Origin of the sequence: Bradyrhizobium sp. SZCCHNGR1005 (assembly GCF_032489995.1) — a bacterium.
Taxonomy (GTDB): Bacteria; Pseudomonadota; Alphaproteobacteria; order Rhizobiales; family Xanthobacteraceae; genus Bradyrhizobium.
In genome coordinates this window covers 789,642-847,312 of sequence record NZ_JAUEZC010000001.1, presented here as the reverse complement: position 1 = coordinate 847,312, position 57,671 = coordinate 789,642, and the positions used below count along the sequence as shown (strand labels likewise).

Here is a 57,671-nt window from a genome sequence, read left to right as displayed (position 1 = left end):
CGATCACGCCAAACACTGCGCCGACGGTCTCGATCACGAGGAAGCGCGTCGGGCTCTCCCGCGTGAACAGGAACACCCACGAAAGCGGAAACACCGTCACCATATGAAACAGCGCGAAGCTCGCCAGCGGTGCGAATGCGCCGATGACGATGTTGCGGCCCTCGTGACGAATGGTGTTGGAGATGCGGGCCGGCTGCAGCTCACGGCTCTCGAACAGCTCGGCATATTCAGGCGTCGCCACCATGCGCAGCCGGGCAAACAGCGCGACCACGTTGATCGCGAAGGCCACGAAGAACGGATAGCGCCAGCCCCAGTCGAAGAAGTCTGCGGCGGACAGATAGCCGGCGAAGAACGCAAACAGCGTGCTGGCGACGATCAGGCCGAGCGGTGCGCCGAGCTGCGGGATCATCGCATACCAGCCGCGCTGGTTTTCCGGCGCGTTCATGGCGAGCAGCGAGGCCATGCCATCCCAGCTGCCGCCCCAGGACAGACCCTGGCCGATGCGCGCCAGTGCCAGCAGCCAGATCGCCGAGGCGCCGATCGTGTAATAGCTCGGCAGGAAGGCGATCGCGACCGTCGAGGTCCCGAGCAGGACCAGCGCGGTGATCAGCTTGGCATTCTTGCCGTGGCGGCGGTCGATCGCCATGAAGATCACGCTGCCGAAGGGGCGGGCGATGAAGGCGAGTGCAAATAGCGCGAAAGAATAAAGGGTCTGGTGCAAATCGTCGGCGAACGGAAACACCAGCCGCGGGAACACGATCACCGAGGCGATGGCATAGACGAAGAAGTCAAAGAATTCGGACGTGCGCCCGATGATGACGCCGATGGCGATCTCGCCCGGATGGGCTTCGTGGCCGTGGGAAGCGCCGGGGATCGCATCAGCCGTTGCCGCCGCATGTGTCATCACGATTCCAGTCTACCTTAAGTGATCCTGTCGGGCCTTGAGCCCTGCTTGTGTTTGGCCGCGCTGTCGCGGGCTCGGTATTGGACAAATTGTCCAATGTTGGATGCGCTGCAGCATCGCTACCTCTCCGCCGGAAAAAATCCGTCGCTTGATGGGGTTAAGCGTGCGTCATCTGAAACTCTTGGCTTTATTGCCGCTTGGTCTCGCTCTTGGCGGGTGTGATTTCGTGGTCCTGTCGCCGGCTGGCGACGTGGCCGCGCAACAGCGCGACCTCGTTGTTATCGCCACCGTCCTGATGCTGTTGATCGTGGTGCCCGTCATGGTGGCGACCGCCGTGATCGCCTGGCGCTACCGGCAGTCGAATACGTCGGCTACGTACACGCCGGAGTGGGATCACTCCACTCAACTCGAGTTGATGATCTGGGCGGCGCCGCTTCTGATCATCATCTGCCTTGGCGCCGTGACCTGGATGGGCACGCATCTGCTCGATCCCTACCGGACGCTCGGGCGCATCGCCTCGGATCGTCCGGCGAGCCCGGACAACAGGCCGCTGGAGGTCGATGTCGTCGCGCTCGACTGGAAGTGGCTGTTCATCTACCCGGAATATGGCGTCGCCAGCCTCAACGAGCTTGCTGCACCCGTCAACCGGCCGCTCGATTTCAAGATCACGGCCTCTTCGGTGATGAACTCATTCTACATTCCCGCGCTCGCCGGCCAGATCTACGCGATGCCGGGCATGCAGACGCGGCTGAACGCGGTGATCAATGCGCCCGGCAGCTATCGCGGCTTCTCCGCCAACTATTCCGGCGCCGGCTTCTCGCACATGCGCTTCACCTTCCAGGCGCTGGCCGATGCCGATTTTGACAAATGGATCGCCAAAGCGAAGTCGGCCAACAGCCGGCTCGGCCGGCAGGAGTATCTCGCGCTTGAGCGCCCCAGCGAGAACGAGCCGGTCCGCTTCTACGCGCCGGTGGACGAGGAGCTGTTCCCGGCGATCCTCAACATGTGCGTCGAGACCGGCAAGATGTGCACCAGTGAGATGATGGCGATCGACGCCAAGGGCGGCATGGGCCTTGCCGGCATCCGGAACACGCTGCCGCTGACCTACGACAAGTTCGCCGCGCGCGGCGCCGTGTTCGGTCCCGAGCCCAGCTATATCACGGGCGGGGTCTGTCTGCCCGGCGACCAGATCAGCCGGATGTCGGACGCCTCGATCATCGTTCCCGCGCCGCGCGATGCGACGCCGTTGCGCGGCAGCGGATTGGCGCGTCCCGGTTTCGCGTTGAAGTCTTCGACCTCCTTCATCTTCGGCCGCAGCTCCAGATCGGATTCGTGAGATAGAGCCATGTTTGACACCCACGATCTCACCAGGTTGATCTTCGGACGGCTCACGCTGGAGTCGCTGCCGCTGCACGAGCCGATCATCGTCGGCACCTTCGCGGTGGTCGCGCTCGGCGGCATCGCGCTGCTCGGCGCCATCACCTATTTCCGGCTCTGGGCCTATCTGTGGCGCGAATGGTTCACCAGCGTCGACCATAAGCGCATCGGTATCATGTACATGGTGCTCGGCATCGTCATGCTGCTGCGCGGCTTTGCAGATGCGCTGATGATGCGCATGCAGCAGGCGATGGCCTTCAACGGCTCGGACGGTTTCCTGCCGGCCCATCACTACGATCAGGTCTTCACGGCGCATGGCGTCATCATGATCTTCTTCGTGGCGATGCCGCTGGTCACCGGGCTGATGAACTTCGTGGTGCCGCTGCAGATCGGGGCCCGCGACGTGTCGTTCCCGTTCCTGAACAATTTCAGCTTCTGGATGACGGTCGGCGGCGCGGTGCTGGTGATGGCCTCGCTGTTCATCGGCGAGTTCGCGCGCACCGGCTGGCTCGCTTATCCGCCGCTGTCGAATCTTGCCTATAGTCCAGACGTCGGCGTCGATTACTACATCTGGGGGCTGCAGGTGGCGGGCGTCGGCACGACGCTGTCGGGCATCAACCTGATCTGCACCATCGTGAAGATGCGTGCGCCCGGCATGACCATGATGAAGATGCCGGTGTTCACCTGGACCTCGCTCTGCACCAACGTGCTGATCGTCGCCTCCTTCCCGGTCTTGACCGCGGTTCTCGCGCTGCTGTCGCTGGACCGCTACGTCGGCACCAATTTCTTCACCAACGATTTCGGTGGCGATCCGATGATGTACGTGAACCTCATCTGGATCTGGGGCCATCCGGAGGTCTACATCCTCGTGCTGCCGGTCTTCGGCGTGTTCTCTGAGGTGACCGCGACCTTCTCCGGCAAACGCCTGTTCGGCTACACCTCGATGGTCTACGCCAGCGTCGTCATCACCGTCCTGTCCTACCTGGTGTGGCTGCACCATTTCTTCACGATGGGCTCGGGGGCGAGCGTCAACTCGTTCTTCGGCATCACCACCATGATCATCTCGATCCCGACGGGGGCGAAGATGTTCAATTGGCTGTTCACGATGTACCGGGGGCGAATCCGCTTCGAACTGCCGATGATGTGGACGGTCGCCTTCATGCTGACCTTCGTGATCGGCGGCATGACCGGCGTGCTGCTCGCGGTGCCGCCGGCGGACTTCGTGCTGCACAACAGCCTGTTTCTGATCGCGCATTTCCACAACGTGATCATCGGCGGCGTGGTGTTCGGCGTGTTTGCCGCCATCGCCTACTGGTTCCCGAAGGCGTTCGGCTTCAAGCTGGATCCGTTCTGGGGCAAGATGTCGTTCTGGTTCTGGGTGGTCGGCTTCTACTTCGCCTTCATGCCGCTCTATGTGCTGGGGCTGATGGGCGTGACGCGGCGGCTGCGCGTGTTCGATGATCCGTCGTTGCAGATCTGGTTCGTCATCGCCGGCATCGGTGCGCTTTTGATCGCCTGCGGCATCGGCTGCTTCCTGGTCCAGATCGCGGTCAGCATTCTCCGCCGCAAGGAGCTTGCTGACGTCACCGGCGATCCCTGGGACGCCCGCACCTTGGAGTGGGCGACCTCCTCGCCGCCGCCGGCCTACAACTTCGCCTTCACGCCCATGGTGCATGACAACGATGCCTGGTGGGACATGAAGCGTCGCGGCTACGCGCGGCCCTTGGCCGGCTTCAAGGCGATCCACATGCCGAGCAACACCGGCACTGGCGTGATCCTGGCGGGGCTTGCGACCGCGATGGCGTTCGGCTTGATCTGGTACATCTGGTGGCTGGCGGCGGTGAGCTTCGTTGCGCTGCTTGCGGTCGCGATCCGCCACACCTTCAACTATCATCAGAGTTTCCATATCGCCGCCGACGAGGTCGTGCGCACCGAGCGTGCACGGACCGAGCTGCTCGCGGCAGGAGGGAAGGCATGACCATTGCGATGGGATCGATGAAGGCCGGCGAGCCGGTCTTCTACGTCGTCGACGAGCACGAGCATCCGGAAGGCCACAGCACCATGCTGGGCTTCTGGATCTATCTGATGAGCGACTGTCTCATCTTCGCGATGCTGTTCGCGGTCTACGGCGTGCTCGGCGGCAAATATGCCGCGGGTCCGGCGCCGAAGGATCTGTTCGACCTGTCGCTGGTCGCGGTCAACACCACGTTCCTGCTGCTGTCGTCGCTCACCTATGGTCTTGCCATGCTCGCCATGGGACAGTCGCGCGCCGGCGCGATGCAGGCTTGGCTGGTGGTGACCGGCCTGTTCGGTCTCGGCTTCCTCGGCATCGAGCTGTCCGAGTTCGCGCACATGATCCATGAAGGCGCGACGCCCCAGCGCAGCGCCTTCCTGTCGTCATTCTTCACCCTGGTTGGCACCCACGGCCTGCACGTCACCTTTGGCCTGATCTGGCTGGTGACCCTGATGGTGCAGGTCCGGACCCATGGTCTGATCGAGGCCAACCGCCGCCGGCTGTTCTGCCTGAGCATGTTCTGGCACTTCCTCGACGTCATCTGGATCGGCGTCTTCACCGTCGTCTATCTCATGGGAATGCTGCGATGAGCACGGATGTCCACGCCCAAGCCCACATCCACGGCGCGGATGCCGGGGACCACAGCCACGGCACCCGGTCCGATCTGTGGATCGGCTTTGCAGCTTCGGTCGTCCTGACCGCGCTGCCGTTCTGGCTGGTGATGAGCGGAACGCTCGACAAGCAGGTGGCTGCGCTCGTCATCATGGCGCTGGCGGCTGTGCAGGTCGTGGTCCATATGGTCTACTTCCTGCACATGAACTCGCGCGCGGAAGGCGGCTGGACCATGATGGCGCTGATCTTCACGATCATCGTGGTGGTGATCGCCCTGAGCGGTTCATTGTGGGTCATGCACCATTTGACCACCAACATGATGCCCGTACACGAGATGAGCCCATCGCCGTGACAGAGCCTCCCACGGAGGGGGCCGAGCACGAGGGGATCGATTGTGAGCGCCGCAACGCGCGCCGGCTGTCGTCCCTGTTGCTCGGGCTCGCGTGGGGCGTTTGCGTTGCGGTGCTGCTGGCGCTCGGTGTCTGGCAGCTGGAGCGGCGCGTCTGGAAGCTCGATCTCATCGACCGGGTCGAACAGCGCGTCCATGCCGCGGCGGTGCCAATGCCCGGCCTGGCATCGTGGTCGGCAGTCAATCGCAGTGAGGACGAATACCGCCGGGTTATCGCCAGCGGCCGCTTCCTGAATGATCGCGAGACGTTGGTGCAGGCCCTGACCGTCGAGGGCCCGGGCTATTGGGTCGTCACACCTCTCGAGACAACCGATCACACGATCGTGCTGATCAACCGCGGCTTCGTCCCAGTAGACCGTCGCAATCCCGCGACGCGAGCGGAAGGGAACCCGATGGAACCCGTCGCGGTGACCGGGCTGCTGCGGATCTCGGAACCGGGCGGGGGCTTCCTGCGCAAGAATGATCCGGCTACCAACCGCTGGTATTCACGTGACGTCGGGGCGATCGCGGCGGCGCGGGGCCTGCCGCAGGTTGCGCCGTTCTTCATCGACGCCGATGCGACCCCAAATCCGGGCGGTTGGCCGCGGGGCGGCTTGACCGTGATCTCCTTTCCGAACAATCACCTGGTCTACGCGCTGACCTGGTTTAGCTTGGCAACCATGCTGGCGGGGGCTGGACTGCACCGCCTTGTCCAGTTGCGCCGGTCGCCCGGCCGCCGTCCGCAGGAGGCAACTTAGCGGCAATGCCGCCGGGACAAGCTGAAGGTCTTCTGATAGGCCAAGCTTTGAGGTTGATGCGCAGTCGACACGATGAGATCTCGGGACTTGCCATGAGGAACGAAGCCGCGACCTTGCCGGTCGCAGCCAATGCCACCGAGGCGCTCGGTTCGCCGCTGCCGGCCGCGGATACGACCAACCGCAAGAACATGGCGCTGCTGATTCAGCTGCGCTGGACCGCGGTGGCCGGACAGATCGCCACCATCACGTTCGTCACCTGGTGGTTCGATATCAGCTTGCCGCTTGCACCGATGGCGGCCGTGATCTGCGCGCTGATTGCGTTGAATGTGATCAGCGAGACCTGGCTCAGATACCGTGACGACGTCAACAACCGCGATCTCCTGATCGCGCTGATGCTCGACGTTGTGGCGTTGACGGCCGAACTGCATCTTGCCGGCGGCGCCTCTAATCCGTTCACCTGCCTCTATCTGCTCCAGGTGACGCTCGGTGCGGTGCTGCTCGACGCACGTTCGAGCTGGTCTCTGGTCGCGCTGACATGCGTCAGCTTCATCTGGCTCGTCGTCTCCTATCGGCCGTTGCAGCTGCCGCACCACAGCGCCAGCGAGGTCTTCAGCCTGTATGTCACAGGCACCTTCGTCGGCTTCGTGCTCGACGCCGTTCTGCTCGTCGTATTCGTGACCCGTATCAACCGGAACCTCCGCGAGCGCGATGCCAAGCTTGCCGCCTTGCGCCAACATGCCGCCGAGCAGGATCACATCATCCGGATGGGCCTGCTGGCCTCGGGCGCGGCGCACGAACTCGGCACGCCGCTCGCCTCGCTGTCCGTGATTCTGAACGACTGGCGGCGTATGCCGGCGATCGCCTCCGATCCCGCGATCGCGGACGATTTCGCCGAGATGGAAGCCTCGGTGCAGCGCTGCAAATCCATCGTCACGGACATCCTGGTATCGGCCGGGCAGGCGCGCGGCGAGGGATCTGCGCCGACCACGCTGAAGCGCTTTCTCGCCGCCCTGGTCGACGAGTGGCGCACCGCGCGCTCGGCCCGCAATCTGATCTTCCGGAACGAGTTTGGCGATGACCTCGCGATCGTCTCCGACGTCGCGCTGAAGCAGGCGATCGTGAACGTGCTTGACAACGCCTACGAAGTTTCGCGCGATTGGGTAGAGCTTGTCGTCGAACGTGACGGCGACATGCTGCTTCTGAGCATCAGCGACCGCGGCCCCGGCTTCGACCGTGCCATTCTCGCGCAACTCGGCCGGCCGTATCAAAGCAGCAAAGGACGGCCGGGCGGCGGTCTCGGCCTGTTCCTGGTGGTCAACGTGATCCGCAAGCTTGGCGGTGTCGTTTCGGCCTGGAACCATCGGGGGCGTGGCGCGACGGTGCGATTGTCATTGCCGCTGTCGATGCTTGCGATTGGAGAATGCGGTGGAGAGTGACCGATCCCTGCTCATCGTCGAGGACGATGAGGGTTTTGCGCGCACTTTGAAGCGCTCCTTCGAGCGGCGCGGCTACGACGTCGTGGTTGCCGTGTCTTGCGATGAAGTCGGCGAGATCCTGAAAGTGAAGTCGCCCGGTTACGCCGTGGTCGATCTCAAGCTCGGCGGCGCATCGGGCCTCGTCTGCGTCGAGACGTTGCATACGCATGATCCGCAGATGCTGATCGTCGTGCTGACCGGCTATGCCAGCATAGCTACGGCCGTGGAAGCCATCAAGCTCGGGGCCTGCCATTACCTGGCAAAACCGTCCAATACCGATGACATCGAGGACGCGTTTCGCAAGGCGCAGGGCAATCCGCAGGTCGCGCTCGCCGACCGGTCGACCTCGATCAAAACGCTGGAATGGGAGCGGATCCATCAGACCCTGATCGAGACCGACTTCAACATCTCGGAGACCGCGCGGCGGCTCGGCATGCATCGCCGTACCTTGGCCCGCAAGCTCGAGAAGCGGCAGGTCAGGTAGGCGCCCGTCTGACGACCAGGGCTGCGGATCTGATCCAGGCAATGGCCTGTTAATCTAAAAATTCTACGATCAGCACGTGTGCCAGAACAGGACCCGCGCGTATCTGTGCTCGGTGCACGCAAAGATGTTCCGGCATGACGCGGACTTTCCTGCGCGTGTCCTTTCCGCTTCCTTACCTGTTAACCCAAAAACAGCGGGCGTGAAGCGAACAGCGATTAACTAGGAATTTAGGATCGGGTTGTGCGCGTCGATACCTCCCTTAAGGGTTTCATTAAATTGCCCTGGACTCGGAGGTCCCGATGCGCGTCGCTATAGTTCACGATTGGCTGTACGTCCTGGGCGGCGCCGAGCAGGTCCTGCGCGAAATCCTGCGCTGCTATCCGAATGCGGACGTCTTCACGCTGTTCGATCTTCTTCGTCCCGAAGACCGGCGCAAGCTGGGGTTCGAGACGTCCCACACCAGCTTCCTGCAGAAGATGCCGTTTCTGCACAAGCGCCACCGCTCCTATCTGCCGCTGATGCCGCTTGCGATCGAGCAGTTCGACCTGTCGAGCTACGATCTCGTCATTTCGAGCAGTTGCGCCGTCGCCAAGGGCGTGCTCACCGGACCGGAGCAGCTGCATGTCGCCTATGTGCATTCGCCGATGCGATATGCTTGGGATCTGCAGCACGTCTATCTGAACGAAAGCGGCTACGCGACCGGCCTGAAAGGCGCGATGGCGCGCATGCTCCTGCACCGGATGCGGATCTGGGACGCACGCACCGCGCATGGTCCCGATGCGATCTTCACGAATTCGCAATTCGTCGCCCGCCGGATCAAGAAGATCTATGGGCGCGAGGCCAAGGTGATCTATCCGCCGGTATCGCTGGCCAATCGCGATGTCATCCTTCCCGTGGGCAATCACTTCCTAGCCGCCAGCCGGCTCGTCCCCTACAAGCGCATCGAGCCGATCGTGCACGCCTTCAACGGGCTGCCGGATCTGGAGCTGATCGTCGCCGGCGACGGCCCGGAAGCTGATCGGCTCAAGGCGATTGCCGGGCCGAACATCAAGTTCGTCGGCTTTGTCCCCGACAAACAGCTGCGTGACCTGATGGCGACCGCGCGGGCATTCGTGTTCGCGGCGGAGGAGGATTTCGGCATCGTTCTCGTCGAGGCGCAGTCCGAAGGCGCGCCCGTGCTGGCTTTAGGCCGCGGCGGCGCGCGCGAGTCGATCCTGGCCGGCGGACCGCGGCCGACCGGAATGTTCTTCGAGGCGGCCGATCCGCAGTCGATCGCCGCATGCGTGCTGTCGTTCGTCGCCAAGGAACGGTCGATCTCGCGGCTCGACTGTCGCCAGCGGGCGGCCTTCTTCTCTGCCGAGCGGTTCCGCAGCCAGTTCGTTGCGGCCGTGAACGAAGAGTTCGAACGCCTGCATGGGGGGGATCAGAGCCAGGCAGCGCGGCTGATCGCGTAACGGGACCGTTGGGGTGAGACCAGGAAGATGAGCCACGCGAGCAGATCCGATAGCCTGGCCGGCCTTGCGATTGCCGGCACGGTGTGGCGTCGCCGCCGCGTGTTCGGCGCGGTGTTCGCCGCCATTCTGGGCTTGGCCGTGCTCGCGCTGGTCTTGTTGCCGGTGCGCTATCTCGGCACTGCATCCGTCATCGTCGCCGAGCAGGAACCTGGCGCGGCCGCCAATGCCTCTTCGGCGTGGGCCCAGAAGGTCGGCGATCCCGCTGATATGGAGAGCCAGCTGCTCGTCATTCGTTCGCCCCGGCTGTTGCGGCTGGTGATGAGCACCCCGGGCGTCATTCCGGCGGTGGTCGAGGAGTGCGAGCGCGGACGGCTGCTGGGTGGCGCGGGCAGCTGCGACAAGCTCAAGACCGATGCGGGCGCCTTCATCGAGCATGTCGATGGTCGCTTCAGCGTCGCATCCGCCGGCCGCTCCCGCGTGATCAATATCTCGTATCAGTCGGGCATTCCCGAAGTGGCGCAGACGCTGGCCAATGCACTGACCCAGGCGTTTCTCGACGACCAGCGCAACGAAGGCGCCAACAGTCGCGAGGTCGCAAGCTCCTGGATCTGGCGGGAGCTGAAACAGCTCGATCAGCAGCTGCGCGCTGCCGACGAGAAGATCCAGCAGTTCCGCCGCACCAAGGGGCTGATGCGCGGCGCCAATGCGCCGATCTCGTCGGAGCGGCTCACCAGCATCGGCCAGCAGCTTTCGCAGGCGGAAGCCGCGCGGGCCGAAGCCGCTGCGCGGCTGCAGGAGATCAAGTCGGAGCAGGAGCGGGGGCCGACTGATGCGCCCTCGGTACTGTCGAGCCGAACCATTGCGGATTTGAAGCAGCAGCTGACGGCAGTCAGCGCGCAGCTCGCCAGCGCGGCGACGATGCTCGGCCCGAAGCATCCCTCGATGCTGGCGCTGAGCCGCGAGCAGGCGATGATCCAGCAGCGGCTGGTCGAGGAGATGCAAAACATCGCCGCAAGCGCCAAGAAGGCCTATGACGCGAACGATGCCCTGGTGAATTCGCTCAAGACGCAGATGGATGCGGCGAAGGCGGAGGCCGGCTCGGCCACGCTCGACGAAGCCTCGATCGAGAGCATGGTGCGCGACACCGAGATCAAGCGCCAGCAATATGCCGAGCTGTACAAGAAGGCGAGCGAGCTCGAGACCGAGCGGCGGGTCCTGCAAGGCAGCACCCGGCTGGTGAGTCTGGCCGAACTGCCGAACAAGCCGTTCTTTCCCAAGAAGATCCCATTCCTGGCCGCAGGCACCACGCTGGCGCTGATCTTCGGCATCGGCGCCACCATGCTGGCCGATAAGCTCAGCCGTTCCGCGACGGGCGAGGCCGCGCCCCAATCTGCGCAGCCGGTCGCGCCTCAGCCGATGCCACCGTCCGCGCCTGCCGTCGCCGAGATCGAGCAGGCGCCGGCGCTGGCGCCACAAAGTGTGGAGCAAACGCCCGATCCGCCCATCGCGGAGGTCCCAAGGTCGCAGCTGCCGAAGATCGCCGATGTACCGATCCTGGCCTGCCTGCCACGGCTCAAGACATTGCGGCAGCTGTCGGCGGTCGGCGCCATTCTCCAGGATTACCGCAACCTCGCCCTTCCGCAGGTACTGCGGCTGGCGTCGGAAGACGCCGAGTTTCAGGCCGGTATGCGTGCGCTGGTCCAGGCGCTTGGCCTCGTCGAATCCGGGCCGACACGGCGCATCGTGGTGACGTCGGCGGGGGACGGCGAGGGCAAGACGACCTGCGTATTGTCGCTCGCCGAGCATCTGGCCGCCGCGGGCCGCCGCGTCCTGATGGTCGAGTGCGAGCCCGTCCATCCTGATTTTGCGCAGGTGTTATCGCTGCCGGCGAGTCCCGGATTGTCCGGCGTACTGTCCGGCGCGGCAGCGGTGAGCCAGGCAGTGATCAGGACGGACCGTCCCAACCTGCACGTGCTGCCGTTCGGCGAGAGAACCGGGCGGGTCGCCAGTGTGCTGTTCGGAGCGAAGATTGCCGAGCTGTTGTCCGGACTGGGTGACTACGATGCGGTGCTGATCGACAGTCCGCTGCCTGCGCTCGAGAGCTTGTGTCTCTCTAAGATTGATAACCTGCTGCTATGCGTCAGGAGCGATCGCTCCGTCATCGAGCCGGTGATCTCCGCGATCACCCGTGTCAAATTGCTGGGGGCCGACGACCTCGCCATCGTCGTCACGATGACCGACGCAGAACACGGTGGTCGGCCGCAACCGGCGTTCACGGCAACAGACGCCTATGCCAGGGCAGGGTGATGTCAAGCGCGCGCGTGCTGTTTGTTGATCACACCGGCCAGATCGGCGGCGCCGAGCTGATCCTGCTCGACGTCGTCGCGGGCCGGCAGAACTCATCCGCCTTTCTGTTCGAGGACGGACCGCTGAGCGCGGCGCTGGCCGGACGCGGTCTGAAGCTCATCATCTCGCAGCATGGCCGCGGCCTGTCGCGCTTCCGCCGTGATAGCTCAGCATTGGCGGCGCTGCCGCTGCTCGGCCGGCTCGCGGCGATCGTGGTCGAGATCGCGAAAGCGGCGCGCGGCCACGATCTCGTCTACGCCAATTCGCAGAAGGCATTCGTGCTGGCGGCGCTCGCCAGTGTCGTGGCGCGGCGGCCGCTGATCTGGCATCTGCACGACATCATCAGCCCGGCACATTTCGGCGCCGCGCAGCGGCGCATGCAAGTCCTCCTTGCAAACCGGTGTGCACTGAAGGTGATCGTTCCATCCGACGCGGCGGCCGCGGCTTTCATCGCCGCCGGCGGGCGGCGCAGCCTCGTCGAGGTCGTACCCAATGGGCTTGCCTTGCAGCGGGAGCAGACCCTGCGCTGCGACCTCCGACAGGCGCTCGGCCTGCCGGAGGGGCCGCTCGTCGGTGTGTTCAGCCGGCTCGCGCCCTGGAAAGGCCAGCACGTCCTGCTCGAAGCGCTCGCGGCGCTTCCAGGTGTCGGCTGTATCGTGGTCGGCGATGCGCTGTTCGGCGAGCAGGACTATGCGGCGCAGCTGCAGCAGATGGTGGCCGAGCTCGGCTTGGCCGGGCGCGTGCATTTCCTCGGCCATCGCAGCGACGTGCCGAAACTGATGCAGGCGGTCGACGCGATGGTGCATCCCTCGATCGATCCCGAGCCGTTCGGCCGTACCCTGGTCGAAGCGATGCTGTCGGGCGTGCCGGTGATCGCGACCGATGCCGGCGCGGCTCCTGACATCCTGGAGCGCGGTCGCGCTGGAACCTTGATCCCGCCGGCCAATCCGCGCGCGCTGGCGGCCGCGATCGCCGCCGTATTGGCAAGGCCGGATCAGCTCGCAACCCAGCTGGAATATGCTGCGCAGCGCGCGCGTGCCGAATACAGCCTGGCGCGCATGTGCGAGGCGATCGGGCTTCTGATCGCCAAGGCGCAGGCCGGAGCTGCCGCGTGAGTGCGCATCAGCATTCGCTGCGGCGCTTCAGTGCACTGCTGATCAGCGGCGCGCTGGCGAGCAAACTGCTCGGCTTCGCGCGCGAAGTGATGATGGCGCATGTGCTCGGCGCCTCGCTGATCGCCGACGGCTTCCGCTCCGCCACGACCGCCGTGCTGATCCCGATCGCTTTCCTGCAGAACGAAAGTGTGCCCGCGATCATGATCCCGATGCATCGCGCGGCGCTGCAGGGCGACAACCCGCCGCGCAGCCTCGGCGCGCTGACGATCGTGATCGGAGCGCTATCCACGCTGGTGATGCTGATCGTGCTCTTGCTCGGCGAGATATGGGTCGATGCCATCGTCGGCGGATTTTCGCGCGAGGGCCGCGACCTGACCTTGCATTTCGTGCGGATGATGGCGTTCAGCATGCCGGCCTCCGCCGTGCTCAATGTGCTCGCAGCCGGCGAGATCGCGCTTGGTCGTACGCGCCTCACCAATATCCGCGCCAGCCTGTTGAACCTCGCCGTGCTCGCCGGCATCGCGCTTTTGATGCTCACCGGCGACGCCTACGTCCTGGCCTGTTCCTTCACCTTGGCCTTCAACGCGCTGGCGCTGTGGGGCCTGATCACGCTGTGGCGCGAGGGCGTGCTCGGCTTCTCCGGCCTGACAGTCCCGATCATTTTTGCCAAGGCCACTGATTTCTTCCGCAGGCTACGCGTCCTTCTGGCGCTACCGCTCGCCGAGCAGGGCAATGTCTGGATCGAGCGGCTGACCGCCTCCCGCCTCACGACCGGCGCAGTGGCCTCGCTCGATTACGCCCGCTCATTGACCGAAAGCGCGCTGCTGCTCATCAGCCAGCCGCTCGGCATGGCGGTCCTGTCGCATCATGCGCCTCAGGATCCGCGCAGCCAGTTGGATACGCTGCTGCGGCCGCTGTTGGCGTTGACCTTGCCCGCCTCGGCGTTCCTCCTGATGTTCGCGACCGATATCGTGCGCCTGATCTATTTCCGCGGTGCCTTCGGCGACGAGGCCCTGCTGCTGACCTCGCACGCGCTGAAGGGCATCGCCTGCGGTGTCTGGGCGGCGACGCTCGGCTGGATCCTGATCCGCCTGCTCAACGGCGCGGGCCGCAACGGCGCGGCCGCGTTGATCATCGTGTCGGGCTACGCGGTCAATATGGGCTTCAACCTCCTGATCCCGATGGTCGAGACATCGCCCGCGTCGGGCATGCAACTGCTCGGCATCGGCGAGGCGCTGCGCAGTCTCGTCCTTCTGCTCGGCGTCGTGGTCGTGCTCGGCGAGCGGCGGAAGGTGCTGACATCGATCGGCCTCGCGCTTGTGCCGACTTTGTTGATGGCGGTGCTGGGCCAGTTCATCCAGGATGCTATTGCCGGCCTGCTGCCGCGCTTAATCGCCGGCGGGTTTGCCTATCTCCTCTGTCTCGCTTTCGCCGTGGGCTTGCTGATGCCGGCGCAATTCAGCGCGGCATTCAATCAGGTCCGCAGATCATTCAAGGTGAGGGGAGAGCTGAGTTGAGCCTGGCCGCACTCGCTGTCGCAAAAGCCATGATGGGAACCAAAGCCTTCGTCCTGCCGTTCGCCAAGGCCTATGATCGCGTGCTGGGCCGCCGCGGATGTTTTTTCACCTTCCACCGCGCTGCGCCGTCTGCGCTCTGGGAGCGGCTGCCGAACCGCGACTTCCATATCGACCTCGATTTTCTCGATCGGTTCCTGACACATCTGCGCCGCGACGGCTGGGACGTGGTGACGATGAGCGAAGCGCTGCGCCGCGCGGCGGACGCAACTGATCGCAGCCGTTACGTCAATTTCTCGATCGACGATTGCTATCGCGACACATACGAATGGGTGCTGCCGCTGTTTCGTCGGCACGCGGTGCCGGTGACGCTGTTCGTGAGCACGGGGATTCCCGACGGCACGCTGCCGCTGTGGACGGCCGGTCTGGAGGATGTGCTGCTCCACCACGACGGCGTGCGGGTCGATGACGGGGTGGTCGAACTGACGACGTCCGAGCAGCGCCGCGCAGCCTTTGCGTTGATAGCCGCGTCCTGGGATGGTCCCGAGGCCGGCCGCCACTATGCTGCGTTCTGTGCGGCGAACGACATCGATATGACCACGATGCACTGGAAGCACGCGATCTCCTGGGACATGCTGCAGGAGTTGGCCACGGATCCTTTGGCGGAGATCGGGGCTCACACCGTCACGCATGCGCGGGTTTCGGATCTCTCGCCGCAAGCGGCCTTCGACGAGCTGGTGCAGTCGCGCCGCCGTTTGAACGAACGGCTCGGGATCGATGTGCAGCACTTCGCATTTCCCTATGGCCGTGCAGCCGATTGCGGTGCGCGCGATTTTGCGCTCGCCCGGCAGGCCGGATTCAGCAGCGCCGCGACCACGCGCAAGGGCCTGGTTCGTCACGGCCAGGATCCGTTCTCGCTGCCTCGCAACACCATCAATGGCGCGCATCGTGATCTTGCGGTCATGGAGATGCATCTGACCGGCCTCAGCGGCACGGCGGCGAGGATCATTGGCCGTGTCTAATCGGATGCCCATACGAATCGTGTCGATCGCGCATACGGCCGCAAGCAGCGAGGCCGGCTTCCTGCGTTACCGCTCGCTCGCAGCCAGGACCAACATCGATCTGCATCTGGTAATGCCGGCGGTCTGGAAGGAGTTCGGCCGCACCATCGTCGCCGAGCCACCGCGTGCGGAGGGCTTCTCCATTCATGTGCTGCCGATTCGTTTGCCGCAGGCCGGGCCGATGAAATGGTATCTGCACTTCTATCCGGCACTGCGGCACCTGCTGTCCGAGATCGATCCCGACGTGATCCATCTCTGGGAGGAGCCGTGGAGCGTCGTCGCGCTGCAGGCGCAGCTGCTGCGGCGGCGTGCGGCTGTCGTGCTCGAGGTCGATCAGAATATCCTCAAGCGGCTGCCGCCGCCGTTCGAGACCATCCGCGGATTTGTGCTGGGCCGGACCGATCACATCCTGTCGCGCAGCCCCGATGCGACCGAGGTGGTTCGCGCGTGCGGCTATACGGGCCCAGTGACGCCGATCGGCTATGGCGTGGATCTGGCGACCTTCGTGCCCAGCGCCGAGCCGGTCAGCACGCCGCGCACCCGGCCGCTGACGATCGGCTATGTCGGCAGGCTGGTTGAGGAAAAGGGACTCGACGATGCGCTGGACGCGATTGCGCAGGCCACATCGCCGGTCCTCCTTAACCTCATGGGCGAGGGGCCCGATGAAGTCCGCTTGCGCCGGCGCGCGAAAGCCTTGGGGCTTGGCGATTGCGTGACGTTCCGCGGCTGGGGCTCGCCGCAGAAGGTCGCCGCGTTCCTACAGGAGCTCGATGCGTTGGTGCTGCTGACCCGCACCACCAAGGCAGTGCGCGAGCAGTTCGGGCGGGTGATCATCGAGGCGCAGGCTTGCGGCATTCCGGTGATCGGGTCGAGCGGTGGTGCGATTCCGGATGTGGTCCGCGAGGGCGGCTGGATCGTGCCGGAGCGTGATCCCGAAAGCCTGCGGCAACTGCTCGACAGGCTGGCCGCCGATCCCGCCGTGCTGCGGGCAAAGGCGAGTGCCGCGCGTGCCAATGTGCTGGCGCGATTCACCTATGACGCCGTAGCGACGGCGATCGAAGCGGCCTGCCGCGCCGCCGCCAGCGATAGGGCCGCCGCGCGGCTGAAGCCGACACAGCTGCTCGGCGTCGGCAGCTAGCCCGATGGCCGGCATCTTTCCGCTGCGCGAACTACGCGGTGGTCAGTCTGTTGCCGCACAGCTCAAAATACGAGGGCCTCACGCAGCGATCGATTAACGTAAAGGCGAGCCTAGGGAACCGGTTGCTCGCGCAGCACGGCATCTTTGATTAGAATTGCTGACAATGCCGTGTTCGAGGTGAGCCCGTGGAGACCTGAGCGTCGCTGAATGCAATTCGGTCGTGAAGCAGACAATTCCAATGCAGCGCAGCCCGTGACGGCAACTCGCCCGGGCGTTCGCGTGCGTGAGATCGGCGAGGCCGATCTGGCGGCGATCGCCGCGCTGTTGAACCGTGGCTTTCCGCATTGCTCGCAGCAATATTGGCTGCGAGGCCTGCAGCGGCACGCAACGCGCCCGCGTCCGCACGGCTATCCGGCATTCGGATACTGTCTCGAACAGGACGGAGCCGCGGTCGGCGTGATCCTGCTGTTGTTCTCCGAGGTGCTCGCGGGATCTGAGACCGTCGTCCGCTGCAATGTCTCGAGCTGGTATGTCGAGCCTGAGTTTCGCGCCTTCAGCTCGCTCCTGGTGAGGGCCGCCACCCGCGACAAGCGTGTGACCTATTTCAACATCACGCCGGCGCCGCACACTTGGCCGCAGGTCGAGGCGCAGGGATTCTCGGTCTATTGCCGCGGCCAGATCTACGCGGCGCTCGCACTGTCGAAGCCGGTGTCGCGGGCGACGGTGCGGCCGCTCGCTGCAGGCGAGAGCGCCGGCCTTTCCGACTATGAGGTCGACTTGCTGCGGCGGCATGAAGAGTTCGGCTGCCTCAGCCTCGTCGTGCAGGATGGCAACAACTATCATCCTTTCGTGTTTCAAAAGCACTTGGTCAGGAATCGCGTGCCGGTGTTCCGGCTGCTCTATTGCCGCGATATTGGTGATCTCATCCGCTTCGCCGGCAATCTCGGCCGCTTCCTGGTCCGCCGCGGCGGTCTCCTCGTGCGCTTCGATTCGAACGCGCCGGTGCCGGGCCTGATCGGCTGGTACTCGGAACAGCGAGGCCGCAAGTACGCCAAGGGCCCGCATCCGCCGCGGCTCGGCGACCTCGCCTTCACCGAAGCTGCGCTGTTCGATAGTTGACGCGGCTCGATCGGATCGGCCCGCCAGTGGTTCGATACGAGTCTTAAAGTCGCGGGTGCCCTCTCTCACAAGGCCGCGGCGCGCGTATCGGTCTTAGCCTCTGCCAGCGCACACAGGCCGATGGCCTGTTCCTTGCCGCGCAGCCGGATCAGGCCCAGCGACCGCGCTGCAATTCCCGGCGGAAGCGTCAGGCCATCGAGAAGCTCGGCCGAGGCAATCACCGTTTCACCGCGCTCGCGGCAGGCGTCGACCAGGCGCGCCGTGGTGTTGAGCGCATCGCCCGACAAAGCGATCTCCTTCTTGATCGATCCCATTTCGCCGACCACCACCTGTCCGCAATTCAGGGCGGCGCGCATCTGCGCCGTGATTCCGAACTCGCGCTCATAGTCCGCTTTGTGCGCAGCCAGCCGCGCGAGCGCGGCGAAGCAGGCGCGCACGCATGCCGCGTCCTTCAGCCCTTGGGCGAGCGGCCAGGTGGCGATCAGCTCGTCGCCGACATATTTGTAGATCCGGCCGTGGTGCAGCACGATCGGCCCGCTGAGATCGGTCACGAGGCGATTGAGCAGCCGATGAAAGTCGACTTCGCCCAGTCGTTCGGCCGCTGCGGTAGAGTTCTTCATGTCCATGATCAGGAACACGCGCTGCTCGACCTTTGGACGATGATAGCGTCCGGTTACGAAGGACAGCAGCACGTTCTGGCCCAGAAGACCGCTCACCTCGAACAGGAAGCTGACTACGAAGGTGGCGGCAAAGCAGAACAGGACGTCATCGCCGGAGATGCTGATCGGCCGGGCCGGCGGGTGGTTGGGAATCAGCAGCTGCCCGATAGCCATGGCCACCAGGAAGACCACGAGATAGACCAGGGAGCGCACGGCGACGATGACCATGAACGACGTGCGCGCAAGCCGCGAGCCGGGCGCCTGCAGGACGAAGAAGCTGAGCCAGCTCACGGCGGTGCCTATGAGCACGCCGGTCACGGCGCCCCGGATCAGCCCATGAAGGCCCGCGCCGGCGGCAATCGACGTCGCATATCCGTATGGCGCCCCGATCGCTGCTGCGATCATGACGTAGCTCAGTAGCGTTGGGGCGAGGAGACGGAGGCGCTCGTCGACAACCATGACGGACAGGAACCGGGACGACCGTGATCGGCCGATCCTAGCAGACCAGCATGCGCACGAACGAGAAAAGATTTGCACCGGCGGATGGGCGGGGGCTCGAACGATCGTTCGCGGCTGGGTCAATTGCAGATCGTGCAGGGTAGGCAAGGGCGAGTTTACCGCCCGGTGCCGACCACATGCGACGGAACAAGCGCCGTGCCCGCCATCATGCGTTGATCGGTGGTGGGGACGCGCTACGCGCTTTGCCCACCCTACGCGCCGTTACAACCGATCAGGCGTGCTTTATTCCGCGGCCTCGCTGTTTGCCTCAATGAGGAGAACGTCCAGGCTCTCGATCTCCTGCATGGCGCGTCCGGCGATGCCTTGCAGATCGCCATAGAGTCCCGCGGTCGAGTCGAGCACGCCCCGGAGCTGCTCTTCGCGCTTGGCCCATAGCCGCATCATGGTCTTGCGCTCGCGGTCGAGGTCGGACTGCATCTCGGTGAAGCGCTCGACGATCGCATCGATGCGGTGACGGAACCTGGGGCCGGTGAGATAGACATAGACCAGCTCCATCTTGCTCTGCTGGCCTTCCTGCGCAAGCCGGCTGCTTGCGAGATCAATCAGCGACTGCCGCAGTGCCAGCGACAGCGGAATCGCGAAGCGCGGCTCCGCCACCCAGACCCCGTCGATCAGGTCGAATCCGTCGACGCCTTTGGGCAACGCCGTGGAGACGATCATCGCGATATCCGCTTTGGCGGCGCGCTGATCGTCGCGCAGCTTGGCAAGCCAACCGTCGCTCCAATTCTTGGTGCGCTTGGATTCCCACAGGATCGCGCCGCAGGCCTGGCCGTTCGGCCCGACCACCCGGTGCACTACGTCGCCGCCGAATTCGCCCTTCGGCACCGGCTCGATCAGGTCGCGAGGAAAGCGCGCGCGCAGCTGCGATTCCAACGCGATCTCCAAGGTCTCGCCCTGCAGCTGCTGCGAGCCCTGTTCGGCCTTGCGGCGCAGCTCTTCGATCTGGCGCTGCATGCCGGCGATCTGCGTCTCCTTCTCCGCGACCTTGGCCTTCAACGCGTCCTCGGCTTCGAGCCGGGCCTTGTCGCGCACGGCCGTGAGACTCTCCTGGACTTTCTTCTCGACCGTGAGCTCGATCTCGCGCCTGGCTTCGTCGAGCTCGCGCTGTTTGCGAAGCATCTCGGCCTGGGCCTTCTGGGCCTCGGCGAGCTTGGCATCCTGGTTGGAGAGAACCTGCTGCAGTTCGGCGAGCTTCTGATCGCGGGCGCCGATCTCGTCCGCCAGCGCCTGCCGTGCCTTCGTGGCTTCGGCCTGCGCGATCGCCCCACGCTCGGCCTTCAGCCGGCTTGCGACCTGCTCTTCGATCGCAGCCTTTGCCTTGGCAAGCTCATCCTGCGCCTTCTTGATGATCTGCTCGCGACGGCCGAAATCGGCCTCCTTGGCGGCGAGCTGGGCCTGGAACCTGCGGCGCGTCTCCTCGATCAGCGGGGCGGCGAGCTGCTCGGTCAGATGGATCTCGGTGCGACAGTTCGGGCAGACGATCTGGGGATCGGGCACGTTGCGAATCCTGCAGTGATGGCGCGGTGAGTCTACCGCGCTCGCTCGCGCGCTTTAACCCATGTCCAGCCCGAATTCTCAATGAGCTGTGGACGATAGGGAGGTATTCGACGGCAGAGGCCGCTCGTTCCGCCCGAACCTGACTGGCACCCCGCTTGCTGCTGTCGGCGCTGGGGTCACGGAGTGGTCCGTGATCTGTGCCAATGCCGGACAATCGAGGTCAATGTGATGATGCCCTTGCTCCGTTCCGAAACAATCGATCGACAGCCGTCTAATGAGGTCACGCGCGTCCGCGGTCTCATCGACAGTCTCAGGGTCAATCTCGACACCATGACTGCCGACATCGAGGCCGAGGAGCGGCAATGCCAGATCTCGGACGTGGCCCATGTCAGCTATCCGACGCTCGCAAAGTCGTTGCGTGCGCGGCGTGACAATCTGGAAGCGACGATCAATCTTCTCTCCGAAACACTCACGCATTTCGAGCGATGATCGTCGGGCGGAGCGCGCAGGCTCCGAGCCCGTATCCAGCGTGGCGGCATAGACTGCTTCAGCAGCGAAGCTCTGTTGCCTCTCGCCGATAGGACGGCCGTCGACGTATGCCGAGCCGTCTCCGCTTCCTCCACTAGCGAGGTTGCGGGTAAGACCGATCGGAGCGGGCGCAGGTGTATTCCGGGTGGCGCATTCATCTGTATTGCGCCACCGCGTATTCGGCGGAACGAGCGAACTGGGATCGACGGAGCATATGTCGCTCCGCCCTTGGCGAAAGATATTCGGATTTCCTATTTTCAGAAATAATGATTGTTGGGGGCAGCCCCCTCGAATGAAAAGAGACGTCGGCATCGTCATGAAGTCACTGCCGAGCCAAGGTTTTCAACCTTCAGAAGCTTCTTAAATGGAACTCACTTGGAACGGGTGGTTAGACGGCTGTCACATTTGAGCGATACCACAGCGCAAGCCGACCCCGCGGTTCACGCGCTGCCGGCTCTTCCGATCTCAAGTCGTGCATAATGAAGAGCTGAATGGCGTCTCGCTGTCATGACCGAATGCACCCGACATGCGAAGGCCTGCATCACCGCTCTGCCATTGACTTCGAGCCGACTCGGAGAAAGCCTCGCGATGCGGTGCGTGCGCAACGCAGGTCACTGCGTCCCACGTTCGCCGTTCGGCGCACGCAAGAGCTGGCTGGCTGCGATGCTGGGATCGATCCTGGTCATCGGGATCGCCGCTGCAGCAGCAGAGGATGGGCCCCGGTCCAGCCAGGTGGCGATCGCCTTTCATATCCCTGCGCAACCGCTGGCGAACGCCTTGCAGGTCTATGGGGAAAAAGCCGGCGTACAGGTGCTGTATGAAAGCCATTCCGCAGTCGGTCGCACGTCAGCCGCTGTCGAGGGCAACTACACGCCGGCAGAAGCGCTTGCGACGCTCTTGAGCGGGACCGACCTGAAGGTTCAGTATGCCCGACCGAACGCCGTCACGCTCGCTCTGCGCGACGCGCCGTCCGGGGCTGCTTTGATGAGCGTGCCGGCAGCAACGGAGCTGTCCTTGGGCACGCTTCGCGTGCGCGCGACGGAAGAAGCAGACGATGCCGGCCGGCTGCGCGATTACAGCGAGGGCCTGCAGGCCGACATTCAGAAAGTGCTGCAAAAGAATTCGGAGACGCGCGGCGGCAATTATCGCGCGACGCTCGATCTGTGGATTGATCCGCTGCGCACCGTTCAGCGGGTCGCGCTGGTCCGCTCAACCGGCAGTGAGGGCCGCGACGCTGCAGTGGAGGCGGCGCTACGAGGCCTCACCGTCAGCCGACCGACACCGGCGCACGCAGCACAGCCGGTGCGGGTCGTCATCGTCGTGAGGTCGATGCAATGAAGGGCGAGGCCGGCGGCGGACAGGAGCGGGCTCCCGCGCTGTGGGCGACGAGTCCTTTCGTCGCGGCCGCGTCTCAAGAATCCTGGACCCAAAGCGAAGCGCTCCGGCTGGTGCTGGTTCCGACGGTCGTCACCTTGCTCTATGTCGGCGGCATCTATTGGATCCGCTCGCAACTGTCGGCGGAGACGTCCGCACGGGAGCGAAGTGCGATGGTGCAGGTCCAATTGCTGCCCCGGCCGGCGCCGGCGTCGATTCCCGTTGCCGCAACGGAGCTACCTTCGGCCGGCCACGTTGCGAGCCGCGTCGATAGCCCGATCAACGATGCGGACGCCGCCACAGTTGATCTCGCCGCATTGACGCCGATGACTCCGTCGCTGCCGACCGAGCGACCCGCGTCGGGCGCGGTTGCCTTGCCGGCGCCGCTGGAAGCTCCGCCGAACGGAGCCACGGCGCGCTTCCAGCAGGCCTTGCTGCGTCACGTTGCGCGCTACCAGCGCTATCCCAGGGCTGCTCGCTCGGCGCGGCTGCGCGGCGCGGTGGATGTGCTGTTTTCGATGCGCCGGGATGGCACGCTGCTCGGCGTCTGGGTGAAGACCAGTTCGGGTCAAGCCGTGCTCGACAAGGAAGCGATGGACGCCATCCGCCGGGCGCAGCCGCTGCCGCCGATTCCACCGGAATTGCCCGACCTGCTCAATGAGCGGATCACGCTCGAGTTCGATCCGTCATGATCCGGCGACCGCAGCTCACGGAGGGAACGGAGGGGCCTGCCCGGCCTGTGTTTCCACACGCGCTGGACTCGCGTCATAAATGTGTCGCCCAGCGCCGCTACCTCCAGGGGCGCTGCGGACATGGCTCGCGCGCACGAGCGAGCCGGGCTTGAGCCGGCCTTGGGGGGCGGCGGAACGTGGCTGACGTCAATCGTATCCGGCTGCGGGGGCAGCTCGTCGAGAATTACGATAGCTTGATCAGGAGGCTGACGCGGTGCCTCGGATCCGCCGACTTCGCCTATGAGGCGTTGCACGAAACATTTTTGCGGCTCGAGCGGGTGACCGACGGCGTGACGGTGCGCAGCCCCGCCGACTATATCTTTCGCATCGCCGTCAACATCGCCAATGACCGCCGCAAGGCGCAGAATTACCGGGTCAGCAGCTCGGAGATCGACGCGCTGTTGGATTTTTGTGACGAGGAGCCAGATCCGGCGCGGGTGGTCGAGGCACGCTCGGAGGTCGATGCCTTGAAACGCGCTCTCGCCGAATTGCCGACGCGGGCGCGCGAGGTGCTGCAGAGCATCGCGATCGACGGGGAGCCGGCGCGCGAGGTCGCCACGCGGCTTGGAGTCAGCCCGCGCACCATCGACAATGATCTGAGGCTGGCGCTCAAGCACTGCGCAACGTCGCTGGACTACACCCTGGTTCGCCGGCTCGGCGGTCCGCGGCCTCGCTCTTGACACGCATGAAACGGACGCGATGAGAGGCCCGCAGGCCGGAACGACCGGGTATTTCGGTAAGCAGAAGTGGCATTTCCGTCATGGCCGGCTGAAATTTGTTGGTTTCGGCAGGTTTTTTCTGCGGGATAGCGAGGCTCCAGTCGTCTATCGGGTAAGAGCTCGATCGCGCCGGATGCGATGGACGCGTGTTGCGGCGTCCGGCGCAGAACTTTTCCCATGGCGGGATTGCCAAGCGGGCCGAGCTTGGAGCTGGCGGAATTGGATATGAGCGATCGATTGTGACCGTGCCGACGTGGACGCCCGAATTCGATCCGTTACTGGACGAGGCTCTCGATTGGGTCATTCGTCTGAAGACGGGCGCGCCGCTTCGGTCCGATCTGGACGCTCTACGGCACTGGCGCGAGCAAAGTGCAGCGCATGATGAGGCGTTCAAGACAGCGGCGCGCTTGTTTCGCCAGGCGGGCGTTGCTGCGCGCGAGCTCGCCCACGAGCAGGAGGACCAGCGGGCGAGGGCGCCTCGCGGGGCCTCGTCACCGCAATTGCCGTCGCGTAGCGTGACGCGTCGCCTGGTCCTCAGCGGCTCGATCGCCGCGGCGGCCGCCTACATGGTCGTGCACCCGCCATTCGGCCTCTGGCCTTCGATCAGCGAGTTCTCGGCCGATTACCGCACCACCAAGGGCGAGCATCGCAAAGTGATGCTGACGCCCGACATCGCGCTCGAACTCAGCACGCAGACCAGCGTTGCGTTGCGGCCTGCGCCGGACCAACTCCGCATCGAGTTGATCGCCGGAGAGGCATCGGTCACAGCGCGGCTCGCGTCGCAGAAGCCGGTCGAGCTTGTCGCCGCGGGCGGGCGCGTCAGCGCATCCCAAGCGGATTTCAATGCACGCTGCCTCGATGGCGTCGTCGCGGTCACCTGCCTCGACGGCAGCGTTACCGTCGCGCAAGACGGCCGCGTGGTTCAGCTGCGGGCATCCGAACAGGTGAGCTATTCGGCAGCAGGTCTGCAGGCCGTCATACCGGTCGACACGGCCCAGGTGTCGGCGTGGCGAACCGGGTTGCTGATCTTTCGCGATCGGCCGCTCGCCAGCGTGGTGGAGGAGGTGAATCGCTATCGCTCCGGCAAGATCATCATCACGAATGACGATCTCAAGCGCCGCCTCGTGAACGGCACGTTCCAGCTCGATCGGCTCGAAAATTTCGTCGCCCAGGTGGAGCAACTGTTCGGCGCTCGCGCGGTTTCGCTGCCGGCCGGGGTGGTGCTGTTGAGTTGAGCCGGCGAGCATGACCCGTTAGCCGCCACAACAGCTACGGTTCATCGGCGCGATGCGGTGCACGTACCAGCCATCGCCGGGCCGGCCCTGCCGGTTTGCTGGCCGAAACGGGCGGAGCAGGCTGCTCCACGCGGTCCGTCATGATTGCTCCCATGGAGCGGAGGTCGTCCGGCGAGAGCCATGCGATGGCATCGGGCCGCGTGACGATCATGCGGCCGACGATGCGGGGCGGGACGCCGAACAGGCCGGCAATACGCGCCATCGCCAAGGTCGCCGCTTCGGTTTGTGCGCTCTGGTGGCCCAATCTGTCGGAGACGCCGTGAACCCCGATGGCGGCACCGAAGCTTGCAAATTTTTCAACTCCGGCCGCGAACACGATGAAGCAGGCCGACGCGCAGCGGGCTCCGCTCACCACCACGGTCGGCAGCTTGGCCCTACGAATGAGTTCGGCGAGCTTGATCCCCTCGGCGAGGCTGCCTCCCGGCGAGTCGAGCCGGATCGCCATCACCAGCCGCCCGTCGTCATTCGCGGTCTTGATCAGCGCCTCGGTCCCGTCGGCGTCGCCTTCCTCGATGTCTCCGCGGAGGGCGATGATCGTGGCGTTATCCTCCGTCCGCACCCCGGTCAGTTCGGCTGCTGCGACCGTGCCGGCTGCAACCGCCGCCCCCAGAATGCCCAGCATGGACCTGCGCAGATACATCGGCGCGTGCTTTGCTATCTGCGTGGGCCCGCTGCTGTCGCGTTTGCTCCGAAGCTCGATGGATTTCGACGCATCGTATCCAACCGCTCGCGGAATTCTTCCGCGACCACTTGGGCATCCTGGCTGTTGCGGATCAGCTTGGTGGTGACGAACACGATGATCTCGGAGCGGCTCTTGATGTCGGTTTTTTGGCTCAGCAGGTCGCCGAGATATCTGATCTGGGCGAGCCCCGGAATGCCTTCCACGGTCCGCTCGTCATCCTCCTTGATCAGGCCCCCGAGCAGCACGGTCTGGCCGCTGCTCGTGCCGATGGTCGAATGGATGCGCCGCTGCGAGATCGTCGGCGTGAGGTTTTGCGCACTGATCCCGGCGGGGTTGACCACGTTGGAGATCTCCTGCTCGATCTCCAGATCGATCGCTCCGTTCGGATGCACATGTGGCAGGACCTTGAGGATGATGCCGGTGTTGTGCAGCGTGATCGTGTTGACCACCGTGTTCGAGCTCGACAATACGGTGGCTGTGCCGGTCGAGATCGGAACCTGATTGCCGACCTCGAGAATGGCCGGCTGGTTGTCTGCGACCACGAGAGAGGGGGCCGACAGCACCTTGACGGTGGTCAAGGTCGACAATGCGTTCAGGATCAGCTTGGGATTTGCTTCGGCCCCGAGCAGGAGATTGAAGCCGGGCAGCACCCGCGCGAGCAGGGCGGATTGCGTCGCTGACTGTGCCGCGTTGAACAGGCCGACCGAGCCTTTATCGGTCCCGAGGCCAGCGTTCGCGCTGGTGAGATAGGCCTGCACGCCATATTGCAACTGATCGGTCAGCGTGACTTCGGCGACCATGGCATCGACCGCCACCTGAAGCCTTGGCCGGTCGAGCGATTCCAATGCCCGTTCGATCACGCGATAGTCCTCCTGATTGGAGTAGATCATGACCGAATTGGTGGTGGTGTCGGCCGTGATCCGGACGTTCTGGAACAGCCCGCGTGGCATTGCGCCGGTGCCTGAGCTGCCGAGCCCGTTCGCGTCATCCTGCTGTGCGTCCTTGCGGTCGCCAAAACTGTCAAAGGCGGCCTGGATCGGCGTGCTGCCCTTGCCCGGCGTGCCGGAGCTGTCGGCGGCTGTCGTCCCGCTGTTGCCTTGATTGCTCAGCGTTCCGCTCCCGAGCGAGTCGATGCGCGAGGTGGCCGCCGTCTGTCCCGGAGCGGTTGGGCTTTGTTGGCTGCTGTCTGGGCTGCCTTGCCCGGAACGGCCGACGAACATCTCGTTGAGAATTCGGGCAATGGCGCGTGCATTGCCGAACCGCAATCCATAGGTTCGCACCGTGGTGCCGCTGAGATCGGAGCGATCCAGCCGTTGCACCCACTGGGTCGCGCGTTCGAGCACCTTGCTGTTGCGGCTCACGGCCAGTACGGCGTTCATCCGCGACACCGGCTGGAATTTGATCACGCCCTGGCCTTGGCCGCCTTCTGCTGTATCGAATACCTTGTCGAGCTCGCGGATCATGGTCTCGGGCGCGGTCGATTTCAGCGGATAAAGCGCCACCGACTGATTGCGTAGCCATTCGACATCGAGCGTTGCGATTACGCCGAGGACCGCTTGGCGTTCGGACGTGGTGCCCTGGATCAGAAGCAGGTTGCGGGCCTGGTCGGCGCGCACTGCGCCAGGCCGTGACAGGAAGCTCTCCGCCGTCTTGGCGGTCGAGGCCGCGGACACGTAGCGCAGCGGCACGATCGACACGCCAAAGCCTGGTTGTCCCGTGCCGAAGCTCGCGGGACCGGCACCCGACGCCTCGGGCAATGGCACGATGCGGATCAGGTTGTCCTCGCGCAGCAGGGCGACGTTCGTCATCCGCAGGACACTCTCGAACACCGGCAGCACGTCCTTGCGCGGGATGGCCTGCGCGGAAGCGAGCGTGATCACGCCCTGGACGCGCGGATCGATCACGTAGTTCAGCCCGAGGCTGTCGCCCAGCACGGACTTCGCGACCGACTGGATGTCGGCATTCTCGAAATTCAGCTCGACCTCGCCGGCCTTGTTCGGGAGATCGCCGTCGAGCGCGGTCGCGAGGCGCGTTGATCCCGTCGCTTCCCGGAGCAAGGACGGGGTAGCGGGATTTTGCTCGATGCCCGGGTACATCATCGGCTGGATCGGACGGGACGCCGCTGCAGCACCCGGTTGGACATTGACCGGACCGTTCCAGCGGGCACGAAGATCGGCATCGCGGATCGGATCCGTCACCTGGTCACGCGCCGGCAGATCGATGCTCTTGTCGATCATGCAGCCACCCAGCAGGCCGCCGATTGCGAGCCAGGCGCCGGCCAGGGCGCCGAGCGAGGCGATGCGCCCTCGGTGGGACTGTTCGATGAAGGGCACGGCTGCTCTCCCCTGTAATGCGCGGTCCAGACCGGCATCGCTGTGGTCATTGCGCATCGCGCGCCGCTTTCCACGGACGATCCGCAGGTCCCAGGCTCTGTCCGGCAAGGTCCTCGACCTCGTTGATCAACGTCTCGACGCGGGTGACGAGCCTGCCCGCATAAGCAGGGTCGATTGCGACGTGCGCAAATGCGGCACCGTCGAGCAGCGTTTTCATCTCCAGAGCCAGCGCATCGCGCCGCGTTTGGACAGCGCCAATGGCGCCGAGATAGCGTTCGTAGAAGAGATCGCTGCCTCTGATGGCCTGCGTCGCGAGCGCCAGGCCGGCCCGGCCAAGCGGCCCGAATGGCGCGTTCAAATTCCAGTAGGCCCGGGCCAGCCCGGCGTAGACGTCGCGGGACCTGGCTATCTCCGGCGGCAGCGCCTGGCTTTCAAGTGCGTCGGCGAGCACGACGCCGTCATGGACGTAAGCATCATCGAGCCCGAGCAAAGCAAGCAGTGTGGGTCGCAGATCGGCAGGATACGAGACAATGTCGGTTTGTCCGAGCTTCGCAACGCCGGGCCCGACGAGGCCGAACCAGCCGCCGCCGTCGGCTTGCTGGAGGTCCCCGGCGACCCAGGGAGCCCGAGGGTTGATCGCGACACAAGCAGGAGAGGCAGCGCAATCATCATGACTGTTCGTGGTGCGATACACATAGTTCGTATCGCCGAACATGAGGAAACTCGGCGTCCGCTTCGGGCTCGCCGTGATCATGTGCATCAGTTGCATCTGTGCGCGGTCGGCGAGCTGGGCCGCGAGCCTGTCGGTCTTCGTCGTTACCGGATTCAAAGCCGTGAGCTTGCCGACGTCCTGCTCGAGGGTGCGGGTCAGTGGATCGGTCGGCCGCGGGTTGCCCTGGATGTAGAAGGCGGGTGTACTGCTGCGCTGGATATCGAAGCTGGTCACATTGCGGCTCTGTGAGGCGACCAGTCGATCGATCGCGACATCGATTGCGCCGATAGGTCCGTAGCCGCACGGCGCGTGAGAGCTGTCGCATGTCGGTGTCTGCGGTGGTCCGCCGGTGAAGCGGTCATTGCCGGTCGAAATGACGACAAACAGCGTGTTGCTCTTCGTGATTCCGCGCTTGGCGAGTCTGTCCACGAACGATCCGAACGCAGCATCGTAATCGGCAAGCCTTATCAGATAGTCCGGCTCACCGGGGCCAGAGCCACGCGGGTCGCCGTCTTTGTGAGCATCACCGATTGCGACATAGACTACCTGCACGCCGGCTTCGAGCATCGCCACGGCGTAGCCGAGCGACTGGGCTGCCGTTGGATTCGAGCCGGGAAAACCGGCATGGCCGGCGTGATCCGCAATCACCCTGCCGTCGAGCCCTTTCACCGGGCCGTCGGGTGATATCGCTGGTTGCACATGACGATTGCCGAGCAATCCGCTAAAGCCGATATAGCCGTTGGGTTCGTCAGGCAGCACATCGGGTCGTGCGTGGCCATCAGCGCAAATTTGGCTGTTGCGCGCACAATGGATGGCGATGCCGAGGAGATCCGCCTCGGCGCTGGCGGGATCGCGGGCAGCGGCCTCTGCTTCCGAGCTCCCCAGTACATTCGCGACCTCAGCGTCCAGCGCCTGAAGCGTGAGGCCGGTCACTGCGAACGCGCCTACGTCGCAGCCCGCTCGGGTGAAGGGGACCCACGGCGCCGCCGCCATCTTGCCGCTGTCGGCCAGCATCAGCGGCTTGCCGTCGCCTCCGCTTGCTGTCCAGTAGCCGAAGGCCGGTGAGAAATCGACGCTGCCGTCGCTGCGAAAGCTGCCGTAACTGTCGCCGATGGAAACGCCCATGCGGTCGCCAAGCAGTCCAGTCAGGACGGCCAGGACATCAGGAGCCCGCTGTGACGGCGGCGCAGTCGGGCGATTGCTGCCGATGGTTCCGTTGCTGGCGAGAAACGCACGCAAGCGCGGCATCTGTTCGAGATCCGAGGGGACGAGCGGTTCGTCGCGAGAAAGATGCACATTGTCGAGCTGGATCTGCACCACGCGCGTGATCGTTCCCATCCGCGCGTGCAGTTCGCAGGCCGCGAGCGCTTGCCCAAGACCCAATGTGCATCCCACGACCGCGAGCGAGGCGAACGTCACACCTCCGCGCAGTAAGGATGCGAGACCGGCCGAGAGGCCGGCGGAAGTGCGACGCGAACGCATGACGCGATGGGTCTTTGATGGATGTGTCTTTGATGATTGTCTTGGTGCCAATCGTGGACTGCAACGTCAGCAAGCCGCTTTCGCTGAAGCACGCGGAGTGTGTTCGAATTCGATGACGTCGTTGTAACGACGATAAGCTCATCTCGCGCATAGCGAGAATGCTTAGTTGTGATTCGCCTTCATCGATTTGACGCAAACAGCCTTGGTTCGCTCGGAACCTCCGCAGATTGGTTTGCAAGACCTGCAATTTGCAGGACTTGCAAGACGTCGTCGCCTGACGCAGGTTATGCTCGCATGTTCGGATGACGCTCATATCGACGGGCGGTGGGAGAATAGGCATGGTCGGGCTGACGACACGCAAGCATGCTGCCGGCGGTCGGCTTTTTATCTCCGTCACCCTGGTCCTCGGCATCGCGCTGATCGTGATCGCTCCACTCGCTGCCGGCGAGGAGGTCGCCATCCGTAATCCCGTTGAACTGCAGCCGTTGCAGCAATTGACGGCCACGCATCAGCGTCCGCTATTCTCACCGTTCCGGCGACCGCCACCGAAGGTGGCGACCCCAGTTGTGGTGCGGCAAGAGGCAGCGCCGCCGGCGCCGCCGCCCAGCCTGGTTGTGCTTGGGATCGTCAGCGAGAACGGGGAGGGCCGTGCGATGATCCGTGCGGCCGATAGACGTCCGGCCGACAAGGTTGTCCGCGTGCGGACCGGTGACGACATCGGCGGCTGGAAGGTCGACAAGGTCGAGTCGCGGCGGATCGTGCTGACCCAGGGCGAGCGCTCAGTCGACTTCGTCCTGTTTGGGGCTGCTGAAAAAGGCATCAAGTCGGCGGATGCGACGGCGAGAGCGCGGCGCGATCGCTAGTCGCGGCGAATATGACGGTCCGATCAGCGAGGCCGGTACGCTTTCGATCCGAACTGCCTGAGGAGAGGCTGCCGCAAGCGCGCAAGCGAGCTCCAGATCGGCAGCGTTCAACTCCGCGTTCTCTCGATGTTCGCGTTCATGTCGCGGCTCCTGCTCCTGGCTGAACTCAATCAATATAGCCGAAAATTTTTGTCGCCGGGGCTGCGTGTTAGGGGTCTGCAGACAGTCTTAGAGATGAGGAGAGGCGCATCCCCGAGTCGTCGGGCGCGTTCGCTTGGGTGCAGGCGGGCGTCGCGGCGGTTTGGGGAGGGCTGATCGCTCGACCTGCTTACGTTGATCTGATGACGCAGCCTGTCGATTGCGTCACAGGCCGGCTGCCGCCGGCCGATGCGCCTGTGGGTCTGATTTGTTGTCGCTTCGAAAGGCCCCCGCATGCCTGCGCATTTCTGGACCCGCTTCGCTTCACATCGTGCCTTGCTGCTCGTCGGCGTGAGTACGATTGCGATCGCGATTGCGGCGAGTTCGGCAGTGAGCGCGCGTCCGTTGGGAGGCGCCGGGCCGGTGTCGTCGGCGACCGCCGCCGCAGCAGCCGCGGCCGCAGCGGCGGCGCAACAGGCCCAGCAGGCAGCGCAGAACAGTCAGCAATCGATGACGCGGGCGTTGAGTGCGATCCAGGCCATGCAGGCGGCGCAGAGCGCGGCTCGCGCTGCTGCTGCGGCGGCGCAGGGGGCCATCCCAAGCGGGTTGGCAGCCGGCGGGCTGGTGCCGGACAGTGGCCTTGCCGCTCCGGGCGTCGCCAACCCCGTCACCACCTGGGTCGGCGCGAATACCCCGACCCAGAGCAAAGGCAACGGCCAGACTACGGTCACCATCGACCAGACCCAGTCGCAGGCGCTGTTGAATTGGCAGAGTTTCAACGTATCGCGCGATACTACGGTCGTGTTCAACCAGCAGGGCCACCGCGACTGGTCGGCGCTGAACAGGATCGCGCCGGGGATCGCGCCGAGCCAGATCCAGGGTGCGATCAAGGCGGATGGCGCCGTCTACATCATCAACCAGAACGGCATCATCTTCACCGGCACCAGCCAGATCAATGTGCATACGCTGGTCGCATCGACGCTCGACCTGTCGGCCAATCTCAGCGGCAACAATTATCAGCAGTATCTCCAGAGCGGGTTGTTTTCGGACACCATTCCGTCCGACTTCAACAATCAGGTTGCAGGAGCCGCAGTGTTCTCGCAGGGGAGCGGCGGCACGGTCGTGGTTCAGGCCGGCGCGCGGATCGACACCACCGGAAGTCTGAGCTCCGGTGGCGATGGCGGTTATGTGGCGCTGCTCGGCGCCGGCGGCGTCAGCAACGCCGGCGCGATCACCACGCAAAACGGCCAGATCATTCTGGCTGCGGGCGCTCAGATCACGCTGATGACGCCGCTGTCGAGCCTAGTCGGCGTCAAGACTGCACAGCAGGTGCGCGTCGAGGGCAGCACCACGCCCGTCGCCAATGCCGCCAACGGCCTCTTGATCTCCAATGATGGCGCGGTCACGCTGGCCGGCGGGCAGATCGACCAGCTCGGCGCCATCGTATCGACCACCAGCACCACGCGCACCGGCTCGATCCTGCTCAGCACGGTCACCAGCGGCATCACGGCCACCACCGGGAATATCGTGCTCGGTGCTGACAGCTTGACCGCGATCCTGCCCGACGAGAGCAGCGGCACGCTGCCGACATCGACCCTCACATCCCCCACCAATGCGAACGGCGCCAATAACGCGGATTATTTCAAGACCGTGCTGCAGCCGCAGCTCACGATCCAAGCTTTGGGCGGCGTCGATGTCCAGGGCCACGGTTCGGGCCTCGGCGGCGCCTTCATCAAGGCGCCAAGCGCGACGTTGACCATCAGCGGCGACGGTACCAGTGGCAGCGTTCTGCTCGAGGCCGGCAGCGCCGTGGATGTCTCCGGCATCGCCGGTGTGACCCTGCCGATGTCGGTCAACCAGATCGACATCCTGGTGACCCAGGCCGAGGTGGCCGACACGCCGCTGGCCGCCGCCCTGATTGGCAAGACCGTGAGCATCGATGCGCGGCTGACCGGCACCCGCGCCGACGGCCTGCAATGGGTCGGATCCCCGCTGCTCAACGCGTCCGGCTATGTCGGCCTGATTCCGCAGAGCATCGACCAGATCCTGACGGTGGGCGGCAGCTTTACCTCGTCGGCCAAGAACGTCGTGCAGATGCCGGGCTCGAGCGTCAACGTCTCGGGCGGCTATGTGCAATATACCGGCGGCGTTCTCACCACGACGCGATTGCTCGGCTCCAACGGGCGGCTCTACGACATCGGCAGTGCCGATCCGAACCTGTCATACACGGTCTACACGGGCTTCACGGTCGATCATTCGCGCTGGGGCGTCACGGAGACCTATGCGGGCCTGGCCGGCAGCGGGGCGCATTACGAACGCAGCTACGTCGCGGGCGCCAATGGCGGTGCGATCAATGTGACGGCGCAGGCGCCGATCCTCGCCGGCGACATCGTGGCTACCGTGATCGCCGGAAGCCGCCAGCGCGCCCTGGCCGGATCGTCGAATGTCGCCGCTGCCGACAAGATGCCGAGCGGTGCCTCGCTGGGCCTCACCTTGACCCCCGCCGGTGCCACTGCATACGACGTGTCGCTGGAATCGCAGGCCAATGCTGGCGCCGATCCCTATGGCCTTGCGGGGGTGAGCTTTGCGACCGCCGCGACATGGTCGCCGACCTTGGCGAACGGCGTGTTGCCGATCTTTACCGATTCGCTGTCGAACCTGTCGCTTGGCTCGATCTCGATCAAGGGCGCTCACACGCTGAGCATGGAGACGGGGGCGACCCTGTCCGTGCGCGCGGGCGGCAGCATCACGCTGGATAACGTGGCCACCATCGATGGCACGTTGTCGGCGCCCGCCGGCAGCATCAGGCTCACCGGCTTCACTTATCCCGTCAACCGGCCGCAGACGCCGCCAGTCGCTGCGGTCGTGATCGGCTCCCGGGCCGTGCTCGACGTGCACGGGCTCTGGGTCAACGACAGCGGCCTGTCGGGCGACGAGGTGCAGGGCGCCGGCTTCGTCAATGGGGGCAGCGTCAGCATCAGCACGCTCGCCGCCAGCAATGGGCCGTCGACCGGCACCGGCGTGTTCACCGACGCGACGCAGAGCATCGTGTTGGCAGCGGGCAGCATCATCGACGTGTCCGGCGGCGGCTATGTCGGGACTACGGGCAAACTGAAGACCGGATCCGATGCGCTGCCGGTCGGCAAAGGCGGTAGCCTGTCTCTCGTGACCTATGCCGGCGGTTTCAACGGTTCGATTGTGACCCCGGGTTCAGGGACTGGCGGCAACAATAGTTTCAACGTTCGTCCCCAGGGAGCCGACGGGACTTCGAGCCCGGCGAACTTCGCGAGCGTGGTGCTCGGCAGTACGATCTATGCCGACGGGCTCGACGGCGGCGGCACGCTGACCCTGCAGGTGCCGACCGTGACCGTCGATGGCAAGGCCACGCAGGCGACGTCCTACGTGTCGAGCAAGACCGCAGCCGCATTGGCCGGCACCGGCGCGTCCGCAGTAGCGAGCTACGCGGTTTCGGATGCGCATGCCGGCGAACTGGTGCTGCCGAATTCGTTCTTCACCAGCGGCTTCTCACAGGTCGTCGTCAATGGTGCCGATGGCGGCGCCAAAGTGACGTCCGGCACGCATGTGACCCCGCGCCAGATCAACGCGATCGTGAACGGCAACCTGCTCGCGGCGCCGACAGGGGCGCTGGTACGCAACTATGCTTCGGTTGGGCTGCTGCCTGATGGCTGGCGCAAGCCGGCCGGCCTGACGCTGGCCTCGGCCAATGCGGGCGTTCTGCTCGATGTTGGCGCGAGCATCGAGGCAGACCCGCAGGCCGTCGTGGCGCTGAGCGCGACAACGACGGCCGACATCCGCGGCAGCGTCATCGCATCGGGCGGCACCATCAACGTGTCGGGCGGTGACATCCTGATCGGCTCGACGGCGCTGCTCGATGTGAGCGGCACCTTCGTGCCCAATCCCAAGGTCGTGGCCTATTCCACTGGAACTGTGCTCGACGGCGGCACCGTTACGCTGACCGCAACGGTCAATGCCACGATCGGCACCACTGGCAGCATCATCGCGCAGTCCGGTGCGCAGTTCGATCTGCGGGGATCTGCGGTTTCCGCTGCGAGCGGGCTGGTCCGCTTCTCGCCACGCGATAGCGGGCAGGATGCCTGGAGCAATGGCGGCAGCCTGCAGCTTAGCGGCAACAAAATCTACTTCGCCAGCGTGGTCGACGCGGCCGGCGGCGCGCCGCAGGCCACAGGCGGCAGCTTGAGCGTCGCGGTCGGGTCTGGTTCGCTCGTGATCGAGCCGGCCGGCATCGTCGCCGCAAACCTGCCGGCGCTCGGCGCAGGCCCGGCGGGCGCCTTCATCGGCGCCGACACCCTGAATAACAGCGGCTTCGATTCCGTCACGCTCTCCGCGAATCGCAGCATCGCATTCGGCGGCTCGGTCGATGTGTCCGTGCCCGGCGCGCTGACGCTGATCGCCGGCAATGGACATGTCGTTCTGCTGCCGAATAGCGGCGGGTTGCTGCCTGCGGGAGTGAGTGATGCGGCCGCGTATACCGCGCCGAGTTGCGGCACGACGGCATGCATCCCCAGCGTCGGCGGTACGACGGTCAATCTGAAGGCGAGCTATGCCCGTTTGGTTGGGATTTCGCGGGTAGATGGAATGCTCACGGCGCCGTCGCTTGCCGACGGCACATTGAACGTCTCGGCCAAATGGATCGATCTGCAACGTTCGATCGCGCTGGACAACGTCGCAAACGCAAATTTCGTGAGCAGCAGCGCCATTCGGCTACTGTCCTCCGATTACGGCTTCGTCGGAACCAACCAAATCGTCAATGCCGGCGCGCTGGTCACGTCGGGCAATCTGACCCTGCAGGCAACGGAGATCTATCCGGTCACCGGGACACAGTTCTTGCTGGTCTCCACGGGTACGGTCGACTCCGCGAGCACGCTGACCATCCTGCCGAACGGTCAAGCCACGGCGCCGCTGTCCGCCGGAGGCGGGGTGGTGCTGAGCGCGAAGACAATCAATCAGGACGGCACGCTTTGGGCGCCGCTCGGCACAATGATCGTAGGCACGCCGACCACAATGCCTGCGGCAATTGCGGCGCTGTTCGACGGTACCGGCACCAAGCCGCAATTCGTGACCACCGACACCGTCACACTGGGCAAGGGTAGCCTCACCTCGGTCTCCGCCGCCGGACTCGATATCCCCTATGGCGTCACGGTCGACGACACCACCTGGTACTACGGCGTGCCTACGAGCATCGGCGGCAATGTCCTGCCGCCGATCCTGACCGCGCCGCCGAGCAAGTCGATCAGCCTGTTCGGCAACAACGTGACCACGCAGTCCGGCGCGGTGCTCGACCTCAGCGGTGGGGGCGACATCTACGCGACCGAATTCGTCGCCGGCAATGGCGGTTCCCGCAACGTGCTGACGTCATATCAGCAGAACGTGTCCACCGGCGCCACTTCACCAACCTATTCTGACGGGCGTCAGGTCTACGCCCTGGTCCCGACCTATGAAGCGCCGGTCGGCGCCTATGATCCGACTTTCGCGCAATATCCCTATTATTCCGGCGTCACCGTGACGCCGGGCTCGAATTTCAATACGGCCGGTAACAGTCCGAACGCGATCGCTCCGGGGCAAACCGTGACCATCGCCGGCGGCAGCGGCATCGCCGCCGGCACCTATGTGCTGCTGCCCGGCATGTATGCGACTTTGCCCGGCGCCTATCGCGTCGTCCAGGTGGCGAGCAATGTCAGCTCCAGCACGACCAAGAGCGCGACGAGCGCCGACGGCTCGCAATATGTCGTCGGCAAGCTTGGCAACGCGCTCACTGGCGCGAGCTCGTCGCAATCGGCGCTGTTCCAGGTGCAGTCGAAGTCGGTCTGGTCGAAATATTCTCGCATCGACGTCACCTCCGGCACCACGTTCTTCCGCAACCAGGCGATCGCCGTCGGCCAGACCCCGCCGCCGCTGCCGATCGACGGCGGCACCTTGGTGCTCGGAGCCGTCAAGTCGCTGAACCTTGCAGGCACCAACCTGTTCGGCCCCGGCACCAGCGATCTGGCGCCAGGCCTGGTCGGCAGCGGCGGCCAGGTGCAGATCGGCGGCAGCAACATCGTGATCCTGGCGTCCGACCAGGCGCTCCCGCTTGCGGACTGCCTGGCCGGCAGCGCGCCGGGCTGCACGGGATCGGCGAATTATCTCGTGCTCGACGCCGACCAGATCAGCAATCTCGGCGCGAGCTCGGTCCTGATCGGCGGCACCGCATCGATCGTGGGCGGCGTCCAGAACATCACCGCGACCGCGCTCAATCTCGAGGTCAAGACCGACGCGGCGCACGCCCTGACCGGGCCGGAGCTGATCCTGGTTTCGCTGGCCCAGATCCCCGGCGTCACGTCCGGCAATGGCCTCACCGTCGATGCCGGCAGCGTGATTCAAGCCAAAGGCGCTGTGCCCGGCGGCACCAGTCGCGACATTTCGTTCGGCACCAATCCGGTGGCGACGAAAGACGGCGCTGGCAACGTAACTTACACTGCCGGCGTCAGTGGCGACGGCGCGATGCTGCGGGTCTCCAACGGCAAGCTGGTGAATGTGACCCGGACCTACCTGCCGGGACAATATGGCGGTCCGGGCCCGCTGCCGCCCGCCGCATCGCCTCAAGGCAAGTTCTCGATCGGGGTCGGTGCGGTGATCGATGGCGGCAACGCGCTGACGCTGGACACCAGCGGCGGCGGCGCGCTCGACGCGACGGCTTCGCTGAAGGCCAAGAACTACGAGATCGCCGGCTCCGTCATCAACATCGGCAATGGCACGTCCGGCATCTCGCTGAACCCGGCCGTGCTCGCCAACTTCAACGGTGCCAGCACGGTCCGGCTGCGCAGCGCGACCGTGATCAATCTCGTCGATTCCGGCAATCTGATCGTCGGCGCCGATCCTGCAAACCCCATCAATACCCTGATCTTCGATAGTGCCGGCCTGATCAGCCAGGGCGGGCAGACCACCGTCAATGCGACCAACATTCGCCTCGCCAACAGCCGCGGCGTCACGGCGACCGGCAGCGCGGGCAGCGGCAGCCTGACGCTGAGTGCCGGCGATACCCTGACGGAGGATGTCGGCGCCAAGACGATCGGCGGCGTCAGCCAGGTCGTCCTCAAGGCCGGCCGGGCCATCGCATTCAGCGGGACCGGCAGCCTCAATGCCGGCGCCGCGAACATGCAGCTTTCGGCCCCGGTGCTCCTGGTCAACAGCGGCGCGACCCAGTCCATCACCACCACGGGCGCCGTCAACCTGATGACAGGGGCGGGGACCGCGCCTGCCGCCGTCGCCAGCAATATCGGCGGCGCCCTCTCCATCACCGCCGCATCGATCCTCGATACCGCGAAGATCCAGGCGCTATCCGGCAATGTCAGCCTGATCGCGACCGCGGGCGACGTCGAGCTCGGCAACGGAGCTTCGATCCGTGCGTCCGGCTCCGAGGTCACGGTGCTCGACATCGTCAAGGATGCGCCGGGCGGCAAGGTCCGGCTGGTGTCGAGCACCGGCAACGTGCTGATCGACAACGGGGCGAGCGTCGACGTCTCAGGCGTGGGCATCGGCTTTGCCGGGTCGCTGACCATGCAGGCCCCAGGCGTTGTCAGGCTGGCCGGCTCGCTGGACGGGCACGCCGCCTTCAAGGATCTCGGCGGCGACTTCACGCTTAAGGCCGGCACGCTCGAGGCCGGCAGCGTGCTGCCGACGAGCTTCACCGGCAGCGTCGCGGTGACCTTGCAACAGGGCGACATCGTGATCGGCAATGTTGCCGGTACGCGGGCGTTGGCCCTGAACGCCGGGCAGATCATGCTCGATGCCGAGAACGGCAGCGTGCAGGTCTATGGCAGCGGTGACGCCGGCAACCCCGCCAACCAGCTCACGGTGCTCGATGCCAGCGGCCTCAACGGCCAGATCTCGCTCTACGGCTCCAACGGCGTGAGCATCGGGGCCGGGACGCGGCTGACTGCGGCCTGGGTCGCAGATGATCCGAACAATCCGAACTACGCCAAAGGCAGCTCGCTGCTGGTGCAGAATGGCGGCATCATCAAGCTCGGCACCTCGGGTACGCCGGCGGCAGACGGCTCGCTGAATTCGACCTATGGCTATGAGAACGTGACATCCTCGGGCGCGATTTCGGTCGCCGCCAACACCACGTTGGATGTCAGCGGCGGCCCCGGTGGCGCCAACATCTCGAACACCGGCGGGCAGGTGATCCTGCGCGCACCGATCCTGGCCGGCGGCGGCTTCAATGCGCAATTCCACGGCACCATCGCCACCAGCGCGGGTGCCAGCGGCCAGCCGAGCGGCGGCGGGCTGGTGCTCGATGCCTATGCGGTGTGGAGCACCACGGACGGATGCTCGCTGATTGCAGCCGGCTGCGGCTCCATCACCACGGTCGCCCAGTACAACGCGCTGAGCGCGGCGCAAAAAGCGCAGATGGACCAGCATTTCGACGGCATCATCGATCCCGCCGGCTTCTTCAATGGGGCGGGTACGCAGGTCGTCACTCCGACCGCCGTGACCGGCTCGACGGGCATCTATCCGACCTCGTATTATAACGCTGCGACCGGGAATGCGACCGCGGCCGCGGGCGCCTATCTGGCGCATCTGGATTTCTATCAGAACACGCTGGTCAAGTTCGTCCAGCAGACCAGCCTGACCGGCTATGACCTGTCCGGTGCGACGATCAGGACGACGGCGCCCGGCGCGGCGGCGCAGAGCCTGACGCCGGGCTCGACCTTGCACCTGCGGCCCGAGATCGCCCTCGTCAATCCGTCGACGGCCGTCAACGGCGGCAACATTACGGTCGCCAGCAACTGGAATCTCGGCGGCATGGTGCCGACGAGTGCGAGCGTCCCGACGTCGAGCCGAAATGTGCCGCTGACGAGCTACACTCCGGCCTATCGCTCCACCGTGAGCGGCTTTGCCGGCGATGCCGGCACGCTGGCGCTGCGCGCCGCCAACAACGTCGCCATCAATGCCACCATCAGCGACGGCTTCTACGAGCCGTTCGACGGCTTCAGCAAGAATGCCGCAACGAGCTACAGACTGGTCGCCAACCTGATCGCCAACAATCCGGCGCAGACCTCGGTTTCCGGTGCGGTCGTCAGAGACCTCAACACCACCTCAGCGGCGAGCCTGATGTCGATCACGCAGGGGACCAACAACGGCTCGTTCTCCTACGACTTCGTCGCCGGCGCTGTGCTCGGCACCACGCCTTCGGCCAATCCCAATGCCGTGGTGGCGATCTCCGATCCGGCGTCCGCCAGCAACACCACCGGCAGCGTGCTGATCAATGGGCATACGACCTATCTGGATGCGGCGGTCTCTGGCACACAAATCTATATCCCCACGCTGGTCCGGACCGGCACCGGATCGATCGACATGACCGCAGCCGACAACGTTGCCTTCATCGACCAGGCGGCGCCCGGCGCCGTCTATACGGCGGGCGCAAGGGTCGTGACGCCGGCTGGCTACACCGTGCCTGCGGCCGGTGTTTTCTACAAGACCACTCCGAACGGCCTCGTCGGCCTGCCGGCCTGGTCGAGCGGCGGCGGCGCGGTGACGGTGACGGCCGGCGGCTCGATCATCGGCATCGAGACCCCCACCGATAACTCCACCGGCAGCCAGTACGGCATCCCGAATGGGCCGACCGGCGAGTTCTGGAGTTCGTGGTACATCCATTACGGCTTGTCGAACGGAACGGCGACGCCATTTACGAACACCGTCAATTGCCCCGCCCCCAAGAACTGCCAGACGGCCGCCTGGATCAATTTCAACACCTTCTTCCAGGGCTTCGGCGCGCTCGGCGGCGGCAACATCACGCTGACGTCGGGCGCCGACATCGTCGATGTCGGCGCCTCCTTGCCGGAAACCCTGGTGGTCAGCGGCGGCACCGGCGCCCGCGATGCCAGCGGCAATTTGATCGGCCCTGTGGCTACCTATTATGGCGGCGGCAATCTGGTGGTGAAGGCCGGCCGCGACCTCCTGAGCAGCGACTTCCTGGTCGGCCGCGGTACCGGCATGATCCAGGTCGGCGGTTCGGTCCAGGTCGATCCGTCGAATCCGATCACCCAACAACAGACGATGTTGTCGCAGGTGGCGCCATTGCCGGGGTCGAGCATCATCATCCCCGCCGTCGTCGGACAAATCCCGCTGCCGCTGCTGCTGGCGGTGCAGGACGGCTTTGTGACCGTCACCGCGCGTGGATCGATCACTCTCGGTGGGGTCTATGATCCCGCATCCCTTCCGTCTGATGGCGACGTGCGCGCGCCGTTGGGCTTCTGGCCCAACGGCAGTGGGGCGTTGGCACCGGGCTGGGGCAATCTTTTCACCACGTTCGGTCCCGGCAGCGGTATCGCACTGGCGAGCACTGCCGGCAACGTGACCGCCCTGACCATCGATACGACGACCCAGAATAACGTGGGTGGTCTATTCTATCACACCCTCACGTCATTTAGCTCGAATGGAGCAAGAATAGGATTGTCGCTGCCAGCCACGCTCGACGTGGTATCGCTGCAGGGCAATGTCGATCTCAGCGGCGCAACCGCGGCCAACCTGGTCCCGATTCCGACCCGAAGCGGCAGCGATACCGGCACTCTTAGTATCGTCGCGGCACAGTCGATTTTTCTTGGGCCTTCGCTCAACATGCCGGACCTCGTCACGACGTCGACCCAGGTGGTCGGCAACAGTCAAGTCAGCCTCTCCAGCTACATCAGCCCGCTCGGGCTGGTGCTGCCCAGCTTGACCGAGGCGCTGCACGCCAACGATCCGCAGCCGGTGATCATCGCCGCAGGGAAGGATATCTACGCGGTCAACCCCGCCACGACCGTCCCCACGAACATGACGCTGATCAAGCCGGCGCGGATCGAGGCTGGCAACAACATCTACGCGGCCACGGCTACGGGAAACGTGGTGGCGACAACGGGCAGTGGTCCGCAGATCACAGGCTTCCAATTTACCGGCCAGAATAACAATGCCGGCGACATCACCAGCATCGTCGCCGGCAACGATCTGGTCGGTGGCAACTACCTGCTCTATGGTCCCGGCACCCTCCTGCTGCAGGCTGGACGTGACCTCGGTCCCTTCACAACAAATGGGCAAGGCGTCCTCACGGTCGGCGACGGCAGCGCACTGACAGCGGCGAACAACGGAAGCACTCTTGCGACCGTCAAGCACTATCTCCCATCGCAGGGCGCCGAGCTCGATATCCTGTTCGGCGTCAAGCCGGGTATCGACTATGCGGCAGCGATCGCGCAGTACGTCGATCCGGCCCGGGCCGGCAGCGGCGGCATCGATTTCCTCGCCGACATCGCGGCCGCGCTGGGCCAGTCGCGTGACCAGGCCTGGACCACTTTCCAGGGCTTGTCGGCGACGCGGCAGCATCTGCTGGTCGACCGCGCGTTGCTGGATCTGCTGATCCGGGTCGGCAAGGACGCCAAGGATCCGGCCAGCCAGTATGCTGGAAAGTACGCGCGCGCCTATGCTGCCATTTCGACCCTGTTCCCCGCCGCTCTCGGCTACACCGACAACGCTACGGGCGGCGCCAATGGCGCGGCGGCGAAGGTCGCAACCGGCAAGATGAACGTCGCCTCGTCGGTGCTGGAGACCCAGAAGGGCGGCGACGTCAACATCATCGGCCCCGGCGGCGGCATTACCGTCGGCCACAGCTCCACCGACGTGCTGTCGCCGAGCCAGGAGGGCATCCTGACGCTCGGCGGCGGCAACATTCGCATCTTCACCGACGATTCCGTCGCGGTGAACCAGAGCCGCATCATGACACAGGAGGGCGGCGACATCGGCGTGTTCGTCGCCAATGGCGACATCAGCGCCGGCTCCGGGCCGAAGACTTACGCCTCGAGCCCGGCCGTCGGCGAGATCTGCACCATGGACGGCTATTGCTACGTCAATCCGCAGGGCCTGGTCACCGGCGCCGGCATCGCCGCGCTGCTGACCCTGCCGGGCCAGGATCCGAGCAAGAGCAACGTCACTTTGGTGGCGCCGCACGGCACCATCGACCTCGGCTCCGCGGGCCTGCGCGGCACCAGCGTCACCCTGGCCGCGCTGACCGTGCTCAACAGCTTCAATGTCCAGGCGACCTCGGTCACCGGCCTCAGCTTCACGCCGCCGCCAAACACGGCGGCATTGACCTCGGCCTCCAACGCGACCGCGGCGACCCAGCAGGCCGCACCGGTGACGCAGCCGCAGTCCAACGACCGGCCGTCGATCATCATGGTCGAGGTGGTCGGCTATGGCGGCGGAAGCGGCGGCGCCAGCCTCGATACCCAGCCTCCGGCCGGAGGCACTGCGAGCAAGCCGGCCGACAAGGACGATGGGCGCCGACGCGGACAGCCGCAGCCGTGAAGCACGATGCGGCAGCCTTATGAGTCGGCCGCACTCAGGCTACGCAGTCGCATCTGCTTGTATCCGTGACGTCGGCGCGCTCCCTGTCCCTCTGAAGCGGCGGGCAACGCATCGGAGAGAGCGGCGCGATCCGGCGACGACGCGCGGATCACGCCGCCGTCCCACGTGATGACCCATCACGGGTGATGACGTGCGGCAACCGTCGACCTGACTGCCGGCTGCATTGCTGCGATCGCGCTGGCGCCAGCTTACTGCTGGGCTTGCAGATGCTGGCTCTGGACCGCCCACGCCCGGGCCGGATCGGGCTCGCGGAGCCTGTTGTCGCGGATGACCGGAGCCACGTCCGATCGCATTACGGATTAGCTGCGCTCGAGGGGAACCGGGCTGTAGGCCGGCACCTGGACCTTCCGACTTCTTTTCTGTCCAGTGCGGTCTCGCCGTATTTGGAGATTAAGAGAAAAACCGGGCGCCTCGGATGAGACGCCCGGTCGCTGTCGTCAGAGCTGAGATGCCGGATCAGGCGCAGTCATCCGATCCTGCATCGTCACGCATCACGGATTGGCGCCGCCGGTGACACCGGTGCAACCGTCCGCGCTGCCGCCCGAGGCGAGGGCGAGGGCGACGCCCGTGCCCGGGGTCAGATAGACGGCCTGGACAGCAGTCAGCCACTGCTTATTCAGCGGCGAGAAGCTGTTGTTGTTCAGGATGTTTTTGACGTTCACATCGCTTGTTGGATACTGATAGTACCAGTTCAGGAAGTTCAGCAGGTTCTGGCCATTGGTCGCGTTGCCATAGCAGCTGTAGGTCGCCATGAACGTGGTGCCCGAGAGCGGATAGGCACCGGTCTGGTTGGTGAGCGGCAGAACCGAGAGGCCGGCCACCGCGACGCCGCCATGGAGCGGTTCGGTCGACGCGAAGTTGATGCCGTAGACGTTCCAGTTCGCCCAGGTCGACGTAGCTGACGGAGGCGTCAGGCGGGTGTCACCCCAGGCAAGGTCCACCGCCGCCGGCGTCGGCGGGATGAAGGTCAGCGTGGTCGCCGCAGTGGCCGGAGTGGTCACGCCTGCGATACGCTGGGCCTCGTTCTGCACCGATGCCGCATACGGCGCGTTGGTTGCGATCGCATAGGGCTTGACGAAGTCGCCGCTGACATAGCCGATGCGGCCCGCCTGCGCCGCGGCCGTGCCGACCGCGGCCTGAACGCCGCCGCTGCCGCTGCTGCCGGCCCAGGCGCCAGCGACGGTCGATGCTGCGTTCCACGGGCCGTTGCCACGGGCCGCGGCGATGTTGGAGATCAGGTTCGAGAAGCTGGTGCTCGGCAGGTTCGCAGCACCGAAGATGGACTTGTACTTGTAGGTGTCGGTCGGGTCGATCAGCGGGCAGACCGCCTTCAGGTAGTTGGTGATGATGAAGCTGGTGCCGCTGCCGTCCGAGCGGTACGCCACCGAGATCGGCAGCGAGGCGCTGGCGTAGGGCTGCGCGGTCCCGACGCCGTTGCCGACGTTGGTGTAGTTGAACGCTTGGTTCACAACGGTGCCCGTGCTGGAAAGCGTCGGGATGGTGGCGACGCTGTTCCAGTCGGTGACCAGGCCCGAGAAGATCGCGCAGAGCTGGGCGCTCGAGAGCTGGATCGCGCCGCCGGTCACGATGGCGCCGCCGGACTTGATCTGCGAGTTGATGGTCAGCAGGGTGCTGTTGACGTTGACCGGGATCGCGACCGGAACCTCGAACGCCGGCAACTGGACCGGGTTGCCCCAGGCAGCCACGTTGAAGCTCACCGGGCTGCTGCTTCCGACGGCGACCTGGGTGGTCGCAGTGGCGCCGCCGCTGGCCCAATTGGCCGACGGAGTGAAGCTGAACGCCGCCGTGGTCAGCGCCGCAAGGGTCGAGGCCAGCGGCGAGTCGGACAGGCCGACGTCGACGCGCGGATAGGGATAGCTGCCGAAATTGGTCGAGTTGAGCGTGTCGACGTACGGCGGCTGGGCGGCCGGGAACGGCGTCGCGACGACGGAGCCCGCGGTCACGTTGCCGCTGTACCACTGCGACGGAGTGTTGCTGATATAGCCGCGGAAGCCGTTGCCCGAACCGACGCCGGCATACATGCCCTGGACGGTGGTGTCGACGCCGGCACAAGCCGCCGGCAGCAGACCCGGGGTCGGGCCGGCCGCATTGAAGCTCGCCGAGAAGCTGAAGCCGTCATTGCCGACCGTCGCGCCGGTGTAGCAGTCGAAGATCTGGCGGAACGCTTCGGAGGCGAGCGTGCTGCCGCCGAAGTAGAGGCCGTTGGTCGCTTGCGCGTTGGCCGGCTGAACGGCCGAGAGCATGGCAGCGGCCGACAGCACCAGCGCCGACGACGTGCCGAGCAGATACTTGGTAGTCGATTGCATGTTCATCTCACTCATCTCGAGGGTTGTAACCATCGGCGCTGCGGCGTCACTCCGTCGTCATGAGATCGACAAGTAAACATCAGGATGTCTGATGTATTATTTGTCGTTTTTTGATAGGCCTAATAGATATATCTAAAATAGGCCTAAGTATCTCCTGCACCGAAGGAATGTTTCCGTTCGTCGATGATTGGCTAACGTCTCATAGACAACTCGAAGATGAGATTCGCGCAGAGAATATTTCTAGCCTTATTTTGAAAAAGCTCTTGGCAATACCGCCTGACGTGATCTATGGAAACGCGGCGCGATCGTGTTGCTTAGTCGTTAATATGCAACCTTTGCGCAAGTGGCGGTGAGGCGGGGCTTCCACATGGAAGACAATTCGAGCGGGCGACTTGCGATTCGCGTGGAGCATGGCGGTCATGCATTGTTGGCCCGCCCGCTGTCGTATGGCGGTCATCATTCGGGGCCTTCGGGCAATGTGAGGCGTGCGCAGGAGCTGCATCAGCAGGGCATCGCGCATGCACGGGAGGAGCGCTGGCGCCAGGCGCTACGCGCATTCAATGAAGCGGTGCGGCTTGCGCCCGATCAGCCCGGCTTCAACTACTGCAAGGGTGTGGCGCTGTGCCGGTTCGATCGCTTCGACGATGCGCGGCACGCCTTCATGGCGGAGCTGCAGGTGACGCCGACGCATGCGCCGGCGCTGGCTGAGATCGGCACCTGTCTTGCGCGCACCGGCCGCCCGCGCGAGGGCATCCCCTATCTGCAGGAAGGCTTGCGGCTGCTGCCGAACATGCCGCTGGCGCAATACAGCCTCGGCCTTGCGCTGCTCACCGAGAACCGGCGCAAGGAGGCGCTGGAGGCGCTCGATCAGGCCGTTGCTCTCGATGCCGGCTACGCCGAGGCCTATCGGACCCGCGGCCTCGCTCATGTGATGGACGGTCAGTTCGACAAGGCGGTCGAGGACCTGCAGGCCGCATCGACCATCGACAGCCAGAACTACAAGGCCATGCTCGAGCTCGGCATGAACTTCGGCGCGGCAGAGCGTCCCCAGCAGGCTGCGCGGCTGTTCGAGCTCGCCGCCGAGAGCGCGCCGAACGTCGCGTTGCCGCAATATCTCTACGGCCACTTCCTGATCAATCAGCGCCAGTTCGAGCGCGGGCTCAGCTATGTCGACCGCGCGCTCGCGCTCGATCCGCTGCAGGCCGAGCATCACATCGCGCGCGGCTTCGGTTTCCTTGGCCAGGGCCGGGTGGAGGACGCCGTCGCAGCCTTTCGGCGTGCCGGCGAGCTCGATCCGGCAAATGCGGCGGTCGCCGGTACGGTCTTGTTTGCGCTCCAGCACAAGCCGGGTGTGACCCGCGAGGAGCTGTTGCGCGAGCACAAGCGCTGGGCCGCGCTGTACCGTCCCAGCATGCCGAACGACCGGCTGGCGTTTGCCAACCCGCCGGATCCGACCCGCAAGCTGCGGCTCGGTCTGGTCTCGGCGGACCTGCATCGGCACGCGGTGTCGTTCCTCACCCTGCGCGCCTTCGAGCAGCTCGCCGCGCTCGGCTATGAGATTTTCTGCTACAAGACCGACAGCAAGATTCAGGATGACGATTTCAGCGAGCGCTACAAGGCGATATCGCTCGCCTGGCGCGACGTGTCGAGCATCGACGATGCGGCGCTCGCGCGACAGGTCGCCGAGGATAGGGTCGATATCCTGTTCGATCTTGCCGGTCACACCGCCGGCAACCGTCTGTCCCTGTTCGCCGGTCGTGCCGCGCCGATCCAGCTCGGCTGGGCCGGCTATGTCGGCACCGTCGGGCTCGATACCTATGACGGCCTGATCGCCGATCCCGTGGAGATTCCGCCGGAGCATGATGCGGGCTATGTCGAGCGGGCGATCCGGCTGCCGGATTGCTACGTCTGCTACCAGCCGCCGATCGGCGCGCCCGATGTGGCGTCGCTGCCGAGCGAGACGAGCGCGTGTTTCACCTTCGGTTGCTTCAATCGTCCGGCCAAGCTCAACGCCGAGGTGGGCAAGGCGTGGGCGCGCATTCTCGCCGAGGTACCGGATTCGCGCATCCTGATGGTCTATGGCGGTCTCGGGGAGGCCTCTACGCGCGAGGCCGTCTACGCCGTGCTGGAGCGCGGCGGCCTTTCGCGCGAGCGCGTCGAACTCGTCGGGGAGAGCGAGCAGGCCAAGCTGCTCGAAGCCTATGGCGAGGTCGATCTGGCGCTCGATCCGTTTCCTTATTCGGCCGGCGTCACCACGCTCGAAGCCATGTGGATGGGCGTGCCGACGGTGACTTTCGCCGGCGACACTTTCGCCGGTCGTCACTCGGCCACGCATCTGACTGCCGCGGGCCTCGGCCAGTTCTGCACCTCGAGCGTCGACGATTATGTCGCGCTTGCCGTCGAATGGGCGCGACGGCGCGGTGAACTGGCGGAGCTTCGCCGCTCTCTGCGCGAACGGGTGGCGGCGTCGCCGCTCTGCGACGCGCCGCGCTTTGCCGACAATCTGTCGCGCGCCCTGATGCAGCTCTGGACCGAGTGGTGCGCCGCGCGCAGCGCCGCCTGACGCCGGCCTCTGAAGCTTCGTTTGGGGGCGCACGGCTGCTGAACTGTTTGTGAGGCGGGCACGGAAGGGACGTGGTGATGGCGGGAGCGGAGACCTCTGAGGCGCAGGCATCGAGAGCCGCGGCGGCCATGCTGAAGCAGGCCTCGACCGAGCGCCAGGCCGAATTCGCGCAAGCCGTGTTGGACCGCGCTTTCGCGCTGTTCCGCAACGGTCAGCTCGACAGTGCGGATGTGCTGCTCGAAACCATGGAGCAGGAGCTCGTGGTCCGGCAGCGGGTCATGCACCTGCGCGGTGTGATCGCTCTGTATCGCGGCGAGGACGAGAACGCGCTCGATTTCCTGGAAGAGGCGATCAGGCTTGAACCCGCCGACGCGGACGCGCACGCCAATCTCGGCGGGCTGCTGTTGAAGTCGGGGCAATATCCGCAGGCGCTGGCGGCCTATGCCGCTGCCTTGACGCTGCAGCCGGATAACGCCGCGGCGCGGCTCGGCCTGCCGCGCGCCTTGGCCGGCTCCGACCTGCCCGATCTTGCCGTCGCCGCCTTTCGCGACGGACTCACGGCCTCGCCCGAACCGGCCGAGGCGCCTGCGGCTGCGGCGCTGGCAGAATTGCTCGACGCGCATGGCGGGCGCGAAGATGCCAAGGCGCTGTTGGACGAGATGCTGGCGCGCCATCCAGACCATGAGGCGTTGCTTCGGATCGCGCACGAACCTGCCGAACCGGCCGATGGCGCCGAAGAGGCTGCAGGCGCCGTGGATATGGCCGCCAACGCCGACCGGGGGACCGATCCGGTGACGGCCGTAGCGCTGCGGATGACTGCGACGCCGCGTGTCGCCAGCGCCACGCTGTGCGAGGCCCTGTTCATGGAAGGCTGCCGCCACCATCGCGGCGGTGATATCGCGCGTTCGAGGCGGTTCTTCGAGCGCATTCTCGAGATCGATCCGGCTCACGTCAACGCGCTGTGCAATCTCGGATCGATCACCCTGGCGCGCGGCGACGTCGCGCGAGCGCAGATCTTGTTGCAATCTGCCGTAACCCTGGCGCCCGGGCTCGCGCCGGCGCGGATCGCTTTCGCCGATGCCTTGATGGCCGGCGGCAGGTTCGAGCAGGCGGGGGTTCATTATCGCAAAGCATTGGAGCTCCTTCCCGACAGCGACTTGGCGCACGCGCAATATGCGATGGCGCTGCGGCAACTCGGCGATCTCGACGGCGCGATGACGCATTTTCTCGCGGCGACCAGGATCAATCAGCAGCAGTCGCCGCGGTTCTACGAAGGCCTGGGCCGGACCTGTGCCGCGCGCGGCAATTCGCAAGGGGCCGAGATCAGCCTGAAGCACGCGCTCGCGCTCGATCGAAGGTGCGTGAGCGCCCATCATGCGCTTGGCGAGTTGTATCTGGGGCTTGGCCGGCCGGCCGACGCGGAAGCCGCGTTTCGCGCCGCGCTCGCTCTCGATCCGAGCGATACCGACGCGCAAAGCGGTGTGGAACGCGCGCGCTCTGTACGCGCGTGCGAGGCAAGCGGAGCGCCGTAACATGCGTGTAGTTCGCGCAACTAATGCAGGGCCTGCGAGTGCCGTCTTGCGACGAGGCGCGGGGCCTGTGTCTGTTGTGGCCGTACAGTCCAGTCGATCGCGCGATGCATCACTCATCGTGCGTTGTATGTGTTGGCGGTCGCGAGCATCGCGCGATGTCGCTTCCGCGGTTGAGTTCATTGCTATGTCATCAACTTTGGTTATGAACAGCGCGGCTGAACTCAAGCGAGTAGAACGCTGCGGCCGGGGATGGGGTCCCAGCTATGAGCGACACCAATCGAGCGGCGTTGCTCAGCCTTCTCGTCGCGAGCTACGACGATCTCAGATCGCGCTTGGTGCGACGTGCCGGTTCTGCGGAGCTGGCGGACGAGGCGCTTCAGGATACATTCCTGCGCCTTTCGAACGCGACGGGAATAGGACCGGTCCGCGATCTGAAGGCATATCTGTTTCGGGTTGCGCTGAGCATCGTCAGCAATCGGCGCGTCGCGGAACGTCGTCGTCGCACCGTATCGGAAGGCGATGCAGTGTTCGAGATGGTGGACGACAAGCCGGGACCCGATCGGGTGATCGAGGCGCGTTCCGAGATCGGCGCACTGAAGCGGGTGATTTCGGAAATGCCGCCCCGCCGCCGCGAGATGTTCATGGCGACCTTTGTCGACGAAGTGCCGTTGCGGGAAACGGCGCTGCGCTTCGGCGTCAGCGTCCGGACCGTGCAGGTGGAGCTCAAACAGGCGTTGGTCCATTGCGCGGCGCGCCTCGAACGGACGACGCAGGACTCGCCGCCGCTCCGGCCCCGGAATCACGTCTATCAGCAAGGTCGCGCGCTCCGTGCAGTGTACTGGACCCGGACAGTTGCTATCGGCGATCAGTCGTGCGCGGCAACGCCGGACGAGCCGTTGTGAATTTGCGCGCCTCGGCTGGGAATCCTCGCCCGGATGTCCTGGCCGGAAGGTGCCGGCACGCCCGTTGGGGCCATGAGGTCGGACGCGCATGAGCTTGGCTGCGCAGAAGAGAAAGCTTGCAATGCCGCGGCCGCTGCCGGCCGATTTCATGACGCATCTCGCCGCGCGAGGTGCGTTGCGCGACGGGCAGGGCGCTGCGGTCGCGCGGGCGTCCCGTCAAGGCGATGGGCTCTCCGGGCCGCCCGATTGGAGTGCGTTGACCAAGCTCACGGCATCGACGCTGGCCGATGAGCTCGCAAGCTTCTACGGTTGCAGCCGGGTGAAGCGCGACGATCTCACGCAGAACCGTTTTGCCGGCGGCGACATGTCGATGCGCTTCCTGAAGGAAGGCCGGTTGTTTCCTTATGAGAGTGCAGGCGGCGCGTTCAAGCTGGCCGTGGCCGCGCCGATCGACGACGAAACGCTGCGATCGATCGAAATCGCGTTGCGCGAGCCAGTGGTGTTGGCGGTGGCCACCGCCGACGATATCGATGCGGCGCTGTCGCTGCAACTTGAGGCGGAGCAGAGCCAGGCTGCGCCGCAGGCCAGCTCGCATGCGGGTGAGGACGACCTCGACAACCTTCGCGACCTCGCGCGCGGCGCGCCGGTCGTGCGCGCGCTGGACGATCTGTTTCGAATGGCGGCCGAGCAGCGCGCGACCGATCTGCACATCGAGCCCAACGGCGAAGGCCTGCAGGTGCGGCTGCGGGTCGATGGCATGCTCAAGAACGTCCCGGCGCCGCCGATGAGCATGGCCAAGGGCATCCTGTCGCGTCTGAAGATCCTGGCCGGCCTCAACATTATCGAACGCCGTTTGGCCCAGGACGGCCGGGCGCATATCGCGGTCGGCGGCACCGAGATCGATCTGCGCGTCGCCACCATGCCGACCATGCATGGGGAGTGCGCCGTGATCCGCCTGTTGCGCAAGGGCTCGGGCCTCGCCGCGCTGAACCAGATCGGGCTCAGCCCCCGCGACGAAGCCATCCTGCGCAAGGCGTTGCTCGCGCCTTATGGCATGGTCATCGTGACCGGGCCGACCGGCTCCGGCAAGACCACCACGCTCGCCGCGTCGCTCGCCGTCATCAACGAGCCGACGCGCAAGATCCTGACCATCGAGGATCCGGTCGAATACCAGATCCCCGGCATCAACCAGACCCAGGTCCATCCTGCGATCGGACTGACTTTTGCATCGGCGCTGCGTTCGTTCATGCGGCTCGATCCCGACGTCATCATGGTCGGCGAAATGCGGGATTCCGAAACCGCGCATATCGGCGTGCATGCCGCGCTTACCGGGCATCTGGTGCTGACGACATTGCACACCAACACCGCAGCCGGCGCGATCACGCGGCTGATCGACATGGGAATCGAAAGTTTTCTGTTGGCCTCCTGTGCGCGGGTGATCGTGGCGCAGCGCCTGGTGCGCATCCTCTGCGACCATTGCAAGGAGGCCTGTCGCCTGACGGCTGCAGAGATCGCCGCCGACGAGCGTTATGCCGCGCTCGGCATCGAACCGGGGGAGACCGTCTGCCGGCCGAAGGGCTGCGAGTGGTGCGGCTTCACCGGCTTTCGCGGCCGCAAGGGCGTGTTCGAGATCATGGAGATCGGCCCCGCGCTGCGGCGTGCAATCGGTCCGAAGACGGACGCCAGCGATCTCGAAGCCGCGGCGCGTCGCGAAGGCATGACGACGATGACGCAGGACGGCATCATCAAGCTCCGCGCCGGGCAGACCACGCTCGACGAGATCTTTCGCCTCACCACGAGCCTGTAGCGGTCATGCCCCATTATCGCTACCGCGCGCTGACCCGGGCCGGAGAGATCATCCTCGGCGACGTCGAGGCGCCCTCGCGCGAGGAGGTGCTGCGGCGGATCGAGTATCTCGGCCACCTTCCGGTCGAGGCGGAAATCGCCGGCGGCGGCGTGACACGAACCAATATCGTCAGCCGAGGATCGCTCGGCGGTCGCGAGCTGACGACGTTCCTGCGGCTGCTTGCGCTCCTGCTGCGGTCCGGATTGAATCTCGAAGCCTCGCTGCAGACGCTGGAGGACGATACCAACAAGTCGGTGGCGCGCTTTGCGGGCGGCCTTCGCTCCGCCGTGTCCGGCGGCGACGGCTTTGCCGAGGCGCTGGAGCGGCAGGCCGCGCTGCTCGAGCCGATGTATATCGCCATGGTCCGGGCCGGCGAGGCGTCGGGCAAGCTCGAAATCGTCCTGCGCGCGATCGTCGAGGACCGGACCCGGCGCGAGCAGATGTCGCAACGGATCACCACCGCGGTCCGCTATCCGCTGTTCCTGGTCGGAGCGGCGATCGTGATCCTGTTCTTCTTCCTGCTTTACGTGGTGCCGCAGTTCGAGCCCATCTTCAGCGAGATGCAGGGCCATTTGAATGCGGGGGCGGCATTCGCGCTCACCGCCTCGACCTGGTTGCGCGCCCATCTCGACCTGCTGCTCGGCGTCGGCACCGGCGTGCTGCTGGTCGGCTGGCTCGTCCTGCGGCAGCCGGCGGCGCGAGCGCGACTGATGGCCACGTTCACGGCACTGCCGGGAATTGCCGGGCTGATGCACGATCGGCGCGCCGCGCGCTTCATCGGCACGCTCGGGCTCCTGGTGGAGAACGGCGTGGCGCTGCCGGCCGCGCTCAAGATCCTGCGCGACGTCGTGAGCGAGCCCGATTATGTCGCCGCGGTCGAGCAGGTGCATGAGCAGGTCCGCAACGGCCGCCGCTTCATCGAGGCGCTGGCCGACAGCGACCTGGTGCCGCCGCTGGCCGTGCGCATGCTCCGCGTCGGCGACGAGACCGGCGACCTTTCGGCGATCGCGCAGCACGCATCGCAGTTCTACGAGCAGCGGCTCGCCATCGGTCTCGATCGCATGATGGGTGCGATCGGCCCGGTCACCATCATCCTGGTCAGTATCGGCATCGGCTCGTTGATCGTCTCCATCATGAGCGCTTTGCTGAGCATCACCGAGCTCGCCAAATGACGGACTCCATCACGACCGATCCGCGCGCCGGCTCGACCTTGATCGAGATGATGGCGGTCATGGTGATCATCGCCATGCTGGCCTCCCTGGTCGGCGTGCTGCTGCCCGGCACCGGCCGCGGCCGGCTGAAGGCGCTCACATTGCAGACGGCCGCGATGATGCGGCGTGAGCGTCTCGTGGCGGTGCTCACCGGAAGCAGCCGCCGCATCTCGCTCGATACGAGCGCGCGTACGCTCGTCGGAGACAGCGGGGTGATCGCGATTCCGCGCGACGTGGTGGTCGATGTGGTCGGCGTGGACGAAACGTGGGCGGGACGGCAGGCGGTGGTGCGGTTCGAGCCGGATGGCGCTTCGACCGGCGCCGCGGTCAAATTCTCCTGGGACAAGGTGCGTTATGAGGTCGATGTCTCCTGGTACAACGGCCGCGTCGCGGTCGATCTTCAATGAACGCCGCGCCGCTCGCGCAGGGTTCACGCTGATCGAGGCGCTGGTGGCGATGACGCTGCTGCTCGCCTTCGTCTCCGTGCTGGGGCCTCAGCTGTTCCACGCGCGCCGCATTGCCGATCGCATCGACGGGCGGATCGCGGCGCAGGCGCTGCTGCGCTCCCTGCTCGACGCGCCGCCGGACCGTGTCGCGCTTTCGCGGGGACCTCGCGACGGCGAAACCGGCGGCATGCGCTGGCGCATCACCGCGGAGCCGATGTTCATCGACGCCATGATCCCGCCGAAGGCTGAGTTGGTCCCGGCCAAGACCGCGAAGCCGGACGCACCCGTCGAGAAGCGCCCGAACTGGATCGCCTATCACCTGACCGCGACAGTGTCCTGGGCGCCGGGGCGAACGGTCACTGCCGACACATTGCAGCTGGGCCTGCCTGGGGAAGATCAATGATCATCCTCCGGCTTCCCGCGCGCCGCCAAGCCGAGCACGGCTTTACCCTGATCGAAGTGCTGGCGGCGCTTGCCATCGGGGCGGCGGTGATCGCGGGCGTGGCGGCGTTGATCCACAATGTCGCGCTCAACTTCGATCGGGGCACCGGCCTTGCGGGCAAAGCGGATCAGCTGCTGCTGGCGGCGGAGCGGATCGGCGCGGATCTGGGGTCGGCGCGCCAGCTTCCGCGCGGGCGCGACGCCAAGGCGGGCGTGGCCTTTGTCGGCGAGCCGGGGCAGCTGAGGTTCATCGCTGCGGGTGGGGTTGCTGCCGGACCGCAAGGTGAGGAGGTGGTCAGTCTCACGGTCGAGGATGTCGAGGGGACTGCTCATCTGATCCGACGCCGCGCGCCGTGGTCCGGGCCGCGTACGCTGTTCGAGAGCCTGGCCCTACGCGACCCGATCGATCTGATCGAAGGCAATGTCGATATCGCTTTCGCGTTTGGCAGCTTCGGAGCCGACGGCAATCTGATCTGGAGCGACAGCTGGCGCAGCCAGCCGCTGCTGCCTCGGCTGGTTCGGCTCACGATCCGGGATCGGGCCAGCGGCGCCGAGCTGCTTCCGGGTCTTGCGTTCCGGCTGCGCTCCGACGCGCCGCTTGGCTGCGCCCAGGCCGATGCGAGCGCCGATTGCCTGAAGGCAGGCGCGCCGACGCAGGCTGCGCCAAAGCAGGATCGACCCAGGACTGAGCCCGCTGGAGCGCGTGGATGAGTGTGCGGGATCGCGAGCGCGGAATGGTTCTGTTCGCCGTGCTGTGGGCGATTGCGTTCTGCTCGGTGCTGGTGATGGCGACGTCGATGACCTTCCGCAGCCTTGCCGGGATCGTGGCGATCGACCGCGACCGTGTCCAGGCCGATGTGCTGCTCAGCGCCGGGCTGGAGGTCGCGGCCGGCATGTCCGCTGCGCTCAAGGATGCGCCGCTCACCGCGCGCAGTACCGTCGTGACCTTGCCGACCGGGGAGGTGCGTGTGAGTGTCGGCGACGAGACCGGCCGCATCGATATCGGCCGGGCGCCTGCCGACGTGCTGGCTTCGCTGCTGCGCCATGTCGGCGCCGATGATGACGAGGCCGACGCTCTGGCGAAGGCCATCGTGGCGCTGCGCGATCAGGATCACGCTGCGCCGCCCGCAGACGGCGCGCAGCGCCAGCGGTCGGTGGTTGACAAGAAGCCCGAGCAGCCTACCGCTCCACAAGCGCAGTCGCCGTTCAGCGACATCCGGCAGCTCGCCGCGGTGCCCGGCATACGGCTGGAATGGATCACGGCGATGGCGCCCTTGATCACCGTCTATGGCAGCGAGGCTGTGAACCCCTTGACCGCCCCAGTCGCGGTGATCAGGGCGCTGCCGTTCTTTGAGGAAGCCCGCATGGAGAGCTTTCTTGCGACGCGCGGGACGCCGCTGGTGGATGGCGAGCGGCTCGGCTTTCTGCTTGGCCGCACCCAGCAATATCTGAAGGTTCAGCAGAGATCGGTGATCTCGGTCGAGCTCGCGGCGCGCACCACGGACGGATATTCGGTCAAAGCGAGGGCTTTCATCGTCCTGCTCAAGGGCGACAAACAGCCCTATCGTGTTCTGGCCTGGAATCCTGGCGGACGGCGCGTTGCGCGAGACGCCGCGATGGTGTCGGGGGATACCGATGGACCTTGAGACGATCGCAAAGGCCTGGATCGATCATCTCGCGCGGCTCTGGCTTGGCTGGCGCGACCGGCGCCGCGCCCGCAACTGGCTCAAGCTTCGTCAGGACGATGACGATCTGATCGTGCGGCAGAGCGACGGGACGCAGCAGACCTGGCCCGGCGCCTTGTCGCCGGGAGCCGCCCTTCCGGGCGAGCTTGCGCGCTCGGCGCAGCGCGCTTTCGTGATGCTGGAGCTCGGCAGCGAGGAGATCGTCTCGCGCCGCATGAGCGTGCCTGCGCAGGCCCGCGAACTGTTGCCCGGCATCGTTCGCAACCAGATCGAACGGCTCTCGCCCTGGCGCGCAACCCAGGCCTGTTACGGCTTCGATGTCCAGGATAGTGCCGAGCCAAATCACCTCGATGTCCGGGTTCTGATCACGCCGCGCGCGGTCGTCGACGACGCGCGTCATCGCATGGCGGCACTGGGCCTGCACGTCGACGCGGTCGTCGCCGGCGGAGCATCGGCGGGAGCAGCCAACGGCATCACGCTGTGGTCGCGGCTTGCGGATGCCGACGGTACACGCCTGATCCGGCTGCGCTGGATCATCGGCGGTGCGATGGCTGCGGCAGTTGGCCTCGCCGTGGTCCTGAATGTCTGGGCGTTCATGGCGGCCGCGGCGGCTGATGCCGAGAGCGGCGAGATCGTCGCAGAGATCGCCAGACTGCAGCGCCAGGTCAAAGGCACTTACTCGCCGCAGTCGATCGCATCGCTGCCGGCCGCCGAACGGGCATGGGCGCTGAAGGAGACCTCGCTGGTGTCGGCGATCGTGATCGAGGCGCTGTCGCGGGTGCTGCCCGACAGCGCCTATCTGACCGAGCTGAACATCGACGGTTCGACGGTGCGGATCGCCGGTATTGCCACGGACGCGCCCGCGCTGATCGCGCCGCTCGAACAATCAGGCCAGTTCAAGGACGTTCATTTCTACGCACCGACCACGCGCAGCGCCGATGGCGCCCGTTTCATCTTTCACATCGAGGCGCGCGTCGAGCCGCATCCGACGATGGCCGGAGGCTGACATG

At 65.4% G+C, this 57,671-nt stretch carries 39 protein-coding genes (2 of these 39 cut by a window edge); 32 read left to right on the top strand and 7 right to left on the bottom strand.

Translation table 11 applies throughout. From position 1 onward, the window contains the following. Nucleotides 1-904, bottom strand: the 5' portion of a protein-coding gene (locus tag QXZ85_RS03890; RefSeq protein ID WP_315700790.1) for an MFS transporter. Its footprint begins 404 nt before the window's first position; only the first 904 of its 1,308 coding nucleotides appear in the window; the start codon lies at nt 902-904; its stop codon lies beyond the left edge, outside the window. 163 nt (nt 905-1,067) lie between these two features. Here QXZ85_RS03890 and cyoA point away from each other — a divergent pair, with 163 nt between their 5' ends. The 14 genes from cyoA (at nt 1,068) to QXZ85_RS03820 (ending at nt 17,759) form a co-directional block, all read left to right on the top strand. After that, nucleotides 1,068-2,240: a ubiquinol oxidase subunit II gene (cyoA, locus tag QXZ85_RS03885; RefSeq protein WP_315700789.1), complete on the top strand. Its 1,173-nt coding sequence runs from the start codon at nt 1,068-1,070 to the stop codon at nt 2,238-2,240. Between the two features lie 9 nt (nt 2,241-2,249). Next, the gene (cyoB, locus tag QXZ85_RS03880; RefSeq protein ID WP_315744723.1) at nt 2,250-4,259 is read left to right on the top strand and encodes a cytochrome o ubiquinol oxidase subunit I; all 2,010 of its coding nucleotides are present in this window, start codon (nt 2,250-2,252) and stop codon (nt 4,257-4,259) included. After that, entirely contained in the window at nt 4,256-4,885 is a 630-nt protein-coding gene (gene cyoC, locus QXZ85_RS03875) for a cytochrome o ubiquinol oxidase subunit III (protein WP_315700787.1), read from the top strand. Before cyoB ends, cyoC begins: the two co-directional genes overlap by 4 nt. Continuing rightward, the gene (gene cyoD / locus QXZ85_RS03870) at nt 4,882-5,259 is read left to right on the top strand and encodes a cytochrome o ubiquinol oxidase subunit IV (protein ID WP_315700786.1); all 378 of its coding nucleotides are present in this window, start codon (nt 4,882-4,884) and stop codon (nt 5,257-5,259) included. Before cyoC ends, cyoD begins: the two co-directional genes overlap by 4 nt. Before the next feature lie 35 nt (nt 5,260-5,294). Next, on the top strand, nt 5,295-6,053 hold the full coding sequence (locus QXZ85_RS03865) for an SURF1 family protein (protein WP_409977544.1): 759 nt from the start codon (nt 5,295-5,297) through the stop codon (nt 6,051-6,053). Nucleotides 6,054-6,145: 92 nt separating this feature from the next. After that, nucleotides 6,146-7,489, top strand: a complete 1,344-nt coding sequence (locus tag QXZ85_RS03860; RefSeq protein ID WP_315700785.1) for an ATP-binding protein — start codon at nt 6,146-6,148, stop codon at nt 7,487-7,489. Continuing rightward, complete coding sequence (locus QXZ85_RS03855; protein WP_315766634.1) at nt 7,479-8,012, top strand: response regulator transcription factor; 534 nt, start codon at nt 7,479-7,481, stop codon at nt 8,010-8,012. Before QXZ85_RS03860 ends, QXZ85_RS03855 begins: the two co-directional genes overlap by 11 nt. Nucleotides 8,013-8,311: 299 nt before the next feature. Beyond that, nucleotides 8,312-9,466 carry a glycosyltransferase gene (locus tag QXZ85_RS03850; RefSeq protein ID WP_315700783.1) on the top strand — a complete coding sequence of 385 codons (1,155 nt, stop codon included), beginning with the start codon at nt 8,312-8,314 and terminating at the stop codon, nt 9,464-9,466. 27 nt (nt 9,467-9,493) lie between these two features. Continuing rightward, nucleotides 9,494-11,773, top strand: coding sequence for an exopolysaccharide transport family protein (locus QXZ85_RS03845; RefSeq protein ID WP_315700782.1), 2,280 nt, complete (start codon nt 9,494-9,496; stop codon nt 11,771-11,773). Further along, on the top strand, nt 11,770-12,927 hold the full coding sequence (locus QXZ85_RS03840) for a glycosyltransferase family 4 protein (RefSeq protein ID WP_315700781.1): 1,158 nt from the start codon (nt 11,770-11,772) through the stop codon (nt 12,925-12,927). The genes QXZ85_RS03845 and QXZ85_RS03840 overlap by 4 nt, the downstream gene beginning before the upstream one ends. After that, nucleotides 12,924-14,444: a lipid II flippase MurJ gene (locus QXZ85_RS03835; protein ID WP_315767330.1), complete on the top strand. Its 1,521-nt coding sequence runs from the start codon at nt 12,924-12,926 to the stop codon at nt 14,442-14,444. The genes QXZ85_RS03840 and QXZ85_RS03835 overlap by 4 nt, the downstream gene beginning before the upstream one ends. Next, on the top strand, nt 14,441-15,463 hold the full coding sequence (locus QXZ85_RS03830; protein ID WP_315700779.1) for a polysaccharide deacetylase family protein: 1,023 nt from the start codon (nt 14,441-14,443) through the stop codon (nt 15,461-15,463). Before QXZ85_RS03835 ends, QXZ85_RS03830 begins: the two co-directional genes overlap by 4 nt. Beyond that, nucleotides 15,456-16,640 carry a glycosyltransferase gene (locus QXZ85_RS03825; protein ID WP_315767331.1) on the top strand — a complete coding sequence of 395 codons (1,185 nt, stop codon included), beginning with the start codon at nt 15,456-15,458 and terminating at the stop codon, nt 16,638-16,640. The genes QXZ85_RS03830 and QXZ85_RS03825 overlap by 8 nt, the downstream gene beginning before the upstream one ends. A 207-nt stretch (nt 16,641-16,847) precedes the next feature. Continuing rightward, nucleotides 16,848-17,759, top strand: coding sequence for an acyl-CoA acyltransferase (locus QXZ85_RS03820; protein ID WP_315700777.1), 912 nt, complete (start codon nt 16,848-16,850; stop codon nt 17,757-17,759). A gap of 65 nt (nt 17,760-17,824) precedes the next feature. Here QXZ85_RS03820 and QXZ85_RS03815 read toward each other — a convergent pair whose 3' ends face one another. Together QXZ85_RS03815 and QXZ85_RS03810 are read right to left on the bottom strand one after the other, a co-directional pair. Then, on the bottom strand, nt 17,825-18,823 hold the full coding sequence (locus QXZ85_RS03815; RefSeq protein ID WP_315700776.1) for an adenylate/guanylate cyclase domain-containing protein: 999 nt from the start codon (nt 18,821-18,823) through the stop codon (nt 17,825-17,827). A gap of 336 nt (nt 18,824-19,159) precedes the next feature. Further along, a complete protein-coding gene (locus QXZ85_RS03810) occupies nt 19,160-20,434 on the bottom strand; it encodes a DUF2130 domain-containing protein (RefSeq protein ID WP_316173386.1) in 1,275 nt (424 codons plus the stop codon). 228 nt (nt 20,435-20,662) lie between these two features. Between QXZ85_RS03810 and QXZ85_RS03805 the strand changes: the two genes are divergently transcribed. The 5 genes from QXZ85_RS03805 to QXZ85_RS03785 all read left to right on the top strand — a co-directional run bounded on the left by QXZ85_RS03805 (nt 20,663) and on the right by QXZ85_RS03785 (nt 25,021). After that, nucleotides 20,663-20,923, top strand: a complete 261-nt coding sequence (locus QXZ85_RS03805) for a hypothetical protein (protein WP_315700774.1) — start codon at nt 20,663-20,665, stop codon at nt 20,921-20,923. A 636-nt stretch (nt 20,924-21,559) separates the two neighbouring features. Next, nucleotides 21,560-22,300, top strand: a complete 741-nt coding sequence (locus tag QXZ85_RS03800) for a secretin and TonB N-terminal domain-containing protein (protein ID WP_316173388.1) — start codon at nt 21,560-21,562, stop codon at nt 22,298-22,300. Further along, nucleotides 22,297-23,028, top strand: coding sequence for a TonB family protein (locus QXZ85_RS03795; RefSeq protein WP_315700772.1), 732 nt, complete (start codon nt 22,297-22,299; stop codon nt 23,026-23,028). Before QXZ85_RS03800 ends, QXZ85_RS03795 begins: the two co-directional genes overlap by 4 nt. 176 nt (nt 23,029-23,204) lie before the next feature. Then, nucleotides 23,205-23,747, top strand: coding sequence for an RNA polymerase sigma factor (locus tag QXZ85_RS03790; protein ID WP_315700771.1), 543 nt, complete (start codon nt 23,205-23,207; stop codon nt 23,745-23,747). Nucleotides 23,748-24,025: 278 nt separating this feature from the next. Continuing rightward, nucleotides 24,026-25,021 (top strand): FecR family protein, encoded by a 996-nt coding sequence (locus tag QXZ85_RS03785; protein ID WP_316173390.1) that lies wholly within the window; start codon nt 24,026-24,028, stop codon nt 25,019-25,021. 34 nt (nt 25,022-25,055) lie between these two features. Here QXZ85_RS03785 and QXZ85_RS03780 read toward each other — a convergent pair whose 3' ends face one another. From QXZ85_RS03780 to QXZ85_RS03770, 3 genes are read right to left on the bottom strand one after another with little or no spacing between them, the layout of a single operon-like run. Continuing rightward, nucleotides 25,056-25,703, bottom strand: coding sequence for an ATP-dependent Clp protease proteolytic subunit (locus QXZ85_RS03780; RefSeq protein WP_315700769.1), 648 nt, complete (start codon nt 25,701-25,703; stop codon nt 25,056-25,058). 32 nt (nt 25,704-25,735) lie between these two features. Then, the gene (gene gspD / locus QXZ85_RS03775) at nt 25,736-28,096 is read right to left on the bottom strand and encodes a type II secretion system secretin GspD (protein WP_315700768.1); all 2,361 of its coding nucleotides are present in this window, start codon (nt 28,094-28,096) and stop codon (nt 25,736-25,738) included. 46 nt (nt 28,097-28,142) lie between these two features. Then, entirely contained in the window at nt 28,143-30,227 is a 2,085-nt protein-coding gene (locus QXZ85_RS03770; RefSeq protein WP_316206401.1) for a hypothetical protein, read from the bottom strand. Nucleotides 30,228-30,628: 401 nt separating this feature from the next. On the opposite strand from QXZ85_RS03770, the gene QXZ85_RS03765 reads away from it, so the two are divergent. After that, nucleotides 30,629-31,153: a hypothetical protein gene (locus QXZ85_RS03765; RefSeq protein WP_316173393.1), complete on the top strand. Its 525-nt coding sequence runs from the start codon at nt 30,629-30,631 to the stop codon at nt 31,151-31,153. Nucleotides 31,154-31,585: 432 nt separating this feature from the next. Next, the gene (locus QXZ85_RS03760; RefSeq protein ID WP_316173395.1) at nt 31,586-43,648 is read left to right on the top strand and encodes a filamentous hemagglutinin N-terminal domain-containing protein; all 12,063 of its coding nucleotides are present in this window, start codon (nt 31,586-31,588) and stop codon (nt 43,646-43,648) included. 551 nt (nt 43,649-44,199) lie between these two features. Here QXZ85_RS03760 and QXZ85_RS03755 read toward each other — a convergent pair. Next, nucleotides 44,200-46,035: a substrate-binding domain-containing protein gene (locus QXZ85_RS03755; RefSeq protein WP_315700764.1), complete on the bottom strand. Its 1,836-nt coding sequence runs from the start codon at nt 46,033-46,035 to the stop codon at nt 44,200-44,202. 367 nt (nt 46,036-46,402) lie between these two features. On the opposite strand from QXZ85_RS03755, the gene QXZ85_RS03750 reads away from it, so the two are divergent. The 11 genes from QXZ85_RS03750 to gspM form a co-directional block, all read left to right on the top strand. Next, the gene (locus QXZ85_RS03750; protein WP_315767336.1) at nt 46,403-48,598 is read left to right on the top strand and encodes a tetratricopeptide repeat protein; all 2,196 of its coding nucleotides are present in this window, start codon (nt 46,403-46,405) and stop codon (nt 48,596-48,598) included. A gap of 77 nt (nt 48,599-48,675) precedes the next feature. Further along, a complete protein-coding gene (locus QXZ85_RS03745; RefSeq protein ID WP_315767337.1) occupies nt 48,676-50,130 on the top strand; it encodes a tetratricopeptide repeat protein in 1,455 nt (484 codons plus the stop codon). A gap of 263 nt (nt 50,131-50,393) precedes the next feature. Further along, entirely contained in the window at nt 50,394-51,032 is a 639-nt protein-coding gene (locus QXZ85_RS03740; protein ID WP_315700761.1) for an RNA polymerase sigma factor, read from the top strand. Between the two features lie 88 nt (nt 51,033-51,120). After that, nucleotides 51,121-52,839 carry a GspE/PulE family protein gene (locus tag QXZ85_RS03735; protein WP_315765887.1) on the top strand — a complete coding sequence of 573 codons (1,719 nt, stop codon included), beginning with the start codon at nt 51,121-51,123 and terminating at the stop codon, nt 52,837-52,839. A gap of 5 nt (nt 52,840-52,844) precedes the next feature. Continuing rightward, nucleotides 52,845-54,050: a type II secretion system F family protein gene (locus QXZ85_RS03730; RefSeq protein WP_315767339.1), complete on the top strand. Its 1,206-nt coding sequence runs from the start codon at nt 52,845-52,847 to the stop codon at nt 54,048-54,050. Beyond that, nucleotides 54,047-54,496: a type II secretion system protein gene (locus QXZ85_RS03725; protein ID WP_315765891.1), complete on the top strand. Its 450-nt coding sequence runs from the start codon at nt 54,047-54,049 to the stop codon at nt 54,494-54,496. Before QXZ85_RS03730 ends, QXZ85_RS03725 begins: the two co-directional genes overlap by 4 nt. Then, complete coding sequence (locus tag QXZ85_RS03720; RefSeq protein WP_316173400.1) at nt 54,453-54,938, top strand: type II secretion system protein; 486 nt, start codon at nt 54,453-54,455, stop codon at nt 54,936-54,938. The genes QXZ85_RS03725 and QXZ85_RS03720 overlap by 44 nt, the downstream gene beginning before the upstream one ends. Then, complete coding sequence (locus QXZ85_RS03715; protein WP_315700756.1) at nt 54,935-55,687, top strand: prepilin-type N-terminal cleavage/methylation domain-containing protein; 753 nt, start codon at nt 54,935-54,937, stop codon at nt 55,685-55,687. Before QXZ85_RS03720 ends, QXZ85_RS03715 begins: the two co-directional genes overlap by 4 nt. Then, complete coding sequence (locus tag QXZ85_RS03710) at nt 55,684-56,622, top strand: type II secretion system protein GspK (protein WP_315700755.1); 939 nt, start codon at nt 55,684-55,686, stop codon at nt 56,620-56,622. The genes QXZ85_RS03715 and QXZ85_RS03710 overlap by 4 nt, the downstream gene beginning before the upstream one ends. Beyond that, a complete protein-coding gene (locus QXZ85_RS03705) occupies nt 56,612-57,667 on the top strand; it encodes a PilN domain-containing protein (protein WP_315700754.1) in 1,056 nt (351 codons plus the stop codon). Before QXZ85_RS03710 ends, QXZ85_RS03705 begins: the two co-directional genes overlap by 11 nt. Before the next feature lies 1 nt (nt 57,668). Continuing rightward, nucleotides 57,669-57,671: the 5' end (the start) of a type II secretion system protein GspM gene (gene gspM / locus QXZ85_RS03700; protein WP_315700753.1), read on the top strand. The gene runs 570 nt beyond the window's last position; only the first 3 of its 573 coding nucleotides appear in the window; it begins with the start codon at nt 57,669-57,671; the stop codon falls past the right edge of the window.

Coding starts and splice junctions, on each gene's coding strand:
- cyoB (WP_315744723.1), top strand. CDS start 2,250: ATGTTTGACACCCACGATCTCACCAGGTTGATCTTCGGACGGCTCACG.
- QXZ85_RS03710 (WP_315700755.1), top strand. CDS start 55,684: ATGAGTGTGCGGGATCGCGAGCGCGGAATGGTTCTGTTCGCCGTGCTG.
- QXZ85_RS03765 (WP_316173393.1), top strand. CDS start 30,629: ATGGTCGGGCTGACGACACGCAAGCATGCTGCCGGCGGTCGGCTTTTT.
- QXZ85_RS03805 (WP_315700774.1), top strand. CDS start 20,663: ATGATGCCCTTGCTCCGTTCCGAAACAATCGATCGACAGCCGTCTAAT.
- QXZ85_RS03735 (WP_315765887.1), top strand. CDS start 51,121: ATGAGCTTGGCTGCGCAGAAGAGAAAGCTTGCAATGCCGCGGCCGCTG.
- QXZ85_RS03740 (WP_315700761.1), top strand. CDS start 50,394: ATGAGCGACACCAATCGAGCGGCGTTGCTCAGCCTTCTCGTCGCGAGC.
- QXZ85_RS03845 (WP_315700782.1), top strand. CDS start 9,494: ATGAGCCACGCGAGCAGATCCGATAGCCTGGCCGGCCTTGCGATTGCC.
- QXZ85_RS03860 (WP_315700785.1), top strand. CDS start 6,146: ATGAGGAACGAAGCCGCGACCTTGCCGGTCGCAGCCAATGCCACCGAG.
- QXZ85_RS03715 (WP_315700756.1), top strand. CDS start 54,935: ATGATCATCCTCCGGCTTCCCGCGCGCCGCCAAGCCGAGCACGGCTTT.
- QXZ85_RS03745 (WP_315767337.1), top strand. CDS start 48,676: ATGGCGGGAGCGGAGACCTCTGAGGCGCAGGCATCGAGAGCCGCGGCG.
- QXZ85_RS03795 (WP_315700772.1), top strand. CDS start 22,297: ATGAAGGGCGAGGCCGGCGGCGGACAGGAGCGGGCTCCCGCGCTGTGG.
- QXZ85_RS03815 (WP_315700776.1), bottom strand. CDS start 18,823: ATGATCGCAGCAGCGATCGGGGCGCCATACGGATATGCGACGTCGATT.
- QXZ85_RS03730 (WP_315767339.1), top strand. CDS start 52,845: ATGCCCCATTATCGCTACCGCGCGCTGACCCGGGCCGGAGAGATCATC.
- QXZ85_RS03850 (WP_315700783.1), top strand. CDS start 8,312: ATGCGCGTCGCTATAGTTCACGATTGGCTGTACGTCCTGGGCGGCGCC.
- QXZ85_RS03705 (WP_315700754.1), top strand. CDS start 56,612: ATGGACCTTGAGACGATCGCAAAGGCCTGGATCGATCATCTCGCGCGG.
- QXZ85_RS03780 (WP_315700769.1), bottom strand. CDS start 25,703: ATGCTGGGCATTCTGGGGGCGGCGGTTGCAGCCGGCACGGTCGCAGCA.
- QXZ85_RS03750 (WP_315767336.1), top strand. CDS start 46,403: ATGGAAGACAATTCGAGCGGGCGACTTGCGATTCGCGTGGAGCATGGC.
- QXZ85_RS03755 (WP_315700764.1), bottom strand. CDS start 46,035: ATGCAATCGACTACCAAGTATCTGCTCGGCACGTCGTCGGCGCTGGTG.
- cyoC (WP_315700787.1), top strand. CDS start 4,256: ATGACCATTGCGATGGGATCGATGAAGGCCGGCGAGCCGGTCTTCTAC.
- QXZ85_RS03820 (WP_315700777.1), top strand. CDS start 16,848: ATGCAATTCGGTCGTGAAGCAGACAATTCCAATGCAGCGCAGCCCGTG.
- QXZ85_RS03760 (WP_316173395.1), top strand. CDS start 31,586: ATGCCTGCGCATTTCTGGACCCGCTTCGCTTCACATCGTGCCTTGCTG.
- cyoD (WP_315700786.1), top strand. CDS start 4,882: ATGAGCACGGATGTCCACGCCCAAGCCCACATCCACGGCGCGGATGCC.
- QXZ85_RS03725 (WP_315765891.1), top strand. CDS start 54,047: ATGACGGACTCCATCACGACCGATCCGCGCGCCGGCTCGACCTTGATC.
- QXZ85_RS03720 (WP_316173400.1), top strand. CDS start 54,453: ATGTCTCCTGGTACAACGGCCGCGTCGCGGTCGATCTTCAATGAACGC.